Source organism: Mucilaginibacter lappiensis, from assembly GCF_900155965.1.
In the GTDB taxonomy this organism is placed as follows: Bacteria; Bacteroidota; Bacteroidia; order Sphingobacteriales; family Sphingobacteriaceae; genus Mucilaginibacter; species Mucilaginibacter lappiensis.
This window is the reverse complement of sequence record NZ_FTMG01000024.1, coordinates 1-57671: the sequence shown is the minus strand read 5'-3', so window position 1 is coordinate 57671 and position 57671 is coordinate 1. Positions and strand designations below refer to the sequence as shown.

The window sequence follows — 57671 nt, the reverse complement described above, 5'->3', positions numbered from 1 at the left end:
TCCTGTCGTTTGGGTGATCTGCACTCCCGATAGCTTTCCCTGAAGCTTTTGCGTCAACTGGGCAACAGGTTCGTCCTGCAGTTCCTTTGCATTCAAACTTTGAACGGCACCCGTGTTGTTCTTGCGTGTACTGGTGCCGTAAGCCACGACCACTACCTCGTTCAGAGCCTTGGATTCCTCAACTAACTTAATGTCGAGGATGGTATTGTTTCCTACAGGAACCTCCTGTGCAGTGAATCCTATGTAAGTAAATACTAACACCGCGTTCTCGTCCTTAACGCTGATCTGAAATTTACCACCAGCGTCCGTTGTTGTCGCATTGTGTGTGCCTTTTTCCAAGACACTCACGCCAGTCAATTCTTCGCCTTTTGCGTTTTTTACTGTTCCTCTGATTGATTTAATTTCCTGATCAGGCTGAACCAAAAGCTCCGGTTGGTCTATGGCACCTGTTTCATCTTTTTTCTTAGTCACTAAAATATAATCGTTGACATATTCATATTTCAGGCCAAGGGACTTGAATAATTTATCTAAAATGAGGTGTAACTCTTTATTGTTTTCCCGCAGTGTTAACTTTCGGGTGGCCTTGATAATCTCGGGACTGTAAATAAACTTCACATGGGCCGCATGCGACAATTTATCAAAGGCATAGGTTACATCCCGGTTTTTAATATCCACAGTTATTTTTCTGTTAAGCACTTCCTGACCTACAGAAATTCCTGCATGGGCACAAAGGGCAAACATTAAAATAATCGCAGGTATAATCGAAATTTTCATTATAGCAATAGCTAATGAAAAAGGTAATCCTTTTTTCATATTTTTACTTGGTTTGATTCGGTTCGTAATTGGATTAAACAATCCGCAACTTTTTTGATCGGAATTGCGGTTCTTTCTAAGGCAGTTAATGTTGGTTCATTAGCTGTCTTTTTTACAAGCGTCATTTTATTTTCATGTTTCTCCTTTTCTTTTAATTTCTTAATTGGTTAATTACAGCCATTTGAAGTAATTATTATATCACCGTTATTGGCTTCGTAACGAGCATCGATGGCACTACATATCAGCATTAGTTTTTTGTCGAAAGTTTCATTCCCCATCTGAGCTGTGACCGAACACGTGCGCAGTTTTTCGTCGTCATAGATAATCTTAATGCCGTATGCCTGTTCAAGTTTTTTGAAAACAACAGCTGCTGGTGTGGCGTCAAAATCAAAGTAATTGGCTTTGTTTTTTTGAAGAATATTCGGGTTTTTAGTAATTTTTTTAACAAGCTGCTGCTGTCTATTTAAAGCAACCAGCTGGTTGGGTGTAATAATGATGCCGTCATTTAGATCGGGTGCCTCGTTTTGAGCAACGAAGTTGGATTTTTTGAAAACGGATACTTTTCCTGTTTTGACTGTTACGGTTGCGGACGTATCATTATGTGCATTGTTAACAAGAAAGCTGGTTCCCAAAACCTTAGTCACCAGTCGCTCTGTATAAACTAAGAAAGGTTTTGTGTGATCCTTAGTCACTTGGAAGAAGCCCGAACCTATTAAATAAATCTCCCTCTTGCTAGTGGAAAACGTCCTGCTATAACCAATTTTACCGCCTTGGCCTAAAATAATATAGCTGCCATCGGAAAGAATAATTTTTTTGTCGCCTTTTGTCTGGTTAACGCAAATAATAAAATTTTGAGGATCTCTTTTAGCAACCTCAGTGATTAAATCATCCGGGTTGCGCTGGTATAACCAATAGGAACAAGTAATGACAAATGCAATAAGAAAGCTGGCCGCTATCAACGGCCATGCTTTTTTCCGAAATGGATTTAGGATATGTCCATCTTGTTTTACGGAAAACCCTTCGGGTTCCTTTAATGAACGTTTTAATTTATTGAGGACTTCTGTTTCAAGTAAATCAATATCCGCCAATTGCTCATTGTCCACAATATTCCGGTCTTCCAACTTCTGATAGATTTTGATTAACAGTTCTTTTTCCTTTTCGGAAGCATTTCCTGCTAAATACCTATCCAATAACTTTATGAATTCTTTTCTGATCACAATTGGCCCTTTATTACTAAGGGTAAAAAAGGGTGGGGTATGTCCTAGTCTAAAAAAAATTTATTTTAATATGGTTTATTTAAATATCAGGAGGAAGATCACAAAATACAGCTGTTGAATATTGACGCGTAGTTCTTGTAATGCCCGTGTCAGATGATTTCGAACGGTTTTAGTAGAAATCGCTAGTTTCCCGGCTATCTCTTTGTGCGATAGATGTTCGTTCCTGCTCAATATATATACCTCCTTGCACTTTGGAGGAAGTGCACTTACGAATGATGCAATTTGGAGTTCCAATTCTTTTTGCTCTAGTGAATCAATGTCAACGGACATGGGCAGTGCATTGACGATCTCGTCAATAATCGGTTCGTAGCGTTTGCAGTCTCTTATCTTGCGATATACTTCGTAGCGGACTGCGGCTGCCGCATAATTATAAAGACCTGTGGTAATGCTTAGCTGCGCTCTGTTACTCCATATCTTTATTAGAACATCCTGTACAATATCCTTGCAGGATTCCTCGTCTTTCAATATTTTGTAAGCAGACAAGTATAACTTTTTCCAGTATAGTTCATAAAGCATGATCATGGCTATGTCATCATTCTTTTTCAAGTTCATTATGACAATTGAATCGGCATGACCATTTTCGTTTTTCATGGATTTATTTAAGAAATTGTTACCTGGTTTGTTAGTTTATAGAACTGGTATCCTAATGTGAGATTTGTCCTGCGATAGTTTAAAAAGTAAATCAAAAAGATGGAATAAAAAATGACGCTGCTAAGCATTCTCTTGTATTCTTAATGGTGAAATTATTCTTGATAACCCGGCAATTTCAAATATGCAAAAAGTAATAATACAGTAAACCGCCTTTAAAAACTTTAGACATATGCTTATTACATTCAAAAATGAAAGTAAGCACAAGCCATATGGTTTTTGAGGTTAAATTGGTTATAACAAAAATAGTAGAATAACTTCGAAGTGCATCCTCTACTGTCTTGTCTTATCATATTGTCTCACTGTACCTTAACCGCTTAAAATACTTTACCTTCAGTCCATGCGACCGTTTTTTAAATAAGTTTACCAAATGATTTTTAATAAAGTAATTCCTTGTCTTTCCAGATCAAAATCGACTTTCGTTTCACCGTTTACAGGTGTGATGTATTGGGGAGAATAAGCTTCCTTTAGCTGACCAGCAGCTTCCAGTATTTTATATTCCTCTGCCGTGGGAGCCTTTGGAGAACCCATTTTTTCCATGCAGCGAATGAGTTACTGTTACCCTGGTCAATAATATATCGGGTCAATAAAACTCTTTGTTGCGGAAGCCCTTTTATGGTAACCGAGACTGGCGTCGGGCGGAAATTAATATCATTTTTGTCATGATAGTTCCACACCAAAACCGCGGCAGAATGGGCACTTTTAGTGGCTAAAGTATTCACATCGGGCTCTTGACCCCTAACGCTGGAATCGCGGATGGTCATATAGTTTTGCATAGAAGTGGATTCCGTCGCAATCCGGTTACCCCGCATCATACCCAGCATCCTGAACACATTTAGAACAGGTTTGTCAATTCCGTTAGTCGCCAGATCCCTAAATCCTTTAAAGTAAGGCTGGTCTTCAAACTCAAATCCCCAGGTAACAACGCCCGCCAGGTTAACGCCTCTTTTTTTGGCCAGATCGTAGGTGCGTGACATGGAAGCAGCAGTGTAAACGGCATACATCGTGCCATTCCGGTAGGCATTTTCGGGGTGTAAGTCTTCTGAACACGCGGCACAACCTTCCGGGTCTGATTCTCCTATGATGATCGGTAAATTTTTTAGGGCTGGAATAGAGGAAACGATTTCAAATCCTTTGTCAATGCTTCTTAGCTGGTTGCCCATATTCATCCAAACCACGCCGTCGACAAGTTTGGGCGAACCTTTGGCATGAAAGGAGATAAAATCAAGAGGCACGCCTCTTTTGCCGGTAGCGTTGTTGATACCACTAACCACATGAGTCAAAAATTGACGTATATACTCACCTCCGGATTTGCCATCGGGACTGGTAGTTTCAGGGCCGCCTACCTTTGCCGTAGGTAATGCTCTTTTAACCGCATCGGCCGTGTAGTCATACAATTTGTTGTACTCCTCCGGTGTTCCTTTCCAATAAAAACTTAAATCCGGTTCGTTCCAGACCTCCCAGTACCATCCTTCTACCTCTGCCTTTCCATATCGTTGTATAGAATGTTTTACCCATTGATAAACTAACGCGGCCCATTTTTTATAATCCTTCGGTGGATAAGCCCATCCGGAATAATGTTTATTGCTCTTATCGGTAGCAGCCTGCTCGGTAACAGAACCCGGTGTGGTGGACAGGGCTTCGGGCATAAATCCGACCTCCACAAGCGGTTTCATACCACGTTGAATATATGTGTCAAAAATACTGTCCACGATTTTCCAGTTATAAACAGGTTTCCCATTTTTATCTTCTGTGTAGGCATTAGTCGAACTCCATTTTAAACCAGGAATCCCATTGCCGGAGGTTAGCATATTGTGAGCTCTAATATTTACCCTTACCGGGCTTAATGCGGCAAGTTCGCTCAATAGCTTACGACCATCTTTCATATAGGTATAATTAGCCTCATCATATCCAAAAAACTCCCATACCGGTGGCAGGGGGGCCTGACTTTGCAATAGATTCACCTTCACAGAGACCGGCGGAATTTTTTCCTGCCCATAGCTGGTAAACGATACTGTCCATAAAATAATAATGCAGGATAAAAGGGGTAAAAAAAACGAAATTCTCATGATCATTAATTAGTTTTAATTAGAACAGGTATTAAAGTGCGCTTGCCCCGTCTGCAGAAATTGCCCGGAGGAACATTATTCCGTATTTGGCACCGGACGAACAAATTTTCTGTTAGTTTTTTCCCGCATGATCCAATTTCATCGGATCACGCGGGTTAAAACTAGTTGTTTTCAATAGATGTAGGGTGTATGACAATTATATTTAATAGCCGGTTTTTTGTTATTTGATATTATAGCACAATTTAGTTCCAATCTCCACCGATATCTTTGGCTACATTCGGGTTGGCATTTTTTTCAGATATAGGAATAGGTAATAAAACATTTTTATCCTGAAATGGCTGCGTGCCATCTTCTGCTTGCCTTTCCGAATTAATGGTTTGCTTGGCTATACCCCAGCGAATCAAGTCAAAATAACGCGATTGTTCGCCGGTTAATTCCAGTTGTCTTTCCCGCATTAGTATGGTCATGGCTTGTGACTGACCGCCTAATGAAGTGTACAGCGGGGCATTTACACTCGGTCTGCTACGCACCTGATTAATCAATGCCAGCGGCTGACCACCCGTATTTCCTTGTTGTATGTACGCCTCGGCCAGCATTAATAATACATCGGCATAGCGTATTACCTGGCCATTGATACCACTTTGCGGGCCTCCAAAGGATTCTACTTTATTATAATATTCATATTTTAACCAATGGTAGCCGGTGGTCGCTGTGATAAGATTGCCATTGGCATCATATTTATAAGGATATGGAATGGGTACTTTGGGGATACTTGAACTGATAGCGCATGACTGACAATATGCTGTTTGACCGCCACTGGCTGCATCCCCATAAAAGGTATAAGCGGCACGCGGATCAACATAAGTGGCGTTGGTTTGCGGATTGGGATAGGTGAATGCCTTTACAGCAGTTGTAGTAATAAATGTATTGCTCCAGTCATTAAAGCCATATTCCTGCGCGCGCGCAGAGTGCGTTGCCTTACCTCCCCATACTTCCTCTCCTCCAAATAGATAATATTGGTTACCAATGCCCCAGTCAGTCCATGCCTGATTCATTACCTGTAAGATTGTTTCCGGGTTTTTGCCTGGATCATCCTGGTTAGGGTCATCAAACAGATCATTATACTGTGGTGCTAATGCATAGGTAAAAGGAGGCTGAGTTAATTTAGTCAGTTCAGCAACGGCATCTGTCCATTTTTTTTCATATAGATATGATTTGCCCAGCAATGCGGTAGCGGCTCCTTTAGTAGCCCGGCCATAATCGGTAGCTGCATAGGAGAGCGGAAGATCGGTTTCCGCATCTTTCAGGTCTTTTTCTACAAAAGCCCATATATCAGCAACGGCGGTACGTGGCAGGTTAATTTGATCAGAAGTGGGTTGCGGTTGGTAATCTGTACGCAACGGTACGCGTCCATATAAGTTAACCAGATTAAAATAGGCATAAGCGCGCAAAAACTTAGCTTCGGCGATATATTGCTTCTGATGGGCTTGTTCGGTAGTATTGGCGGGAGTCCAGGCCTGTGCGCGGTTAATTACCACGTTTGATCGCAGGATCATCCGGTACAACGAAGCCCACATGGCATCCAGCTGAGGCTGGTTTGCAGAGAAATTGTACTGTGCAAGTCCCAATAGATCTCCCTGCAATGCCGCGTCATTTTTGGCATCATAACCCATTAAATCAAAGATATAATACCACTCCCTGGCCCATAAACCAACGTGCAGAAAAGTAGCATAATCGGCTATTACGCCCTGGTTAATTGCCGCGTCGCTGGTAAAAAAAGTATCATAGGTGTAAGCGCTTTTATTCACCAGGTTCAGGTCTTTTTTACATCCTCCTGCCGTAAGGGTTACACATACGGCTATCAGATATTTAATATATTTTTTCATGTTCGTATCGTTAATGTTTTACTGTAGTTAAAATCCAACTTGTACTCCTGCCAAAAATGTACGCGGTTGTGGAATCTGCCCGTCATCAATACCGCGGTTAAATATGTAATCGCCATTGCTACCCTGGGCGCTTACTTCCGGGTCATATCCTTTATAACCGGTTATGGTAAACAGATTCTGCGCGGCGATATAGACCCTCAACCTGCTCAGTACATTACCCGAGAAAGATTTGAGGGCAGCCTTGGTGAAGGTATAGCCCAATGTTATATTACGTGCCCGCAGATAAGAACCGTTTTCAACAAAAAAGTCAGATGGCCTTAAGTTGCCTGATGCAGTCACATTCTGTGCAGCCCTGGGCAATGTTGCCACATCACCTGGTTTTTCCCAACGACCGAGGATCGCTGTGGTCGCATTATGCCCGGTTGAAGCATTTTCGGTAAAGAATTTCAATGAGTTTACCAGTTGTACCCCCGCAACGCCGGAAATAACAATGTTCAGATCAAAATTCTTATAGGTAACACCTGCGTTAAAACCGAATATATATTTGGGCATTGAGCTTCCCAATACTTGTTGGTCTTTGTCATCTACTACACCGTCACCATTCAAGTCTTTAAATATAAAATCACCCGGTAACAAACCTGGTTGATAAACAGTGGTTTTTCCACCGGATTTTTGGATGGCGACTGCGTTTAAGGCATCTATTTCGGCCTGATCCTTAGCGACATGATCAACCCGGTAGCCATAAAAGGCACCGACTGGTATTCCCGGTTTGGTTAAGGTAATACCATTTAGGTTGTCAAATACTCCTGATATAATCGGGGTTGGAGACTGTGCGCCCAATGATAGTGTTTTATTTTTATTATATGCGCCATTGGCACTGATGTTAAACCCAAGATCATTATTGATTTTAGCCTGATAGCTTACCTGTAGTTCAATACCCCTGTTCTGCACATCGGCCGCGTTAACTACTTCAGTGCTGCCGATCCCGCTTAAGCCTCCAATGCCCAAACTGGTTGGTATGGGAATAGCTACCAATAAACCGGTACTCTTCCGGTTATAATAATCAGCAGTTACGGTGAGTCTGTTGTTCAGGAAACCGAGGTCAATACCCGCATCGGTTTGCGCGGTTTGCTCCCATTTGAGCAAAGGGTTAGCGATAGAGGCGACGGTTGCCCCATTAACAAAAGTTTCATTTTGCCCTAAAGAATATACCAAGTTACCTGCCGGGTTACCAGCAAAAGCAAATACCTGGGTGTTGGTTAATCCAAATTTGTTGTTACCACTGCGGCCGTATCCTATACGCAGTTTGCCGTCACTAAGAAACGGGAATGTTGATTTGATAAAATCTTCGTCAATAAAGCGCCAGGCAAAGCCTACACCCGGAAAATTACCATAGCGGTTTTGGGGCCCGAAATTAGAGGAGCCATCGCGGCGGATACTGGCTGATAATATATAACGGTCATTAAAGGTGTATATCACGCGGCCATAGTAAGAAATGGCCCGGCCGAACTGCGTATAATAATTGGTGGAATTGCCCAGGCTGGCAATGGTTGGTGCAACTCCAATATCCTTTACATTATCAGTTAACATACCCGTACCCAATACATTCAGATATTTGTTCGTTCCTGCGTCGATGTAACTGGTACCCACTGTGGCCGATATATTGTGTTTGCCAAATGTGCGGTTAAAGGACAGGTAGTTTTCAAATGTGTAATTAGAGTAGGTATTGAAAGTTCTTCCTGCCTGACGGCTATTACCCAGGTTATTTGATCCCACGTAGGGTATCTGATAAGAATCACTTGTGGTATTGCCATACACAGCTGCCAGCTGAGATCTGAGCGTTAACCCCTGTAAGATATTTACTTCTCCAAATACCTGGGGATATAGTACCAGGTCGTTACTGCTAAGCGTCTGAACGCCTAAATTCTGCAGTGGGTTTGGTACATTGCTGTTATCATCAACATTGGTAACGATGGAATAACCACCCAAAACAGACGGATCATAAATTGGCTTGTAAGGTGCATAGGTTATGGCATTTACAATACTTGCCGCCTGCCCTTTGGTGGTGGTGTACCGCACACTCAGGCTTTGCCCGAAATGAAAGCGGCCAAGCTTTTCATCCAATGAAAAACGACTGTTCAGCCTTCTGAAATTATAGTCTTTTACAATAGCGTCCTGCGTGTTGTAGCCCAATGACATGTTATACAATACCTTGTCGCTGCCGCCGCTCACATTAACATCATTTTGGGTACTCAACGCTGTCTTAAATATGGCCTTTTGCCAGTCTACACGGTCAACAAGCACATCCGGCGTATTAAATTTTGCCGGTAATGTGCCTTTGTTCGTTGCAACGATATCTTTGATCAGGTTAACATAATCATTGGCTTTGAGCAGATCAAGTTGTTTCCAGGCTGATGAAGAACCTACCTGCGAGTTAAAAGACACCTGTGTGGTACCTTTTTTACCTTTTTTGGTAGTGATAATGACAACCCCATTGGCACCGGCAACACCATAGATGGCTATGGAAGCGGCATCTTTTAATACGGTGATATTTTCAATGTCATTTGGGCTAATAGTATTAAACAGGTTTCCATCACCTTGTATACCATCAATTACGTATAAGGGATCAACACTTGTAAAAGAGCCTGTACCCCGCACGATGATCTGGGCATTTGAGCCTGGTAGGCCATTGGTATTGACTACCTGTACACCCGGAGCCTTGCCGATCAATAATTGGGATGCACTGGTTGAAGTATTGGCCCCGGCATCTTTTGCGGCCACTACATTCACCGAGCCAACCAGATCCTTTTTTCTCGCTGATCCGTAACCGATCACCACGACCTCGTTAAGCGCCTGGTTATCTGACTGTAGTTTAACGTTAATCAGGCTGCGACCACTTACTTTTATCTCCTGTTTACCAAAGCCGATAAACGAAAATACCAGGGTAGCGTCTCCTGATACGTTTAGGGAGTAAGAACCATCCTCCTGGGTAATAATTCCATTTTGTTTTCCTTTTTCCACTACGGTAACACCGGGTAGGGGACGGCCATCGTCCGACGACGTTACTATTCCTTTAACAGGGGTTGTTTGTGCCATAACAGACAATGTACTCATAGACACCAGTAGCAGAAACAGGAGCCGTAATTTGGCTGGTCTTAACAGCCTTGTCAGGTTAGTAATTTTCATTCTCATAATTGATGGTTTGAAGTTTATTAATTTGATTTTGAAGGTAATTAATTGTTGTATTAACACTAATGAAAAACTGTAAAGAATTACAATCGATTGCGAAATGAAATCAAATGCCCTTTGTCTCGGTTGTAAAAGGTAAATTGGTTTATTGGTCTATTGGATCAGTATTTTTGACGATCAAAAATAATCTTAAGCAGTTTGCGCCATAGGTATCTTTTGTTAATAAATAGGTATTCAAATGTTTCAGATTTATTCCGTTTTATAACCTGAACAAGCAGGAGATAAATGAAGAGGATATCAAGTAGACCTTTAACTGTGAACACGTAAACGGTTTGTAATCAAATATATTTTTGTAAGCAACAAATAAGGGGTATCGAGAAATCCTAGCCTATAGGGCAAATTGATATAAGCTGACCAGAAAGCGTGAAAATACCTCTGCTACGCAGCTGAAGTTAACATTTCGCTACCTATTTTTAAACATAACAGGAAGTAGTACACCAATAAAACCGCATAATTTAGCCGCGCTATAAACTAATTCCACATCTGTAATAATATTTAATAAGTGTGCTAGAAAGATAGTGATGGGCACTAAAGAACTGTTATTAAGTATCACCGGCGATACCAAATTGTACGGAGGGGTTTACAGTGGAGCTTAGTAAATAAAACGCCATACATACCAATTGATATAAATTATATAAACTCAAATTATGCTCAAGCAAAAACTAATCCTGTTTTTAATACTACTGACCGGCTTTTGGCTAAAAGCTGAAAATGTTAGCGCGAATATCATATCCTATAAAAAAGAAGCTGATGGGGTTAGCTTTTCACTGGATAAGGGACTGATGAAAATAAAAGTATGTCGTGACGATATTATTGAAGTAAAATACACCATTTTGAAATCGTTTTCACAATCGCCATCACTGGTTGTGAATAACAATTGGGCATCCCGTGTTGGTTTCACAGTAACGGAGTCTGATGGAAATGTAGTGATTAATACCGGCGCATTAAAAGTTGTGGTTAATAAAATAACCGAGGCTATTACTTACACCACAATAACCGGAAAAGTAATTACAGCAGAGGATAAAACAGAAAATAAATCAATGCTGGCAGCAACTATTGCAGGCATAAACACCTACAACTGTACAACCCAATTTTGCTCGCCCCAGGATGAGGCTCTATTTGGTTTGGGTTGTCATCCGGTTGATTCTTTGTCTATTAATTATAAAGGCCGTAACCAGGATATGGCCATTAAGTATATGACAGGCGCTATACCCGTTCTATTATCCACCAAGGGTTATGGTTTATTGTGGGATAATTATTCGGCATCCAACTTTTACGGAGCCGAGGCTAATAATACCAAATTCAAATACGTTTCGGAAAGCGGTAAACAAATTGATTATTACTTTTTTTACGGACCCGATTTTGACCACATCATTGATCTCTACCGTAAAGCAACCGGTAAGGCTCCTATGTTTCCTAAATGGTCATTCGGCCTTTTTCAATCTCAGGACAGGTACATGAGTCAGCAGGAAATATTAAAAGTGAAAGATAATTACCGCAATAACCACATCCCGGTTGATGCAATTGTGCAGGACTGGTACTACTGGGATCCATTGCCTATTGGTTCGCATGTCATGAACCCCGAAAGATACCCAGACCCAAAAGCTTTGGTTGATGAACTGCATAAGGCAAACTTACATGCCATGATCTCTATTTGGCCTGTGTTTGGTAAAGGAACCCACAATTTTGATGCACTTAAAAGTAGAGGCTATTTAACCAATATTACCTGGGATAATGTAGTTACACGCACTTTTGATACCTATTATGATGCACATAACCCCAAAGCCCGGGATTTATACTGGGAGCAGGCTCGTGACAGTTTAGTGAAATGCTATGGTTGGGATGCCTGGTGGGTTGATCAATGCGAGCCGGATAATGGCGCCCTGCTTGATGAGCGCCGTAAGGATACCTTTTACAGCGGTAGGGGAATAGATTATTTTAACACCTACTCTTTAGAACACACTAAAGGCATTTACGGTGGCTGGCGAAAAGATATTCCCGGCAAACGGGCATTTTTCCTGGTAAGGCAAGCTTTTGCGGGGCAGCAACGCAATGCCACAACCTTATGGTCGTCTGATATTAGCTGTACTTTTGCATCCTATAAAATACAAGTACCGCAGGGTATTAATGCTTGTGCCTCAGGTATACCTTACTGGACATCTGACATCGGTGGATATCATCTGAACTGGAAAGCTGCCGATTGGTCAAAGCCCGAAAACCGGGAACTATTTACCCGTTGGTTCCAGTTTGGTACGTTTTGCCCTATATTCCGTATCCATGGCAAAGGTGAAAGAGCATTGTTCTCAGATAACTGGGATGCAAAAACCAAAGCTATACTGTTGAACTATGATAAATTACGATACCGCTTACTACCTTATATTTACTCGCTGGCCGGAAAAGTAACTACAGATAATTATACGATGATGCGCGCACTTAGCTTCGATTTTCGGAACGATCCTAAAGTTTACAGTATCGCTGATCAATATATGTTTGGGCCGGCATTCCTGGTAAATCCTGTTACCGAACAATTGTATACAGGTAGTAACGCCGCCGCCGGCAAAATTACCCGCAGTGTGTATTTACCGGCAGCAACCCAATGGTATGATTTCTGGACGGGCAAAAAATACGAGGGAGGGCAAACATTAGATGCCGCTTCACCCATTGATATTATGCCTTTATACGTAAAAGCAGGCTCAATAATACCGATGGGGCCTGATGTTGAGTATGCAACAGAAAAGCCTGGTAGCCCAATTGAGCTTCGTATTTACCCTGGGACAGATGGGATATTTAAGTTCTATGAGGATGAAAATGATAACTATGATTATGAAAAAGGAGCATATGCTACTTTTACTTTATCCTGGGATGATAAAAATCACAGTTTAACTATTTCTGATACCCAGGGTAAATTTCCCGGAATGCTTAAAACACACAAATTTAATGTAGTGCTGGTTAATGAACAGCAAGGCACCAACTTAAAAATTACCGCGCAAGCCAATAAAGTAGTTCAGTACGAAGGGAAAAGGGTTAATATAAAATTATAAATTAATTGTTTTTTTAACAATTTAAAATATTAAAGTTACATTAGTGTCATCTCATGAGGAGATGACACCAATTGTTATTTATTGCCTCTTTAATATTTATTGTTAGCTCTATGCGCCCAAAACTACTTATAGTTTACGCTGTCATTTTTTTTACATCTAAAGCTGGTTTAGCACAGCATGGTCAGTACCAGTTCTTGAATATTGATATCGATAAAGGCCTTTCAAACAATCAGGTCAACTGTATTTATAAAGATAAACGGGGCTTTATGTGGTTTGGTACCATGTCCGGTCTTGATAAGTATAATGGCTATACCTTTAAGGTATTTAAGCGCGATACGCGTAATCCACATTCCCTCAATGATGATTGTATCGTCAATATTTGTGAAGGCCCGGAAGCTAAACTATGGATTGAAACCCGGAACGGTTTTAATATTTATGACCCGCTGACCGAACAGTTTGAGCATGATCTCATACCTGAGGAACAATCCTTACACCTGCCCAATTACGGATTGAGTTCGATAAAAAAAGATAACAAGGGCAATTACTGGTTTCTATATGCAAATGATGGTGTTTATAAATATGACCCGCTCAGACACAAAACCTGGCATTTCTCGCATACTTTCAATAAGTCCTTATACAGCGACATTGTCATGGGTATTGATGAGGATAAACAAGGTAATATGTGGTTTATATATCATGACGGAGTTCTGGAAAAGTTTAACACCTTCCAACAAAAAGTTACCTTTCGTTCTGATCTGTTGAGCAAGGCCAATGTTGCTGCAAATTACAACTATTCACTTACGGTTGACCGAGATAATGATTTGTGGCTATACTCCAGAAACAGCTCATTAGGGGTCTATTATTTTAGTCCTGATAAACATACTTTTATGCATTTGGATAAAACAACTTCCGGTGCAAGACTAAATACCAATATAATCAATAACATAACACAAGATGATAAGGGTATCATTTGGGTAGCGACGGATCATGGCGGTATTAACCTGATAGATAAAAAGGATTTTAGTGTACGTTATTTATTAAACCGGGAGGATGATAGCAAGTCTATCGCGCAAAATAGTGGCGTGGTCTATAAGGATGATATGGGAATTATGTGGTTTGGTACTTATAAGCGGGGTATCAGTTATTATCATAAAAACATAATTAAATTTCCAGTCTACCGGCACTTTGCTTCTGACGTCAATAGTTTAAGCTTTGAGGATGTCAATAAGTTTGTGGAAGATGATTTGGGTAATTTATGGATTGGCACCAATGGTGGCGGATTAACTTATTTCAACCGGAAAACGGGTAGATATACCCAGTACAAACATGAAACGGGAAATACGAATAGTTTAAGCAATGATGTGATCATCAGCTTGTGTATTGACCACCAGAAGAAATTATGGATAGGCACTTATTTTGGCGGGCTTGACTGTTTTGATGGTAGAACATTTACACACTACCGGCATAATGATAGGGACAGTACTACTATATCAGATGACAGGGTATGGTCAATCCTGGAGGATTCCGGCAATCGATTGTGGATAGGAACTTTCACGGGTGGTTTGAATATGCTGGACAGAAGCAAAAACATATTTAAACATTATAAACCGTTCCAGCCAAACTCTGTCCATTCTGCTTTTATTTCATCCATTTTCGAAGATCGGGACAGGAATATTTGGTTTGGGAGTTACTATGGCGTTGACGTATTGCTTAAAAAGAATAATCGTTTTATACATTATATCCATGAGGATAAAAATCCCAATAGCCTGAACATGGACAATGTGACCAGTATTAACCAGGATAGCCGTGGTTTGATGTGGATCAGTACACTTGAGGGACTTAATATATTTGATCCGGCCAGGAATAAATTCTCGGTTCTTTCAAAAGAAAACGGGCTTCCGGATAATATGGTGCTGAATACGCTTGAAGATAATAACCATACCATTTGGTTAAGCACACCTAAGGGGCTTTGCAACATTACTTTAACCCCATTTAATGGAAGCTACCGGTATCAGTTTAAAAGTTTTGATGAAACTGATGGTCTACAGGGAAGAGAATTTAATGTAAATGCAGCGTTAAAAACAAAGAGAGGAGAAATGATTTTTGGCGGAGCGAAAGGATTTAATATGTTTTTACCTGAAAATATCGGTTATGTTGAAAGCGCGCCTATGCCCGCTTTAGCTGACTTTCAGATGTTTAATAAAACTCTTAATCCGGGAGAAGCAGTTAATGGGCATGTTGTCCTCTCTAAATCAATAACGGAAACGAGCGACTTGGCACTTCGATATAATGAGAACTCTTTTTCAATAGGCTTTGCTGATCTTAATTTTTTTAATTCAGGGAAGGTTAAGCTGGAGTATAAATTAGATGGTTTCGATAAGGCATGGATTAAAAATGATGATAAAACAAGGAAAGCTACCTATACTAATATTGATCCAGGTAACTATGTATTTAAGGTTAGAGCTGTCAGTAATAATGGTAGTTTAACGAGCCTTCCATTAACCTTACCCATAAGAATACAACCCCCCTTCTGGAAAACCAGGTTCGCGTACTTATTATATTTATTAACATGTTTAACCTCATTATGGTACATAAGACAACGTGGGATAAAAAAAATAGAAGCGAAGTTTGAGCTTGAACGTGAGCGGGAGGAAGCCCGGCGCATGCATGAACTGGATTTAATGAAGATAGAGTTTTTTACTAATGTAAGTCATGAGTTCAGAACACCCATATCGTTAATATTGGCGCCTGTGGAATGTATGCTGAAAGAGGCGGACGATAAAAGTAATCATCGCAAACTGCAAATGATCTATCAAAACAGTAAGCGTTTACTAAATATGATCAATCAATTGCTTGACTTTAGTAAATTATCGCTGCAAAAGTTTAAAATAGATTTAAAGGAAGCTGATATTATAAAAAATATCAGGGACACCTGTGATCTGTTTAGTACGCTTGCGGATAAAAAACAGATCAGGTTTGGTTTTGAGTGTGAAACAGATTCATGCATGGCGTTCTTTGATGAAGATAAAATCGAAAGAATACTCTTCAACCTGGTATCAAACGCTTTGAAATTTACACATGAATCCGGATGTGTAAATGTTACCGTTAAATTGCTTGAATCAAATATGGCGGACATGACATTACTAGAGATACATGTAAAAGACACCGGTATCGGTATCCCGGCAGAAAAGCACGATAAGATATTCGAGCGCTTTTTTCAGAATATTATGCCGGCCTCTATGATCAATCAGGGTAGTGGAATTGGTTTGGCAATAACGAAGGAGTTTGTAAACCTGATGGGTGGAGTTATTTCGGTAGAAAGTGAACCCGGAAAAGGAAGCTCGTTTATAGTACGATTGCCGTTAAAGCTTTCAAAAGAGTTAAATAGGAATGAAGCAAATATCCCGTCGATGTCATTTCAATTAATAAAGACAGAACCGGTAGTTTACGAAAAGAAGGATAAAAGAATAACCATTTTAATTGTTGAAGATAACCCGGAATTTAGAACTTACCTGAAAGAAGATCTAAACCGAAGCTATAATGTGGTTGAAGCAGCTAACGGAAGAGACGGCTGGCAAAAAGCACTATCACTGCATCCCAATTTAATATTAAGTGACATTAACATGCCTGAAATTAATGGCATTGATTTCTGTAAAAAAATACGAAGCGATAAACGTACAGAACACATTCCGTTTATATTGCTTACTGCTTTTACAGCTGGAGAGCAGGAGCTGATTGGGTTGGAAACCGGTGCTAACGATTATATGATCAAACCTTTTAATTTCGAGGTGTTGCATTTTAAGATCAAAAACCTGCTTAAATATCAGCAGTCAACAAAAGAAACCTACCAGAAACAAATTGAAGTCGAGCCCTCCGCGGTGGTTATTGAAGGCCCGGATATGAAATTTATGAAAAAGGCATTGGCCGTTATTGAGGCAAATATATCTAATGCTGATTTTTCTGTTGAAATGTTAAGTAGAGAAGTAAATATGAGTCGCGTAGCTTTATACAGAAAGGTCTTTAACCTTTTGGGAAAAGCGCCCCTTGAATTTATAAAATCGATTCGTCTTAAAAGGGCAATGCAGTTATTAGAAATGAATGAATTCACTATCGCGGAAGTTGCTTACCAGGTAGGTTATAATAACCCCAAATATTTTGCAAAGGCTTTTAAGTCGGAGTTTTCTATACTGCCTTCTGACTACCTTAATGAGTTGAAAAAGAATAAATAAACCGGCCCGGATGATATACGCAGGTAGTATTTGAAATTCACGCTCATTCCTTATTACAAGTCTTCAAATTTATTGGATTAAGTGATACAGATTCAGGCCGGCACACGGTGGGTTTTATATTAAATTGTCGTAGCAAATAAAGTGGGAGTTTATGAATGATTCAAATGTTGTTTTTTGGCATTTTATTGGTTAAATAATTGATAGCTAGTCATTTGAAAATATTTGATTGTAACTAATTTATCCCTAAACTGTAACAATTTATCCATCGTTTATTCCTGTGTATAAGTAACTTGCCTCCCGTTATAAACAACCAATTATACTGCGTGCACAACGCATTTTTTGCAACCAATTAATTAACTAAATTATTAAAATGATTATGAATCAATAATTACTATCTCCATTATTATTTCCGGGATTTGATATCGTCTGCAAGTTTTACTGCGCGAAAATAGGGTTTTTGAATATCCATCTGTTAGTGATTGACAAGATGTAAAATAACCCCAGGGATAGGTATGCCTGTTTTTTTCTCCATTGAAGTACGAGTCAATTTGGGCATAGTAGTTTATGCCCGGAAGTATTAATCAACGAATTAATCAAACTACACAAATTTTTTTGAACCAATTATTCACCAACCCTAAAATTTTAGCTATTTAAAAAATGAAGAAGAAATTAAAAAGAAAAGTAACCGGAAAGCGTTACTGGATTTTCTTTACGTTGATATTCTTTTCTTTTACCTGCTATGCCCAAACCCATAGTATTACCGGAAAAATAACCAGTGCTGATAATTCCAAGCCATTACCCGGTGTAAATGTTAGAGTTAAGGATTCGTCAACAGGTACGGTATCAGGGATAGATGGTAGTTACACCATCAGTGCAAAGTCCGGAGACGTATTGATCTTTAGCTTTGTAAGTTATAGCACCCAGCAAATATACATTGGACAGACTAGCACCATCAATGTAGCGCTTAAACCATCAACAAGCGATTTAAATGAGGTAGTGGTTATTGGATACGGTACCAAAAAACGCGGGGATCTTACCGGTTCAGTATCTTCTGTTACCGCTGCTGATATTGTAAAAACACAACCTACAACAATTGATCAGGCCTTACAGGGACGGGTAGCGGGAGTGGTAGTACAACAGGTCTCAGGTCAGCCTGGTGGTGATGTCAATGTACAAATACGGGGCCTTGGTGGTTTTACTGGCTCGCCGCCGCTTTATGTCATTGACGGGATACAGATCCCGCCCAACGCTCAATCGCCCATTCCGGGCAATGGCACAAATCCCTTATCCAGCATTAATCCATCAGATATCGCTTCCATAGACGTGTTGAAGGATGCATCCGCAACAGCTATATACGGATCGCAGGCATCAAATGGTGTAATTATTATCACCACTAAAAAGGGAGTTTCAGGCCCGCCCCAGGTAAGCTATGATGGATACGTAGGCTGGCAAAAACTGCCCAAGTATTATGATGTGATGGATTTGCGTCAGTACGCGACGTTTATGAACGAAAAGGGGACCATTATAGGTTACGACCTGAGGCCACAATTTGCAAACCCTCAATATCTGGGTGTAGGCACCAACTGGCAAAAAGCCTTGTACCGGACCGCTCCTATGCTAAATCACAACGTTGCTGTTAGCGGCGGCGATGCCCGTACTAAATATTATTTATCGGGTACCTATTTTTCACAGGAGGGTATTGCCTTAGGTTCCGATTTTAAACGAACTTCCGTTAAAGCAAATATTGATAACAAAACAACCGATTGGTTAAGAATAGGTACCAACATACAATTGGCCCACGTTGCTGAAAATGTGGCCACGACCAATACCGGGGTAATTCTTCAGGCTTTAAATCAGACGCCCGATGTAAATGTGGTCAATCCTGATGGTACTTGGGGTGGTAATGATCCCAATATTTATGGAGCAATAGGAACCAATCCGTTTGCGATAGCTACCATCGTAAAAGATTTTAAAAGCAGGTATCAGTTATTCGGCAATGCTTATGCCGAGATTCAATTTACAAGAGACCTTAGTTTACGCAATGAGGTTTCTGGCAATTTCGACTTTGCTACGGAAGATTATTTTAACCCCACTTATACTATGGGCGCCTATACTAAAACGACAAATTCCGGAACGTCCACAAGCGCGCAAAACTTTTATAATTCAATTACCAATTACTTAACATACAATCACACTTTTAACAGCAAATATTACGTCAATGTAATGGCGGGACATGAGGCGCAGCTGCTTAAGAATAATAGTGTTTCAGCTACAAGGACCAATTTTGCGAGTAATAATGTACAAACCATCAGCAGTGGCGATGGAACAACCGCAACCAATACCGGTACTAAGGGACAAGGTTCACTGGAGGCCTATTTTGGGCGTGCAAATTTTACCTATGATGATAAGTACCTGCTAACAGCCACGGTACGACATGATGGTTCTTCAAAATTTGCGCCGGCTAACCGATGGAATACCACGTACTCCGGTGCACTGGCCTGGAAAGTAAATCATGAAGCGCTTTTGAAAGATATCAAAGCGATCAACGATTTAAAACTCAGAATCGGTTACGGTTTGGTAAATAATCAGAATATTTCCGAGTATGCTTACGGGTCTACCTTAACCACGGTAGCAACCGGTTTATCAGGCAATTCACAGTTAACGGCCACAACCGGTAACCCGGATATCAAATGGGAAACCACAAAATCCTACAATGTGGGCCTGGATGCCAGTATTTTAAACAATAGAATAACATTTACCGTTGATGCCTACTACCGTAAAACTTCAAACTTATTATTGAGTCTTACTGAACCTTTTTATTCAGGTACGTTTCCAAATGGAGGATATTCGCCGGGCGCGGTTCAAGCCCCTTATGTTAATATCGGATCAGTAAGTAATAAAGGTATTGAGTTTTCCTTGTCAACGGTCAACATCAGATCTAAAGATTTTAACTGGAGAACCAACCTGACGTTCTCACAAAACAAGAACAAAGTTTTGGCCTTAGTCGATGGTACCCCTGCCATTTATGGTGCTGTTACAAAGACTGTTGTGGGGCGTTCCATCGGTGAATTTTATGGTTATCAATCCCTGGGTATTTATAAGAACGCGGCGGATTTTACCAAATACCCGGCGTTATCACAAAACGGGAACGGATCTATACCCATTACGCCTGGTTCCGGCGGGGTTTGGGTAGGTGATGTTATTTTTAAGGACATTAATAAGGATGGCAAAATTGACGCGAATGATCAAACTTTCTTAGGATCGCCGTTGCCAAAATTTCAATATGGTATCAATAACTCATTTTCCTATAAAAACATTGATCTGAATGTTTTTATGACCGGTAATTATGGCAATAAAATTTACAACCAGCTAAAGGTTAACGGAAATAACCCTAACCAAAATTTTGGCTATTTCGCAGATGTAATTAATTACGCTAAAATAGGGCTGATAAATCCTACCGGTTCTGCATCTGATATTAACAATGTATATATCACCAATCCGGAAACCAATATTACCCGGATAAGCCAAAGCAGCGGCAATGATAATCAGCGTTTTTCTGATAGATATATAGAAAGTGGCTCTTTTCTGAAGTGCAAAAGTATTGCTTTGGGTTATAGCTTTTCGAACAGCCTCTTAAACAGAATTCACCTGAAATCATTACGTGTTTACGTCAATGTGACCAATGTATTTACCATAACCAAATATACAGGTTATGATCCGGAGATCGGTTCATGGAACCCTTTGGCAGCGGGTATTGATAACGGCTATTATGCACAGCCACGTGTTTATACGGTTGGCCTTAACGTATCGCTTAATAATTAAAATTATGATTATGAAACTGATTAAATTAAATATATGCTTATTGTTTATCATGGTGGTGATAATCAGCTGCAAAAAGGATTTTTTAAACCGACCTCCTTTAACCGGATTAACTACTGATAATTTTTATAAAAGCAGCTCCGATCTAAGGCTTGCTACAGCTGCCCTGTATGCCCAGCCCTGGTTTAGCTGGAATAATTTCCCGCTATTGGGGGTTGGTGACATTATGAGCGGCAATATGCTGCAGCCTTATAACGCCGACCTGGTTCAGTTCACTACATTTTCTATCACCAGCCAAAATTCCTATATCACCAATTCATGGCAATCCTTTTATGATATTGTGGCTCATTGTAACATCAATATTAAGGCGATTAATACCAAACTTCCTGATAGTGTCTCTGTCAAAAGTAAAACGGGGGCTCTTGGAGAACTGAGATTTATACGGGCCACTTCCTATTTCTTTATAGCCCAGTTATGGGGCCCGGTACCTATTATTGAAGACAATGATAAGCTGATCGCGAATCCTTTAGTGCCGCGCAACAAGCTGAGTGATGTTTATAAATTTATCATCAATGATTTAAGGTATGCAGCAGCCAATCTGCCCAAATCAGATCAACCCGGACGTGTAACCACTTGGTCAGCACAGGGTTTACTGGCCAAAGTGTATTTAACCAGGGCAGGTTTAGGGCAAAGTGGTAGCCGTAACCAAACCGATCTGGATAGCGCGGCCTATTACGCGGGAAGCGTTTGTAATACAAGTGGTTTAACGCTATTACCAAGTTACTATAATCTTTTCAGAACACAATTTAATGATAATTCCGAGTCGCTGTTCGCGTTTCAATGGGCGCCAGGTGTAGGTTACGGTGGTGGAAATGGTATACAGGCGCAATTCGCGCCCAGTAGCAGCCTGATTACCGGAGGTGGTGGCTGGGGAGGGGCAATCGGTCCTACCATTGATCTGGCTAACTTATACACTCCACAGGACTCCATCCGCCGTAAGGCAACTTATATGCTAACCGGTGATCATTATCCCGAGTTAAACGCTGCAGGTGGCGGTTATACCGCTACCGGGGTAAATGTTAAAAAGCACGTGGTTGGTACGGCTGCCGATAATAATTCGCCAACCATGGACCTTTGGTCATCGATTGAACATAATGCGGTAATACGGTTAGGGGATGTGTACCTGATATACGTAGAAGCATTACTGGGTAATAATGCTTCTACTTCGAATGGTGAGGCGTTAAAGTATTTTAATGCGATAAGAACCAGAGCAGGGGTTGATCCGGTAACCAGTATTACAACTTCAAGTCTTTGGAACGAGCGGAGAGTTGAATTGGCATTTGAAGGCCAGTACTGGTTTGACCTGGTTCGTCTTTCCTACTATAATCCCCAGGGAGCGATAGATGCGATCAATAAACAAGTCAGGCAACAATTTACCTATGATCCTGGTACCGGAACAAAAACGCTGGTAGCCAATGGTCTCATCATTACGCCGGCGACCAAAGCGACGTTCACCTTGCCTATACCGGCAAATGACCAGACAGCGGACCCCAAGTTATTGGAGGAACCGGTAGCCTACTATAAATAGACCATTTAGAATCATTTAATAATTCTTAAAAATAAATCATGAAAAAGCTACTTTACAATGCCAATAATTGTTTATTGCTTGTACTAATCGCAATAATATTTATTGCGCAATCCGGCTGTAAAAAAGATCAAAAATATGGTACGGGTACTCCCGTTATTACCCATATCCGTAATTATGTTGCGAGTCCAGGTGATTCGCTTTTAAGCAAAGTCGGAACGGGGCAATGGGTTGTTATTTCCGGCCGTAATCTAAAAGGAGCCCTGCAAATTAATTTTGATGGGGTAGCAGGATCCTTTAATGATGCCTGGTTTTCCGATACCAGCGCGATTGCCTTAATTCCCGCGGTTATCGCTTTTCCGATAGTGCCAGCAAAACAACTTAATACGATAACTTACGTAACCACGCACGGCCAAACAACGTTTTCTTTTTCCATTGTGGCCCCTGCGCCAACAATTTCCGGTGTTTCTAATGAAGATGCAAGTCCAGGCGATTCAGTTAAAATTAATGGGTTTAACTTTTTCTTTATCAAAAGTTTAACCTATGCCGGTATTGCAATTACTAATTATACGGCCTCTTCCGATGGCACCACTATTAGCCTTGCGGTACCTGCGGGCGTTACGCAAAATGGCGGCATTGTAAGCGTCACAACGAAATCCGGTTCAGCTTCTACCGTTTATAACGTTCATGATTTCGTTGACGGCGTATTTCAAAACTGGGATTCCATAAATACGTATCCATGGGGGTCAGATACAGAAAACAGTTCTGCTGATTTTCCCGGTAATACCGGCTACTATAATGTCTTGACTGCAAGTAACCTTACTGCGAATGACTATGCCTGGTACAATGGTGGTCGAGGAGTTAACATGGGCGCGGCTCAATGGGTTAAGGTCGCAGATATTGACAGCAGTTTATCCAGTTATGCTGTAAAGTTTGAATTATCGGTTCCTAAATCTACTCCGTGGACTGCAGGTTCTATTTTCGTAGCAGCAAATGGGAGCTTTGATTATATAGCCCGGTACAGGCCCTGGATAAACAGCGCGGGTAAAACAACACCTTTTACTACAACCGGCTGGATAACTGTTACTATTCCGTTATCAAGCTTTTTAACCAATAATGGCACCGGCACTCCGGTTGCGTCTATATCAGATTTAGTTGGTTCAAGTGGCAAGACTGGTATGAACATATGGTATATCAATGATGGTTTAACCACAGTAACAGCCTTTAAAGCAGCAATCGATAACATTCGGGTGGTGAAAATAAAATAGAAGATAGTTTTAGTTGACCAAGTTAATGTCTGGGGCCTTACATAACGGGCCCCGGCATTATTTTAAGTTTCCATAATTCCAAATTTATCAATACTATAAAATAGCTTCTCTTTTTACCGGCAGAAATTCTGCTCAATACATCATTTATCTATGAACATTTTCAGTAAATACCTTTATAGCCTGTTTTGCATTACCGCCCTCATGGCTTGCAAAAATAATAGTAAGAACGAGGTCACACCTGTAGCAACGGATACAAGCACGGCAAAAATAATTCCGCAGACGGATCCTTCCGTCGCTAAATCCGCAGGCTTTTTTTTAGATGATTGGGCACCAAAAACATTTTCAGCGCCGGTTTATGCCGATACCGTAAAGCCGGTAAGTAACGCGACGGTTACCATCAATGTCGACTACAGCAATGTGGTTGCCAAAGTTCCCAAGTATCTGTTTGGCAATAATACCAACCCGTATATGAGTCAAATTGTGACCGAACCTGTTTTACTCAATAATATAAAAACACTTTCTCCTAACATTCTGCGTTTTCCGGGCGGCAATATCAGTAGTGTCTTCTTTTGGGACGGCAATATACCGGCAGATGCACCGGCTAATTTATATGATTCAAACGGGAATACGGTAGCCGCTGAATATTGGTCAGGTACCAACACGGCCGGTTGGACGCTGTCTTTAGATAATTATTACAATACCTTACTGCAAACAAACAGTACTGGTATTATTACCATCAATTATAGTTATGCCCGCTATGGCACAAGCGCCCATCCCGATCAGGTTGCTGCGCACCTAGCCGCTAACTGGGTACGCTATGATAAGGGGCGTACCAAATATTGGGAAATTGGCAATGAAAGCGGTGGGCCATGGCAGGCCGGCTGGAAAATTGATCTTACGCAGAATAAAGACGGTCAGCCGCAGATCATTACAGGAGCCTTATATGGTAAACATTTTAAAGTTTTTGCAGACTCCATGCGTAAGGCAGCTGCTGAGGTAAACGCTCAAATTAAAATTGGTGCACAACTGGTGGGAACGGATCCCACTAATTCCTGGAATGCTGTTGATAAAACATGGAACTCTGGTTTGTTTGCCTCTGCTGGTGACTATGCTGATTTTTATATTGTACATGACTATTTTACCGGGTCTGATAATGAAACTGCCGCAACAATTCTGAATTCTCCGGTAACCGAATCCAAAGCCATCATGGATTGGATGAAGACCACCACTACACAGGGAGGAGTGCCCTTAAAACCAATAGCGCTTACCGAGTGGAACTTGTTCGCGACAGGGGCAAAACAAATGGTATCCTATGTTGCAGGTATACATGCCGTTGAGGTATTAGGCGAATTGCTGAAAAATCAATTTGGCATGGCCAGTAGATGGGATCTGGTGAACGGATGGGGTAATGGGGACGACATGGGGATGTTTAATGCGGGAGATGAACCGGATGGTGTGAGTAAATGGAACCCGAGACCCGCCTTTTACTATATGTATTATTTCCAGAAATACTTTGGCGACAGAATGGTTAGCTCGACCGTACAAACCAGCAATGATGTATTAAGTTATGCGTCTTCGTTTAATTCCGGCGCGGCCGGCCTGGTCATTGTCAATAAAGGCTCCGCAACACAAACAGTAGGCGTTAATATAAAAAACTTCGCAGCCGGCAGCCGATATTACTATTACACCTTTACAGGCGGCAAAGATAATGGCGAATTTTCCCGCAAAGTTTACATCAATGGAAATGGCCCTACCGGAGCCGCCGGAGGCCCGGCTAACTTTTTGACATTGGGGGCCCGTTCTGCTGCAATCTCCGGCGGTATAAAGATATCCGCACCACCAAGTTCGGTTGTTTTTTTAATAGCCGATGGTAGGAAATAATAGGGTCAGGTATAAGATATGAAAATGAAAATAAAATTATTCTCTATAGTGATATTATGCATAGGTCATCAGGTCTATGCACAAAATACACAAGGTTTTTTTCTTAACGGTGATCAAACCAAAATGGCAGATATGCCTAAGAATTATATCAAATACGATCAGCCGAAGGCTGTTGCAAGTGTAGAGGTTAGTGTTGACGCGGGCAAAGTGATGGGTAAGGTCTCAAAGTATATTTATGGGAACAATACGAATCCTTATATGACCAACATTATTGGTCAGCCTGCACTTTTAAACGCTATCAAAACGCTAAAACCACAGGTATTACGGTATCCGGGAGGCAATCTGAGCAACGTGTTTTTCTGGAACGCCTCTCCAGGAGAGAAACCGTCTGATGTACCTGATACTATTCTGTACGGAGATAACCGGGAGAAAAAACGGGAGCAATTTTGGTATGGCAGGGATGAAAGGGCAAACACCTTATCGCTGAATAATTATTATGCCACATTAAAACAGACTAATAGTACCGGTATCATTTGCGTGAATTACGGTTACGCCCGTTATGGTACAGACACTAACCCGGTTCAGAAAGCTGCTCATTTAGCTGCGGAATGGGTACGCCATGATAAAGGGCGAACCCAATTCTGGGAGGTGGGGAATGAAAATTATGGCACCTGGCAGGCCGGTTTTCAAATTGACACTACTAAAAATAAAGATCATCAACCCAGGTATATCACAGGGCAATTATATGGAGCGCATTTTAAAGTGTTTGCTGACTCCATGAAGGCTGCTGCCAGGCAGGTAGGCGCGACAATATATGTCGGCGCTGTTATAATCGAGACCCTGAAGGAAAAATCATGGGAGGGAGTGATAGAGAAGAATTGGAATACGGGATTTTTTAAAATGGCTCGTAATACCGCTGATTTTTTTATCGTACACAGCTATTACACACCCTATAATCAAAATTCATCCGCCTCGGTTATATTAAATACGGCTACTGCCGAAACCACTAAAATAATGGCTTACATGCATCAGATAGCCATTGATTGCCATGTGGATCTAAAACCGATTGCCTTAACGGAATGGAATATTTTCGCGTCGGGATCCAAACAGGCTTGCTCCTATATCAATGGCATACACGCGGCGATCGTGCTCGGGGAATTGGCTAAAAACAAATACGGAATGGCGAGTAGATGGGACCTGGCGAACGGCTATAATGAGGGCAATGATCACGGTATGTTTAGTAAGGGTGATGAGCCTGGTGTACCCGTATGGAACCCCCGGCCCGTGTATTACTATATGTATTATTTCCAAAAATTCTTTGGTGACAAACTGGTTGAATCATCCGTTTCCGGAAGTACCGACGTATTGATTTACGCCTCAAAATTTACATCTGGTGAGGTCGGCCTGGTCATCGTCAATAAGGGATTGAATCAACAAACTATCAGTATCAAAACCGAAAACTTCAACCCTGGCAAACGCTATTACCTATACACACTCACGGGTGGTAGTGATAATGGCGAATTTTCGCAAAAAGTCTTTGTAAACGGCAAAGGCGGGAGATATGCCGCTGGTGGACCTCCCGATGCTGAATCCATAAAACCATTTTCGGCAGCAACCAAAAGCGGTATAAGCATTAATTCGCCGGCATATTCTGTTCAATACATCTTAATCGACAATGAAAAATAGACCTGTAATAAAGTGGGTGCTGTGCGTCCTGTTGCTCTTAACAGAAAAAACAATAATGTATGGACAATCTTCCATAGTTCCTTTAAAACGGGAACATCTATCTATGGATAATGGCTGGCGGTTTGCATTGGGGCATGCTTACGATCCGGCAAAGGATTTTTACAACGGAACAAGTGGGTTCTCTTATTTTGCCAAAACAGGGTACGGGGACGGGGCCGCCTCGCCTCAGTTTGACGACAGGGGTTGGCGTAAAATAAACCTGCCGCACGATTGGGCAGTTGAACTGCCCTTTAGTCCCCGTGGCAGCTTAAGTCACGGGTCAAAGGCAATAGGCCGGAACTTTCCGGAGGCCAGCGTGGGATGGTACCGTAAGACCTTCGTTGTTCCGGCTGCCGATTGGGGCAAACATATATCCATTGCCTTCGATGGGGTTTTTCGTAACAGCATCGTTTGGGTCAACGGGCATTATCTGGGCACTGAACCCAGCGGGTATAATAGCTTTGAATACGACATTGCGGAGTATTTAAACTATGGCGGCGATAATGTCATAGCAGTACGGGCTGATGCAACCATGGAGGAGGGCTGGTTTTATGAAGGCGCCGGCATCTATCGTCATGTTTGGCTCAATATAACCGACCAGCTGCATATAGCCACCAATGGAACCTTTGTTACAACACAGGTTAAAAACAATACCGCTGCTGTTACCGCAACGGCAACGGTTGTGAATGAAGATAAAAAAGAAAGGAGCTTTAGTGTTACACAAACCATTGTGGACGCAGGGGGTAAAGCCCTCACGACAAACAGGGTAAAAGGGCTCAATTTGAAGCCTTTTGCATCGCAGGATGTAAAAAGCATTTTATCCGTTAACGATCCTCAACTATGGTCGATAGAAATGCCTTACCTGCATCGGCTGATTACTACGATTGAAGAAAACGGTATCCTTGTTGATACTTATACCACAACGTTTGGGATACGTACCATCAGGTTCGACACTAATGAAGGTTTCTTTCTGAACGACAAACACGTTAAAATCAAAGGAACCAATAACCATCAGGATCATGCAGGTGTCGGTACAGCCATCCCCGATGCTTTATTGGATTTTCGTATCCGCATCTTAAAAAGTATGGGATGTAATGCCTATCGCTGTTCGCATAACCCACCGTCACCCGAACTGCTGGATGCCTGTGATAGGCTGGGGATGGTGGTTATCGACGAAAATCGTTTAATGGGGGTAGCATCAACCGAGCTAAACGATCTAAAAAGAATGATCCTGCGTGACCGCAACCACCCCAGCGTTATCAGCTGGTCGATCGGGAACGAGGAATGGGCCATTGAAGGCAGCATTACCGGGACGCGTATAGCTGCTACAATGCAGGCCTTCGCCAAATCTGTGGATTCAACCCGTTATATTACGGCTGCTATAAGCGGCGGCATTGGTTATGGAATTTCAACCACCATAGATGTCCTGGGATATAATTATGTAGCCACTAAAAACACCGATGAACAGCATCAAAAATACCCCAACCAGTTTAGCTGGGGTACCGAGGAAGGATCGACGGTAGCATCAAGAGGTATCTATACGGATGATTTGAGCAGGCACCAGCTTGCTGCGTACGATAGAAAACAAAATGATTTTTTTTACAGTATAGAGCAGAGTTGGAAGCATTATGCCGGGCTTCCTTACCTGGCTGGAATGTTTATATGGACCGGTTTTGATTATCGGGGCGAGCCTACGCCTTTTGGATGGCCTTCCATCGAATCGTATCATGGTATGCTGGATGCCTGTGGATTTCCCAAGGACGACTACTATTACTTAAAATCATGGTGGACGGATCAAACCGTAGTACACTTGTTACCACACTGGAACTTGCCGGGTAAAGAAGGCCAGGAGATCAGGGTATGCGCCTATAGTAATTGCGATGAGGTGGAGCTTTTCCTGAATAGCAAAAGCCTGGGTAAAAAGACCATGGAGCCAAACGGGCACCTGGAATGGCTGGTAAAGTATGAAGCCGGAACACTGGAAGCCATAGGCTATAAAAAAGGCATCAAAGCTGGTCGCGACGTTGTTAAGACCACTTTAACTCCCGCTCAGCTTAAACTACTGACTAATCAGCCTGCAATAAAAGGTGATGGAAAGGATATCGCGGTAATTACTGTACAGGCTGCTGACAAAAATAATCTGGTGGTGCCAACAGCTGATAATGAGATCGGATTTTCAATCAATGGCCCCGGTAAAATCATAGGGGTAGGTAACGGAAATCAAACGTCGCTTGAACCGGATCAATACCTGGAGCGGGTTGATATAGTTAATATCGGCAATTTAAAGGAAAAGTTTGTAGACGATTTAAATGTGACTGCTGAAGTTGCGGCGGGATATGATGACAGCGGCTGGCAAAATGCATTTAAAGATACTCGGGATGACAAGTTTGGGCAAAAGGTAAGAGCTTTAGTTTACCGGGCGGGTTTTAATGTTCCGTCGGATGCAGCAGCAGCGGTCGCCACTTTTTTCAGTAAAAGTATAGGCAAGGTGGAAAGTATTTATATTAATGGTAAAGAGATTGCGCACCAGATTGAGGAGAATAAGGAAAAGTATGAATTTAAACTGGAAGCCGGGTTGCTGCACTCAGGCATGAATACCATAGCCATAGTGGCTACGCCGTTGCTTAACGCAAATATCTGGGCAGGTGTTAATACAGATCCGGGTTTAATCCAGTTAGTTTATCCTCCATCACCCTATAAACGAAAACTATTTAATGGTTATGCTCAGGTTATTGTTCAATCAACCGGCCAGCCCGGGACGATAAATTTAAAAGCAGCGTCGCCTGGGTTAAAAGAACAAACAGTTGAAATTACAGCTGCGAATAAATAATTCAATACAAACGCCACAATTAAAATCAAATCAATATTTATGAAATATATAATAACCTGTGTTATGGCCCTTCTTCTGTTCAGCGGTGTTTCAGCGCAAAACAAAGCTGACGTATCCCTTAATACAAAGATCAATAGCATCATCAGGAAAATGACGTTGGAAGAAAAAATTGAGATGCTGCATGGCAATGCCTTATTTTCCTCCGGCGGGGTAAAGCGTTTAGGGATTCCGGAACTGACGTGTGATGATGGCCCCTTAGGGGTTCGCGAAGAAATAAAGCGCTTTGATTGGAATTCGGCCAATTGGACAACAGATTCTGCCACATTTCTGCCCAATGGTTCGGCGATAGCGGCTACCTGGAACCCGGCAATGGCTTATAAATATGGGGTAGTCATCGGCGAGGAAGCCAATGCCCGTAAAAAAAATGTCATGCTCGCACCCGCATTTAATATTTGCAGAATGCCGCTATGTGGCCGTACTTATGAGTACTATTCTGAGGACCCGTATTTGAACGGCCAGTTGGCGATTCAGGCGGTAAAAGGAATCCAAAGCCAGGATGTGGCGGCATGTATCAAGCATTTTGCAGCAAATAACCAGGAAGTTAACCGGGATAATGTAAACGCGGTGATTGACGAAAGGACCTTGCGGGAAATTTATTTGCCGGCATTTAAGGCAGCTGTGGAGCAAGGCAACGCTTATACCGTCATGTCGGCTTATAATAAGGTAAACGGTTACTGGTGTTCCGAAAATGATTTTTTACTTAACAAAGTATTAAAAAAGGAGTGGGGTTTTAAGGGAGTTGTTATATCAGACTGGGCCGGTGTTCATCATACAGTTGCTGCTGCGAATCATGGGCTTGATATTGAAATGGGATCTGCCGGCCCGTACGATCAATGGTATTTTGCCAAGCCGCTGCTTGCCGCGGTTAAAGCGGGTAAAGTTTCAGAGGCATCAATTGATGATAAAGTAGAGAGGGTTTTATGGTTGATGTACCATACCTCCCTGAGTAAAAATCACCCAAAGGGATCTATCGGTACGCTGGTGCATAGTCGAGCGGCATATGATATCGCGGCGGAATCGATAGTTCTATTAAAGAACGATCTGCATTTACTGCCCTTAAAACCAAATAAGATTAAAAGCATAGCTGTAATCGGGGACAATGCCATACGCACTTTTGCTTCCGGAGGTTTTGGAGCAGGTGTGAAGGCTAAACATGAGCTTACCGCATTGGAAGGCATCAAATCACGATTCGGTAAAACAACCGACATTAAATTTGCACAAGGTTATAAGGCGAATTACCTGGCCAGCAGAACCGATGATCAAAATGCAGGTTACGATAAACCTGATCAGGCTTTAATCAATGAGGCTGTGGCCCTCGCAAAAACAACCGATGTCGCTATTTTGTGTATTGGCTCAAACCGGGAATATGAAAGCGAAGGTCATGATCGTAAAACCTTGGATCTGCCATTCGGGGAACAGGCATTGGTTGATGCTGTGACTGCCGCTAATCCCAAAACGATCCTTGTAATCATGGCAGGGGCTCCCTACGATCTAAATAAAATTAAAAAGTCAAACCATACCATCGTTTGGTCATGGTTTAATGGATCAGAAGCCGGGGCTGCACTGGCCGACGTTTTAGAAGGTATTATTAACCCATCTGGGAAATTACCTTTTACCTTCCCAGCTTCCTTACATGATTCACCGGCATTTGCACTGGATACCTATCCCGGTAAAGATACGACTGCTTATTATAAGGAAGGGATATTGGTAGGCTACCGCTGGTATGATACCAAAAAGATCGACCCGCTTTACAGTTTTGGATATGGGTTATCATACACTGACTTTGCTTATACCAATCTTGAAACCGATAAAAAGAATTATAGACCGGGTGAAACGATAACCTTATCAGTTAAAATAAAAAATACGGGTGGTCTCGCAGGTAAGGAAGTTGCCCAGTTATATGTCAGCAAAATAAACCCTAAAGTGTTAAGACCCGAAAAAGAGCTCAAGGCATTTAAAAAGGTTATGATTGCGCCGGCAAAAACGGCGGTGGTTTTAATGAATATCAACGTAAATGACCTTGCTTATTTTGATGATAAGTTACACAAATGGGTGGTCGAACCTGGTGAATATAAGATACTGGCAGCCTCGTCATCTAAAGATATCAAACAGATAGCGATTATTAAGATTACAGAGTAAAAATCAAATCAAAACCAGGTTAAATGACTTTGTTTAGCCTGGTTTTGTGGTCAAAAAACGATTCTGTCATCCCTTACCTATATAATACATTTATGAATAAATACCCTCCTGCATCAACAATCCTGCTGCGCACCAACTATCAGCCGCCTGGCTGCTTTAATTATAATTTCATCAACCAATTAATAATTAAAAACAAACCAATTATGAAAAAAATCACATTATTATTAAGTGCAGTTTTCTTCTGTATGATCATTTTTGCCTGTAAAAAATCGGCAAACATTATCCAGTCAAATGAAAACAACGCTTCCTCCTCCTCAAAACTAAGCACCATGGCTGCTCCCGCTGGTTCGGCCGTCGCAAAATACGGACAGTTGTCTGTATCGGGTCGGTATTTGAAAAGCCAAAGTAATGCGACCATTAGCTTGCGCGGACTCAGCGAGGGTTGGAGCGGCTGGTGGCCACAATTTTGGAACGCCAATGTGGTAAACTGGCTTACCGATGATTTTAAGATAGATGTGGTCAGGGCATCCATGAGTGTGGATGTCACCCCCGGATACCTTAATGATCCCACCCAGCTTACACTGCTCAAAACCGTTGTGAATGCAGCCATTGCCAAGGGTACTTATGTTATCATTGACTGGCATGCCTCACCTTTGCTGCAAACCCAAGCCGTAGCATTCTTCTCGTCGATGGCACAGCAGTATGTTGGTAATCCAAATATATTGTACGAGATTATTAATGAGCCAGATAACACCGTAACGTGGCCACAGGTAAAATCATACGCGCAGGCTGTTATTGCTGCCATACGGCAATATGACCCCAACAATATTATTATTGTAGGAAGCCCTAGCTGGGATCAGGACATACGCGATGTGGCCGATTCGCCGATAACCGGGTATTCAAACATCATGTACTCGGTGCACTATTACGCAGCCAGTCACGGCCAATGGTTAAGGGATGATTGCACCTATGCCATCGGCAAAAATATTCCGATATTTGTAACGGAAAGCAGCGGCACCGAAGCATCGGGCAGCGGCTCTATCAATTATACGGAATGGGAAGCCTGGCTAAGCTTTTTGGAAATCAACAAGATAAGCTGGGTCAATTGGTCGGTGACAGACAAATCAGGTGAGCTGTGTTCAATGCTTCTACCCGGCGCGTCGTCAAGTGGTGGCTGGACAACATCGCAGTTATCCGAAACCGGGAATTACATACGTAATAAATTACGTGGATATGCTGCTATTGTTTCCGGTAAAACCTATCGCATCACGCCCGTACACAGTGGCAAGTCTCTCGACATTACTGGTGCTTCTACTGCTGATGGCGCTCTTGTGCAGCAATGGACATATTCTGGTGGAAGCAACCAACAATTCATTATTACAGATGTGGGCGGGGGGTATTATCGTATTTCGCCGGCCAGTGCTTCGAGTAAGGGATTTGATGTTAGCGGTGCTTCTACCGCCGATGGCGCTTCCATTATCCAATGGGTATATGGCGGCGGAACCAATCAACAATGGCAAATTGTACCTAACGGTAGTAACTATAATATCAAATCGGCACTTAGCGGCAAGTGCCTTAATGTTCAGGGCGCGTCAACTGCCGATGGTACGCCTGTGATACAGTATGGGTGTGATTTAAGTGCTACCAATGAGCAATTTACATTAACTCAGCTTAATTAACCATTACTATTGTAAACGACCACAACGATTGGTGAAATCAAAGCCCTTGCCCTCCTTTACTGGGCAAGTGGCTTTTTGATAGGATATCTAAAAGATACTGGAAGTATTTCCTCCTGTTTGTGCTAAATTACATAACGTATTAAAAATAAATTATGATTGCCAGATGCTTCTCCTTATTTCTTTTAATTTTCTTGCTAACCAGCTGTAAAAAGGATTCTCCAAAAGTGCCTCTCATAGAGGTTGATGGAAAAACAGGCATGCTTGCAGCAGTTAACAAACTACGTGAAGCTGGTTGCAAATGCGGTCAGGATACTATGCCACCCGCACCTTTGCTCCGTTGGAACGACACCCTTGCCATTGCTGCAAACGTGCATGCGAAAGACATGTTCTACAATAATTATTTTTCCCATACCGCTCCTGATGGATCTGTACCAATACAAAGGGCGAAAGCCGTGGGTTATACCGGAGGCAGTGTTTTAGAAAATATTGCCAATGGGTATAATTCCTTAACAGATGTAATATTGGCATGGAAAAATAGTGAAGACCATTGTAAAAGTATGATGGATAGCTCATACAAAGAAATGGGGGCCGCAAGAGCAAACGAATATTGGGTACAGGAGTTTGGCAAACCATAAGCTTAAAATATCTTATAATACTTTCTAAGACACAGCAAAAGGATCTCGCATCATGAAAAGTTGCTTTATATGCCGATCCTGATTTTCTCCATTCTTTTGATAGGTTTGTTGGCTGATTTTTTTTATTAAATAATAAGCTGTTATTTTTCCTATAATACCTATAGATCAATAATTTATAAGCATGAATATATCCCGTATTGATAGTTGTTTTTAATAATAACCACCTCAATATCAATCGGTCTTTCTTATCTGTTGTCCACTTAAAAAGGAGAAACATTTGATATATATATTATTAACAAAAGGTCCATCGTCGCATCTTTCTTCATACTATTTTTGGGAACCAATAAACCATTTATTAAAATTTTATGAAAAGAATCCTAACGATTGCAGTCTGTGCTGTTTTGCTTTCAGCCTGCAAAAAAGAACCACAACAACCTGTTAAAAACTCCGCTGCGGTAGAAGCCAACTGGAGTTCAAGTGATCCTTGGGGATCCTGGAGTAACGGCGGTTACACCTTCCTGAATGATATTTGGGGTACAGGTACCCCGGCCCCGGGTCCGCAAACCATCTGGGCAAATTCGTACAGCAACTGGGGGGTATGGGCACAACATACCGGCGCCGGTATAAAAAGCTATCCTCATGTTGGTAAGGTCGTTAACATGAATATCAATTCCTTAAGCAGTTGTACCAGCAGCTTTAATGTAAACAACCCCAGTGGAGGATCTTACAGTACCGACTATGACATTTGGCTAAATAATTATGCCTACGAAGTTATGCTTTGGACATACAAATCCGGGGCGGTAGGGCCTATTGCGGGTAGTTATGATGCCAACGGCGGTGTCCCGGCTTATACCAATCAAACCATTGGCGGTCACACCTGGAATGTGTATAACGGCCCCGGGAGCAATAACAGCCAGGTGTTTTCCTTTGTACGAACAAGTAATACCAGTTCGGGCACTGTCGATATAAAAGCTATTTTACTTTGGATACAAAGTAAAGGATGGTATAATAACCCTCAGCTTCAGGATATACAGTTCGGATGGGAAATAACAAATACAGATGGTGTCGGGAAAGACTTTGGCTGTGCAAGCTTCAACATCTCTGCTCAATAATAAATAATACCTAAACTCAATCTCCTAAAAGCCTTCGGATTAATTTCTGGAGGTTTTTAGTTTTTGCATAGAGGTTCATTTAATCTTCGGAATTAATTAGTAAACAGGTAATCACATGGGTCGGCTGGTTGTCAAACATGACAAAATAGAACTAGTGCACGTATCGTTTGGCAATTTTTTATCCGGCTGTTGCCTGTGGCCCGGGCTACCCATTACAATCTTTTTCAAAGGATTTTCATTGCTATCCTTAACGGTATCGACTCTTGGCTCCAAAAGTTTTTTTTAATTGCTTTTTAAACCGAATCAGATAAAAAGATATTGAGGTGTAATATTCCGGAGGTTTGTGTTTCTTTATGTAATTGTTAGGTATACACTATTTATCATCGCATTAATGTTCATATTGATCAGTCTATTTATTAGGCTTTATTGATTGACAAAAAATAATGTCCATTTTGTTTCTCTGGTATTTAATTTCATCGTTCAATGAGTAAGTTTAAAGCAATAATTTATGATCTGGATAATACAATTTTTCCGACTCATTTAATAAAAATGGAAATGGTCAGCCCCGTTTTGCAGGCAATTAGAGATGCAAATGATCATAGATTATCTGCTGAACAACTGACAAATGCGTTAACTGATTGTTATCGACTTTCAATAAGGGAGGTAGCAAAGAAATACAACTTTTCTGAATTGATGATCAATGCCGCGCTCTCGGCATTGTCCGCTATTGAAATAAATGATCAGCTGACAACTTACGATGATTATCGTTTTTTAAAAGAAATAGAAGGATTCAGGTTTTTGGTAACATCAGGTGATTCTAATTTCCAGATGTCTAAGATCAATAATCTGCGGATAGCGAATGATTTTAATGAAATTTTCATCCATGACGATAATGAATCAGGATTTAAAGGCAAACTCCGGATTTTTCAACATATACAGCATAAATATGGGCTCAATAGTAATGAAGTCATGGTGGTTGGTGATAGCGCAGATAACGAAATAGCCGCGGGTAACGAGTTAAAGATGACTACAGTTCAAATTTTAAGAAGTGGAATAACCAAAGCAAGTATTGCCCAATATCATATCGGGAATTTTTCAGAACTATTTTCTCTAAACCTTTCCATATAGGAGGATTTAAAAAAAAACTTTGATATCTACTCAGTTTAAGCCTCGGTAGTCATTCGGGGTCATTCCGGTTTTTTGTTTAAATAAACGTGTGAAATGTTGCTTGTATTTGAACCCTAATTCGCCTGCTATATCATTTATAGATTTTCCTGCATCAAAGATTTTCTCTTTGGCCTCGTCGATCAGTTTGGATTGGATATATTCCTGTGCCGTATTTCCTGTTTCTTTTTTGATGAGGTCGCCGAAATAATTGGGCGATAAATGCAGTTGATCAGCGCAATAAGCTACGCTTGGTAAACCTTCTGCTTTTGCTTTCCCTGATATGAAATATTCATTTAGCAGGTTTTCAAAACGCATCAGCACGTCTTTGTTTACATTGTTGCGGGTAATGAACTGACGGTCATAAAATCGCATGCAATAGTTCAGAAACAATTCGATATTGGATACGATCAGCGTTTTGCTATGCTTATCAATATTTTGTTCTATCTCTCCGGCTATTTTCTCAAGACAATCGACAATCATTTTTCTTTCTTTTTTTGACAGGTGCAGCGCTTCGTTTACACCATAGGAAAAGAAGGAGTAATCTTTAATTGCCTTTCCTAAATGGGTTCCCTTGATAAGATCAGGATGAAAAACTAAAGCATAACCCGAAGGCTTTATCGCCTTTCCCTCGCTATCAATGCCGTACACCTGGCCCGGAGACACAAATACCAGCGTCCCGTCTTCATAATCGTAAGGCTGGCAGCCATAGGTCATGTTGCCACATCTGATATTCTTCAAAAAGACCGCATAGACGCCTATGTATTGACGGAAGTGAAGTATGGTTGGTACTTCATTAAAATTAACTACGCTCACCAGTGGATGACGGGTATCAACCCCTACATAGTTATTATATTGACCTACAGTGTCTATTCTGCCTACTCGTTCCATAATCAGGATTTATGATACAAATTTAGCGAACGGTTTTGTATTGAACTGTTATCTGTCAGCGCATCAGTAAAACTGGTAAATAAAACCGTAACCGGTATAAAGTAATTGCGGTCACCTCTCCCGAAGTTTGCATTATCAATTCTCAAAAGAGATTTTATACTGCTAAATAAAATTATAAATGGAGCGACCAGATATTTTTAACAGGCTAAAATCAGGTGAGCTTATCCGATTAAGCGATCCTGAATTTCCGAAGATCGATGAAATCGTGAACCACACGATACGGCTCTCGGCTCGGCTTAATTCGACAGGTGACATACAGCAATTACGCCAGATACTTATTGAAATTACCGGTAGTGCTGATCGGTCCGAAGGTTAACCTGATTACAGAAAATCATCCAGCTGACCCGATTGACAGGCGGGCTTTAATTACCAAGCCAATCCTCATTAAACGAAATGCCTGGCTGGGGGCAAATTGTACCATTTTACCTGGAGTTACTGTAGGCGAGAATTCTATTGTAGCTGCGGGCGCAGTGGTATCTAAAGACGTACCCGACAATACTGTTGTAGGCGGCATCCCTGCAAAGTTCATTAAATTGATAATAACGAACTAATGATACATTACCATGGAAGACAACAGCAATAAGCAACCATCAAGAAGAAGATTCATCCGGCAAACTGCATTGACAGGTACAGGTATAATACTTGCCAAACCGTTACATCTTTTGGCCGAAACAGGCTACTCAGAGTTGGTTAGTCCAAACATCAAATCAAGAGGTTATGCAGGTACAGATGTTCAGGGGAAATTAACGCCCTGGGCATTTGAGCGCAGGGCCGTTGGCGATAACGATATTCTGATCGAGATAAAATATTCCGGTATCTGCCATTCGGATATCCATACCATCAAAGGACATTGGGGAGAACAGCAGTATCCGCAGGTTCCGGGCCATGAGGTCGCAGGCATCGTGACAGCAACGGGAAAAAACGTGACCCAATTCAAGGTTGGCGACAAAGCAGGCGTTGGCTGCATGGTAAGCAGCTGCATGAAATGCGATAGCTGCAAAAATGGAGAAGAACACCATTGTGAAACAACCGGAATGGTAGGTACCTATGGTACGCCGGAAGCTTCTTCACCTACTGGGATCACACAAGGCGGCTATTCAAATAATATTGTGGTTACCGAACATTTTGCCATAAAAATACCGGCAGATATTGACCTGAGTTATGCCGCGCCTTTGCTTTGTGCTGGTATTACTACCTATTCGCCCCTAATTAAGGCCAAATTCAAAAAAGGCGATAAAATAGGCATTGTTGGGATTGGTGGCCTGGGGCATATGGCTATTAAACTCGCGGTCTCCAAGGGCGCAGAAGTTTATGCGTTCACAACTTCTGACAGTAAAAGGGCAGATATCCTTTCTTTCGGGGCCAAAGAAGTGATAGTTGTTAAAAACGCCGCTGATTTGAAACCCTGGTTTGGCAAATTGGATTACATGATTTCCACCGTTCCGTATGCCTACGATATATCGAATTACATATCTTGTGTAAAACCATATGGAAGCTTTACGCAGGTCGGCCAACCGATCAACGGGGAACTGACTATCAATAATTTCAATATGATCTTTAACCGTGTCAATTTTAACGGGTCATTGATCGGTGGAATCCCTGAAACACAGGAGATAATGGATTACTGCGCGGCAAACAAGATTTATCCGAAAATTCAAATCATTAAAGCGGAAGAAATAAATTCTGCCTGGGACAGGGTTGTCAATAAAGAAGCCCGTTATCGTTATGTAATTGATGCATCTACCATTTAAAACTTATTTAAATGAAATCCTTCAATCGTAAATATTCATCTTTGCTTCTTTTAATCATAGCCAGCGCATTAATATTCACCTCATTTTCCTGCGCGAAAGAAAAGAACGAAGAGGCCGTAACAAGCAGCGACACCTTAACCAGCCATAAAATGATCATCAAGGTAAATTCACAAACTTTCACCGCAACACTTTTAGACAACAAAACTACACAGGCTTTTAAACTACTGCTGCCTATGACCATCCATATGACGGAGTTGAACGGCAATGAGAAATATTTTGATCTCCCTCAACCGTTGCCAACGCAAGGCTCTAATCCTGGAAATATAAAGAATGGCGATATTATGTTATACGGGTCTAAAACGCTGGTATTGTTTTACAAAACCTTTCCAACATCATACGATTATACAAAAGTTGGCACAGTAGATAATATAGATGACTACGCTGTCGCACTAGGCACTGGAAATATAACAGTCGCATTCGAAATGGATTGAAGAAACCGCCTGTGATTTTAAGTAACATATTGAAAGGGCAGTTAACGCCAATTAATCCGTGTAAGCGGAGGTTGTTTAATAAATATGTTCGAGAGAAAAGCTAATACTAAAAAGTAACAGTTGTTAAAAAACAATACAGATCTTAAAAAAAATGGCATTAACGTGGGGCGAAACAGAAGTCAAGCCTGCTGCTCTGATAAAAACTCATTCATCTGGGTATCGTTTTAAAGGTGATCCAAGCTAAATCTTATGCGGATCGCCTAATGGGTTTTCAGCCTGTTTAAATAAGTAGGCTTCACCTTCCGATAATTTAGCAGGGGTACGCGCATCAGGTATAGGCGTATTGGTGCCATCATTCAAGGGTGACACTTTAACAGCTATTCTTTTTCTTTTCGGTTTATTAGTATCTTTCATGCTAATATAAGCATCCAATGAATTTATTGTTTGAGTTCATTGGCTTGATCGGACTGGTTTGGTCCTTATCGACTTTTTAAATTATTGCTAATCCCCAAACAGGTAACCACTGTAGGCCAGGCCCTTTGCTACGCTTTTGAAGTTGTCTCCCGAATTTAGGCTAACATGAGGAAATCTTTTTTTGAAGAGTTTTTGAATACTACCAACCATAGAAGTACCACCAGTTAAAAATAGACTATCGATATTTTTAGGCTCGATACCATTTTTTAGCATAAATTCATCGAGATAATTTGAAATTCTGGTCACGTCTTTTTCTATGATCTTTTCGTAATCCGGCAGGTCTATTTTTTCATCAATACTAATATCCATTTTGTGATAGCTGAATTTTGCACTATCAGCATTTGAAAGCGTAATTTTTGTTTCTTCTATGGATTGAAATACCGAATAACCCAAATTATTTTCAATCAGCGTGATCAGATTTTTAAATTGAGGGTCATTGCCCGAAAAATAGTAGTAATCTTCGATGTCTTTTTTAATGCGCAGACCATTAAAGAAATTGATTTGTTCCCACGAGCAGATGTTCGCAAAAAGTGATTTTGGCACGGTTAATATCTTACCTGGTGTAGCCTCATATTGGGTGTTCTTACCGAAATATGGCGTGCCCTTTTCCCACATAAAGGCGGAATCGAAACTATCTCCGCCTAGATAGATCCCGCCATTGGCCATCATGTCGTTCTTCCTGTCTTTGCCCCCGACTTTTTTAGGGTCAAGCACCAGGTAGGTGAAATCTGTAGTACCTCCGCCAAGGTCAGCTACCAATACATTTTCCTTTTTTAGGAGGCTTCTTTCATAAGCAAAGGCTGCTCCGATAGGCTCAAATTGAAACCTGACATCCACAAAACCCGCGATTTCTGCCGCTTTATTTAATCGCGTTTGTGCTAACGTATCTTTCTTTACATCGTCGTCGTCAAAAAAAACCGGTCTGCCAATTATGGCTTTTCGACATTCTTGCCCGATTAATTGATCCGCGCGATCTCTCAGGTCCTTTAAAATAATAGCCACCAGATCAGAGGCATTGTACTTCTTATTATGAATCCGGGTTTCGGTGAAACTACTCCTTGATAGTATTTGTTTAATAGACTTGATAAAACGCCCCTTCATATTATCTTTAAGGTAGGCACTGATTGCTTCTTCGCCAACAACATAATTGGAGGCATCTACTGTACCTGGCCGATGATAGAAATAAATGAGCGAGGGAATAATAATGGTGCTATGGATTTCTTTCGTTTCTTCATCGTAAATAGCCAGGGCCGAGTTGGTTGTTCCAAAATCAATTCCGTATAAAAACTTCTTCATACCAAGGGAGATAAAACAGTAAAAAATTGAAGGGCGGCGAAAGTATCAAAAAATAGCTTCCTAAGGAAATAGATATTTAATTTTTGATGAGTTTTTTTAGAATTAGATCTTTTAAGCTGATAGGCTTATGGAATAAGCGGATATGTCAAAGGACTCTGAGAAATTTAGTTTGCCGCCTACACTGACAAAAAAACACTCATCAGGATTCCCATTAGTGATAATGTCCTGGAGATCCGGAGATATGGTTGGATAATCTTAAGCTGGATGATTTTGCTTTTGATGGGCAGGGAAGCCTTACGCTACTACACATATTTACAACAGTGTGATTAAAATAAGCCCGACAAAGCAAAATTACCATAATTGCCGAAACAGGACAAGGAGTAGCCGGGTTAACAGCTGTCACTTTCGGAAAGACTCCGCAAGATGCCAATTATATTTATGTAACTACCAACGGCGGCATGTCTTTACTGCTTTCCAGTGGAATTGAAAATGGTAGAATTGTGAAAATAAAGGTAAATTAGGCTAAAATAAAATCAGTACAGATGGAAAATAAAAAGGAAATTCCCAGCCCTTCTGCATGGGCCTGAGGCGTAGGTGTTTTTGAGAAACTTACTGATGTATTTTATGGAAAGGTTTTAAAAGACGATCTTTTGGACCTATATTCAGACATATGTCACCTGAACATTCCCGTCATGTGGCACATTTTTTAGTTGAAGTATTAAAAGGGCCGAAGTTGTATAGTGAGCAATATGGAGAGGATGCCTTGAGTCATATGGTAGGCAAGCATATCGGAAAGCATTTAACGGAGCTGCAGCGCAAACGATGGGCGGATTTGTTACTGGCAAGCGCTGACGAAATTGGAATGCCGGCCGATCCTGAGTTTCGGTCAACTTTTGTTGGACATATTGAATGGGGTAGCAGGGTTGCGCTGATCAATTCACAATTGGGTGAAAATCCAGTCAATCAAAATCATCATATCCCCGCCTGGGGTTGGGGAGAAGTTAAAGGTCCTTATGAAATCGTTGGGTCATTATTTGAACATAAACCCGATGAAGAGTAGCAAAATATTGTAAGTACATCATGCTTGAATAATGCATCAATGGTAAATTGTGACTACACATTGATGAAAAAATATTTGCTTATTTTGGCTTGATGCAACCAATAACCCTTTCTAAATCTCAGGCCAGGCAGATCATCCTGGAGACTGCCGTACTGGCCAGGCGGGCGTAGTTTGGGACAGGCATCGGAGCTTTTTGCGTGTTAATTATGTTAGAAATTAGTGATGAATAAAGACCTCGTGCGAAAAAATTACTTGAAAAAAGTACTTCTTCTGTACACTGCGGGAGTTTGCCCCGTTTTTGATTTAAATATCCGGTTAAAAGCTGCTTCCGACTGATAACCGACGTTTGCTGCAATTTCGGATATATTGCTGTTACCTGTCACTAATAGTTTTTGGGCTTGTCTGATGCGCCAGTTGGTAAGGTAACTCAACGGTGTTTCATGCACTAATTTTTTAAACTGATTAAAGAAAACAGAACGTGACATGCCAATCTCTGATGCAAGAGATTCCAGCGTCCAGTGTTTTTGGGGTGAATCCTGTATCAGCTTTAGCGCCTTGCTAATCCTTGGTTCGTTTAATGCGGAAAGAAAACCACTGTCGGGCACAGCCTGTTCTAAATATGCCCTGATGATATTAATAAACATAATTTCCGACAAACATTTTAGCATTACACTGCTTCCCGGCCTTTCGTTATTGAGTTCTTCCAGCATTAATTGTGTAACTTGCTTTAGTAACAGCTGGTTTTCTGTCACATATTGCCTGATATGGATAATTGGGGGCAAATCTTTTAAAAAAGGATGCAAGGGCTGGTAATCAAATTCAAAATGACCCGCTATAAGGATAGTTACGTCATCGCCGCCGCTAAAAATAGGAATTCCCGCCCTGCGGGCCTTAACAAACTCAGGCGACGGTATGCGTAAACTGGTAGATTTATCTGCTATCCAGTGGGCACTTCCGTGAGGCACAAATACCAGATCGCCCTCCTCCAATTCTATAATACGACCATCAGGCGAGCCAACAGTACAACTGCCACTCACCAGCCGCCAGAATTGTGAATTTTCGTCCTTAATAACATCCAAGCCCCATGGAGCCTTAAGGGGAAATTTGCTATAAACTACACTTCTCAGTCTGGTTGCCTCCAATACGGTGCTTAAAGCGTCCATTTTTATAGATTGATACGATTAAGCAAATTTAAAACACTTTTTGGTGCTTTTAGTATTAAAACACAGGATAGCTTTGTATTATTAAATAATCAAAAAAATGACAACTCAAGAATTAGCTAATTGCTACTATGATCTTTTTCAACAAAGGCAGGTGACAGAAATTTATCAACAGTTTTATAGTGCCGACATTGTTTGTACCGAACCTGAACATGCTTTGGCAATGGGTGTGCCTACCCTAACGAAGGGTATTGAAGCGGTTTTAGCAAAATCGAAAGCCAGACAGGAAATTATAGCAGAAGTACACAGCTTCTTCTGCAGCGAACCGGTAGTTGGAGGCAACTACTTTAGCGTGGCCATGGGTAGGGACATGACTTTAAAAAATGGTCAGCGGTTACAGTTGGCAGAAATTGCAGTTTTTTGCGTAAAGGACGATAAGATAATATCTGAAACCTTTTTTTATTAACCCAATTTGAACTGTTTGAACGAAAACTGGTATTACAAATTGATTTGCAATTCTTTATGGAGATATATTGTGTAACTCGGAAAGAAACCTGTGTATATTATTGTGCCTCGCATAATTCTTTTTACTAAGCCGCTAAGCCCAAAAAGCCTCTAATCTGTCGATTAAAGGCTTTTTCATTTACTTTGAGTAGCCCGTAGGGGAAGCTTCTCGAACCCCTTCTTGGATGATTTACGACTATTAGCCGCTTTTTAATTTGAGGCAATTCTCTCTATGTCAAATACATGCATTAATTTAAGTTCCTTAATAAATCTTGTCACTACTTAACATAATATCAAAATGAGAGTGTCTATTTTTAAATCGGTTGGCTAAAAACTTCTTTTCTTTTGTAAAGAAAAGAAGCAAAAGAAACGGACAAATCGTTGTTTGGGGAATTGTGCTTATGAAATTGGGAGAAGTGAGGGAGCTATCAGAATTTTGACTCCTTAAATAAATGTGAACCAATTATCCCTTCAGTTTTCCATAATATGCACTGTTGTTTGTTATCTATATAGATTTCTTTGCCACAGTCGCATTCGATATGGTAATCGTCATCTGGAGATTGGTGTTACTGACCGCATTCATAAATGATATGATTTGTATTACAATGGCTACAACAACCAATGCGAACTTCCACACTATTCTTATGATTGATCGCGTCCACTTCCTCTTTGCTCATTTGAAACTCCGGTTGCGCAAAAAGTGGCAATTGTTTGGGGTTGAACAATACGCGTTCGACCCAATCCGGCAAGATTTTGAAGGTTTCGTATTCAACTGTGGCCAGACCGATGCGTTCCCCGTAGCAGGAGGCGAGGCAAGGAAAGTGGCTTTCTTCATACCTGAATAGGCATTAATCTCCTCATCGATCTCTGCGCTTAGATTAAGTGCTCTAGCGATATTTAATTCAAATGTAATGTCAGCTTTTTTAAGATGAGGTGCCAGTGGAGATTCTGAGAGCGTTGGTCAAGCGGTTCCGTGCGCTTTGGAGCACCGAGTTGTGTAGTCAGTTAGGTAAATCGCAATTGATAATAAACAAATTAAGATGGTCAAAGTATTACGGATCAACTGTATGCTATTTCCGGAATGAGATGGTTAATAGCTTCGGAATATCCAGTAGCGAAGCTGAGATTTTTTTACCCATGATAAATAAGTTGGGACTATATCATTATATAATTGGTTAAAGTTCAGATTTTAAATGTAGGGCTAAATATAGAGTAAATTTATATTTCATTTGATTAATAGATAGTTTATAATTACATTAGTTCTAACAATTTTAAACACGTATTCACTATTAAACTTTCAGGAGGTCTATTTTATAAGCTGATATTTATGTTAACTATATGTACTTATGTGCCTTTTTCTGTATGGAAACTAGTTAAACAATTAGCGGTTGGATCTAAAATACAAACTCTGACCGATGTTTTAAGATGCATAAATCTTCTACGCGCGCCGTTTGTTACGTGATAACTAAACTAATTTTTTACTTGGATTTAATTTTATGAAAACAAAAAAAATGAGTTTTGCAAACATTAAAAATGTACTCAGCAAAATTGAAATGAAAAAAATCATGGCTGGTAGTTCTGGTGGTGGTGGTGGCGGTAGTGGCGGTTATCAATATTGCCCTAATAATAATTCTGGGGCGGGTGGTTTTTGTTGGAGTAACACCGGAGCATCTTGCTGTTAAATTATAATATATGGAATAATGGAGAGAGGTTTTTCTCCATTATTCCATGTCCTTAGATAGCTAATAAGGTTTATTAAAAAGTGAGCAATGGAGTTACATAAAAAATTCCCATTGTTGAATTTATTTAGCTAAAATAATTTACCGTTTTAGCATTTTATTACGATTTCATTCTTAAATAGGAAAGATCTTGAAGTTTAAGAAATTGAATTATTAAAAATTTATACAAACTATAGACAAGTTTGCCTGTAAAACTGAAGTTAGGCATTAATCAGCCTTAATATAAAAGCTCAATTTCATATCTCAGTAGATGCTCTCGTAACATAATAATAGAAAAATTTATAATTATCAATTAATTGTCACGATGACAATTAATTGAGGAGCAAATGGTTAGTTCATGTAATTGGCATTGAAATTTATTTAATGTGGTTGTTTAATTTGTAAACTATGAGGTTGAAGTATTTATGTTTTATTAACATTCAATATAGTTTATTTTTCTTGTTTTTATTTTCGTTGCAATTAAGATCTTATGGACAATCTGCAGTTTTAACCGAAAAGTTATTAAAGTTCAAAGAATATGAAGATACTATCTCCCATAATTTTCCAGCTGAAAAATTATATATACAGTTAGATAAGCCAAACTATGCCGTTGGGGATACCGTATGGTTCAAAGCCTATCTTTTTCATGCTCCTACGCTGGCGCTGTCAGCTAAAAGTGGAATCATTTATGTTGATATAATTAATAATAAGACCAAAGAGTTTAGGCAATTTCGGTTACCCGTTAAGCAAGGCTTATGTATTGGAGACATTGCTCTAAATGATTTCGAGTCTGGTAATTATACTCTCCGTGCTTTTACAACCTGGATGCGCAACTTTGGATCGGATTGTTTTTTTTATAAGCGATTATTTATTGCGGATGACAAAATAATAAATCCTAAATTATTAAATGTAGTTGATAGACAGTCACCTAAAAATTCGGATAAAAAAGAAGGTGCCAAATTTAGTGAGGATATTTTGAGTACAGATGTTCAATTTTTACCGGAAGGAGGAAGCTTAATATCTGGTCAACGATCACATATTGGATTTAAAGCTTTGGGCGTAGATGGAAAAGGGGTTGATATATCGGGAGTAATAATAGATAGTAGAAACAAAGAAATTCTTAGTTTCTTTTCACAGCACCTTGGTATGGGGAGTTTTGATATGGATGTTAAGCCTGGAGAGCATTATCGCGCAAGAGTAAAACTACCTGGTGATATTGTAAAAGAATATTCATTTTGTAAAGTAACGGACTCCGGAACAATGTTAAGAATTGATAACATTACTAACCAAGATTCTATTGGTATTTCAATTGCCGCAACTGATGACATAATAAAAAACGGCAATAGTTATTTTTTAATAGGGAAGGCAAGAAATGTTATATGCTACGCGGCTCTATTGAGTTTTAGAAAGGGAGTACTTAGAAAGTACATATCAAAAAACTTGTTTCCGACGGGTATTGCACATTTGATACTCATGAATACAAATGGTCATCCCGTTAATGAAAGATTAGTATTTATCGAGAAACTGGATAATCTTAATATTCGTCTATCGACAGATAAAAAAAAATATTCTTCCCATGATAGTGTTTCTTTGCAAATTTTAGTTACCGATAAAGAAAATAAACCAATTGTAGGAAATTTTTCATTGTCAATAACTGATAATGAAAAAGTAAATATTGACACACTTCAAGATAATATAGTTACACACATCTTTTTGGCTTCTGAACTTGCTGGTAACTTAGAACAACCTGAGTATTATTTTAAAGATGCCACTAAAAATAAAATAGACTTGGATAACCTATTACTTACCCAAGGTTGGGTAAGTTATGATTTTCCGAAAAATAAAAATCAAATGGTTTATTTACCAGAGGATAATTTTTCTGTAAAAGGTAAGGTCTTACGTGGCACGAAAGAGCCTGTTATTGGTGCCAGTGTTACTCTATTGTCAAGCACTCCGCCCGTGTTATTAAGAGATACTTTTACGAATCATGTTGGGCATTTTAGTTTTGAGAACCTTCCTACTATAGAGAATCCTCTTTTTATACTTCAAGCTAATGACCGTCATAATAAAAATCTTAACGAGGAAATCGTAATGGACGACATGCCTCCTCCAAGAATTAATGTGCCTAAACCAATTAACCTAGATGGTATCCCTCCTGATACTGCATTAATAACTGTAGCTAGAAACAACAGAATGCTAAGCGATCTGTCACTTTTGGGAGTAAACGGACATATGCTTAAAGAGGTTAAAATAAAAGCAAAAATGATTGTGAAAGGCTCACAAAACCTAAATGGTCCAGGAAATGCAGATATAGTTCTAAATGAATTAGATATAGAAAAAGAAGGTAAGACAAGTCTATTAAATATACTAAGTAAAAAAATTAAAGGATTTAGAGAAGGTACATTTGTTGGAAAATCAGTTGAAAATATAAAATTATGGAGCTTCCTTCATGATGCGAATAATATCCCAGAAAAGTTCCAAGTAAATGGTATTCTAAATATGCCATGGTATTTTGTAAATGATAAGCCGATTAAACTTGTTGTTGACGGAATATCAATTGGATTGATAAATTATAACATTAGTTTTCTGGATATAACAAATTATTTAAGATCCCTGAACGCAGAAGATATTAAAGGAATAGAAGTTAATTCTTCATCAAAGTTTACCCAAAGATATATTGGAACAGCACAGGTATCGCCAGCAGAGGTTGGGTACATAGAAATAACAACTCGTTCAGGACACGGTCCTATTTTAAATAATACTCCTGGTGTATTTTTTTACAAACCATTAAAATTAAGTCAGGCAAAATTTTTTTACAAACCACGTTATACACAAATAAATACTATACACACGTTACCTGATTTACGTTCAACATTAGACTGGGAACCGAATATAATGACCGGTTTGGATGGTAAAGCCACAATAAGTTTTTACTGTGGAGACAAAAAAAACATGTATAATATTTTAATAGAAGGGACGGATTTAAACTCTGGTTTAGGTTTTAAGTATGGGAAAATTATAGTTTCAGAATAAATTACCGCGTTGTTAATTAAAAAATGGTAGTAGAAATAGATGAAAAAACTACTGCTTATAACTGATGTAAGTTTGGGGGGAGATGTGCTCTGGTAATAGAATGCGTATTGCTTCGTTAATTGGGTATCTTCAACACCATGTGCAACTAACAGTGGTGATTACAGGCCCGGCTCCTAACCATATTGAGGAATTTTTGAGGAGGGACTATAAAGCTGAATTCTATGTTCCCGAATATGAGAAATATTTAAATTCTAATGGATATGGGAAACGACTTAAAGCTTTTTTAAAGGATAGGCATTTTGATGCAATCGTTATCGAGTACATTCATAGTAGCTACTTTTTAAATTTTCTTATGAAGAGTGATGCGTTAATTATATTTGATGCTCATGATATTATCAGTGATCGCATTAACGATTTTAAAAAATTCGATTTCCAAGGGGCTTTATTTGAATTAACACGAGAATCTGAATTTGATATGCATAATCTTTACGACTATGTGAAGATGCTTTGTGTGCCAGATTTTGAAAAAATAAAATTGGCAATAGGAGCTAATAAAATATTATTATGTCCACATCCAATCATTCCGTTTAAACATACGACAAGAAAGGACGTTGGAAATATTGTTTTTATCGCAAGTGCATATTTACCCAATAAAGATGCAAGTTATTTTTTTATAAATAACTGTTGGCCAGGTATTTTGTTAAAATATGATGTGAGGTTATCTATTTACGGTACTGTATGTGACGGACTTGTGATAGAAGGAGCACCAAGTTGTGTAGTCAGTTAGGTAAATCGCAATTGATAATAAACAAATTAGGATGGTCAAAGTGTAATGGATCAACTGTATGCTATTTCCGGAATGAGATAGTTAATGGCTTCGGAATACCCACCCTGTCATCCCGGCCGGTGGTTGATCGGTAAATGGGAATTTGCTGGTCGCAATTGGCGATTGAAGTGATATATTATTTATATTTAAAATGCTTTTTTATAAAATCTATTATAGATAAAACGATACTTTTAAACTATGCGCCAGAATATAGTCACCGTATTGCCACCTGTAAATATGATAAAAGAAGACGAGGGTTTGTTCCTGCCGTTTTTGACTTACCGCTTAGCTCCCCTGAAAGTTCGCAGATTGAATAACGCTTTTGTCACACATTCAGGTTTCTGTTTGACGAATAAAGGGTTAGCCAAAGAATGTTATCACGATTACCCCGGTCAACTTTCGGATTATTTAAAGGAAGCGTCAGGTTATTACGAGAACGCCCTGGTAAACCCGCAACAGCTGATTGAACTGGACGATGAACAGACCTACCTGTTGATCCACCATCCTTGGTTTATGTATTATCACTGGATATGCGAATCGCTTTTCCGCCTATGGATGGTGAAAGAACAGTTAGACAGTTTGATTTTATTATTACCGGAAAAATATCAGGGTAGTGAATATGTGCGTGCTTCATTGGAACCTTTTGCTTTAAAGAAAATTTTTTTTATACCCGATCAAAAAAGTGTACTGTTAAATTCGCTGTGTGTGCCTCAGATCAAAACAAAAATGGAAGGATATGACCGTGTGGCTTTGAAAGAGGTCAGCTCATTCTACCGGAGACATGTATCTGATAAAAAAAGGCTAAACACGAATTTTGGAGAACGTATATATGTCAGCCGGAGAAAAGCCGGCAGACGGCATGTGATCAATGAGGAAGAGGTGGTAGACATTATGAAGAAGTATGACTTTATCGTGCTTTGTAATGAAGACCACGGATTTTTTGAACAGGTCGCCATTCATGCGCATGCCAGGTATCTAGTGTCGATTCATGGATCAGGACTGACGAATATGCTATTTATGCCGGAAGGGTCCAGCATTCTGGAATTTCATAAGCAGCAAACCACCAGCTACGATTGGCACAGCCAGATTTTTTGGTATATGGCCGACGCTTTGGGGCATCGTTATTTTCACCAGATCTGCCCGCCCGAAGATCCCGCGGCTGATATTTTTGTCGGCAACCTGATTGTAGATACCGTATTGCTGGAACAGAATCTTTTGCAAATGCTTGACGGTAAACTAATTTGAAGAATATATACTAGGCATTTCCCTACCTGTCGTTTGTCATCACCGATATATGATCGATCCTGCCAACATCTTTATACCATCCGTCCTCAAAATAAACGCAGGAGACCTTCAATCCGCTTTTGGCCGCCTGATCAAAGATTTCAGTGACCGATACTCCGGCTTTCAGAGAACCAGAACGCTTATGAAAGAAATCCCAGAATTTTTCTTTCCAAACGGCGATACCCCAGGTGTTGTCAAACAGCGGTATCACCGGCTTCTCCCATATATTCAGTACTTTCTGTTCATTGTTAAACTCTACAGGGGCAAAGTGTGATGCTTCCAGCGTCGGAAAAACACCTAAAATGAGATCGGCTTTCTCCAGTTCTAATTTCTCCAGTAAAATCTCAAACGCATTTGTCGGAGAAAACACCGTGTCAGGCATTGCAAAACAGGTAGTTTCCCCTTTTAACCAGGGATAAGCAGATAAGAGTGCATCTGCAAGTCCGAGCGCTTTGCTGTTATAAAGGTAGGAGATATGATGGCCGAATTGTCTGCCATCCTCCAGATAACGCATGATTTCTGGTTTCCATTCAGGTACAATAATATAGGTTTGGTCTATACCGGCAACTGTAAATGCTTCTAACGCGTATTCAATCAATAACTTGGGGCGGATAAATTCAGTTGTTTTGTCCGGGTGAAAATGAACCGGTAATAGCTCTTTGGGATACCGGAACGGGCGCATTCTAATCGCCATTCCTGCCGCCGGTAATAAGCCATAATGCTTTTTTTTCATATTCGGTTACTATTACTTTTAAATTGACGATAGATATTATTCATCCGCGAAAAGCAAGGCTAAATTGCGGTCCAATAGTTCAGGATCGACAATGAAATTAGCGTTAAAATAGTCGTCTTCAGGATCCGTTGGTATACATATTTGCTGGTAATAATCAAAACCGAGCGCTTCTGCCATATACCAAAATGCTTTGCTATGCCAATCTTTTTCGTTGGTTTGTTCTTTATGAAATTCCAATAGTTTACTGCCGGTTTTCATAAACAGCATATTCGTCAGCCCTGATCCATGAATCGAGACAAGGTACTTCGCGTTAGCATAAATAGCAATTTGTTCCAAAAAGGAATAATCTTCATTATTCAATAAAGTGAAATTATGCTTCAGGAGTATTGGTTCAATTTCATCCTCATTCATCACTTTTTTTCGCTGCGCTTTTTTACGACTGATGTAAATCCGTTCTCCTTTATCAATATTTAATTTTTTAACCCGGTTGACATAGTCTAAATAGAATTGCCTTACCTCTGCCATCATTTTGTAATCGTAAGAATCCACTTTCGCTTTGATCTGTGGCAAGCAGAGATTCCGAACCATCAAGCTATGATACGCTGGTATGTAATAGATATTTTCAAACCGGAAGGGTTCCAGTGTGCCCATGATAAAATCGGAATTTTGGTAATAGTCCGGCAATAGCAATATCATTTTGTCTTTTTTTTTCCTGACCATCCATGCCCGGAAGATGGATTCCATCAGCCAATGGTAATAGTTGTACCAGGGATGGTGGATCAGAAGATAGGTCTGCTCATCGTCCAGTTCAATTAATAGTTCCGGATGATCCTTAACTGCGTAATAGTAGTGCGCAGCCTCATTATGGTAATCGGCGATTTGGTGCGGATGATCGTGATGTGATTCTTTGATGAGCCCCTGGTCATTGAGGCAATAACCGGAATTGGTTACAAAAACGTTGTTAAATGTTTTAACCTTTTGTGGTGACAGCTGGTAGGTTAAAAAAGGCTTAAACAAAGGCAGCTCTTTTGCTGAAATGTTTTTTGGAAGTGAAACAGTGATTTCCTTATTCATAACAAGGTTTAGTTTAGCAGACTTCTTGGGGATTGTCCAGCATAAATATTATAAATTAATTTAACATTTATGCCGACATTTTTATATTTTTATTCAATAAACTACAAACGGATTATTTCCCTTTCAGTTAAACTGTCCGAAATCTAACTCTTCATGAAAAAAATCCTCCTTTTAACGGATGTAAAATTTTGGGAAAAATGTTCCGGAGACCGCATTCGGATAGAGGAGTTAATCAGATTTTTGAGTACAATGGTTAAGTTAACTGTGGTGGCGACTGGTCCTGCACCTTTGGACATTGAACACTTTTTGTCCCTTAATTACGCCGCAGAATTTTTGATTCTGGAGCATAAAAAAATCCTTAGTTCGGCTGGCTATGGTCGGCGACTGCAAAAGCATTTAAAGGACGAGTCATTTGATACGGTCATCATAGAATACGTACACAGCAGCTATTTCTTAAACTACCTGCAATTTGAAGCCCAGATTATTCTGGACGCACACGATATCGTAAGCGAAAGGGGGGCTGAATTTTCGCAATATGGTTTTGCCGGCGCATTGTATGAACTTTCATCCGATGATGAAATGAAGTTATTTAAACTATATGACTATGTAATGCTGCTCTGCAAGCCTGATCAGGAACTGATAAAAAATGTGATTGGCATTGAAAAAGCGCTGTTATGTGCCCATCCTGTGCCCCCAGTCACTCGAAAACTTCGGAAAAAGGCTGAAAAAATCGCATTCGTAGCTAGTGCCTATATACCGAATCGAGATGCGATCAACTGGTTCATCAGAGAATGCTGGCCAGCCATTACCGACCAGCACCAGGTTCAGTTGTTTATTTATGGAACGGTAGGCTACGAATTGGATATCCAGGAAAGAAATGATATTAAGGTAATGGGATTCTGGCCGGACCGGGACAGCATTTATAACGATTCCGATATTATGATCAACCCAGTCAGGTTCGGGGCCGGACTTAAAATTAAAAATATAGAAGCACTAGCCAACGGTCTGCCACTGGTAACCACGACTCATGGGGCAAGAGGGATCGAGTCTGCAATTGATCATGCTTTTCTGGTCGGAGACGGAACAGCCTTTGCTCAGCAATTGAATTTGCTTATAGGTAATTACAAATTGAGAAAAAAACTGGTAGGAAATGCCAGGGCTTATGTAGAGGCAAATTATTCGGCGGAAAACTGTTTCCAATCTTTGCTAAATGCGATTCTTTAACCATTAATGTAAACCGATGAGCTGTAGTGAAAACATCGTACTTTGAATTTTAGATTAATTAAAGATAAAGACATTATCCGTCTATTCCTAAGTAATTATGTGATAATAGCTATTGTATAGTGTGCCATAAATGCATGGCACATTAGATGTTGTTGAAAGACCTCCAGTGATTTAACGTGTTTATACCAGGTAAATTAAAAGCTAGAGATTATAAGTGTTGGCGTTTTTACATATAAAGGTAGGTGTTTTAACGGATTGATGTCGTACCAAAATAATATTACACTTATAAGCGCTTCGTAAAAAAATACATAATTTGCGACGGCGGCCTTGAACCAATTAAAGCCTTACTCGCATTATGCTAAAGGAAAACTACTCTATCGCGTTACTGACCTGCTTTTTTGGTAAACTGCCCTGGTATTTCGCCTATTTTGTACATTCCTGCCGCTATAACCCGGACGTTGATTTTATTGTGGTTACAGATGACACGGAATCCTTGATTCCACTGCCTTCCAATGTGAGGCTGATCCAGAAGACGCTTGATGAGGTCAGTCAGTTGGCCGCTGAACAGCTTGGAATGGAGGTGAATATTACTTACGGCTATAAAATGTGTGATTTCAAACCCGCTTACGGGGTGATATTTGCCAGGTTGCTGAGCTCATATGATTTTTGGGGGCACACCGATCTGGATATTATTTTCGGAAATATCAGGGATTTCCTGAGCAGTGAGCTCCTGGAAAATTATGACTTGATCAGTGTACGGCCAGACTGGCTCACCGGATGCTTTTTGGTTTACCGCAATATCGAGAAGGTTAACCGGTTATATGAGCATAGCAAAGACTACCGAAAAGTGTTTACTGATGAGCGTCATTATTGTTTTGATGAAACCAATTTCTCTCATGACGATTTTTCTGAGGGAAAGGCTTACTACAACATCCATACCGAAGTAGAAAGCATGATGCATGTGGTGAAAAAAATGGAGGCTGCTGGTTATATCAAGCCCCATTTTGACCTCTTTATCATCGAAGGGGTTCCCGGCAAGCTGCACTGGCATGAAGGGCGCTTATATTACCGTAAAAAGTATGAAGTGCTGCTGTATCACCTGATCTATTTAAAAAAGCGATACCAACGAAAGCGGTTAAAAGGAGTCGTCCCGGGTCATTTCCGTATAACACCCAGCCGGATTATTCATTCGAAACCCGAACATATATATGAAATTTAATTTCTATCCCCAACTGGACGCAATGGATTGTGGTCCTGCCTGTCTGAGGATGGCAGCCAAATATTATGGGCGGAATTTTAGTATCAAGACGCTGAGCAAGCTTTGCGGTTTCAGCAGGGAAGGAATCTCCTTACTAGGGCTGAGCGAGGCCTCGGAAAAAATCGGCTTTCGTTCGCTGGGTGTGAAGCTTACTGTAGAACAGTTAAAAGATGCGGAACTTCCAGCCATCCTTTACTGGCGGCAAAATCACTTCGTAGTGTTGTACCGTATCAAGCACCATACTTATTATTTGGCGGACCCCGCCAGGGGATTGATAAGTTATTCTGAAGAGGAGTTTTGCAGTTACTGGTTGAATGATAAACAAAGTCTGGAAGGCATCGCGATGCTCCTCAGTCCTACTCCGGAGTTTTATGAGCAGGAAGAGGAAAAGGAACCGAGAATTCGCTGGGCATTTCTGTTGCGTTACCTGGTTACCTATCGGCAACTGGTTATTCAGCTGTTGTTTGGTCTGGGCATTGGTAGTTTATTGCAGCTTATTATCCCTTTTTTAACCCAGTCCATTGTAGATATAGGAATCAATACCCGCAACCTCAATTTTATTTATATCATACTGTTTGCGCAAACGGCTCTTATCATAGGCCGGGTTAGTGTTGATTTTATACGTTCGTGGATACTGTTGCATATCAGTACACGGGTTAACGTTTCTATACTCACCGATTTCTTGATCAAACTGATGAAACTACCTATGAGTTTTTTTGATACCAAAATGACGGGTGATATCCTGCAACGTATGAGCGACCAAAAAAGGATCGAAAGTTTCTTAACCGGTTCCACATTAAGTACGCTGTTCTCCATGTTTAATCTGCTTGTTTTTTCGATAGTACTGGCTTACTACAATGCAACGATATTTTTTGTATTCGCGGTCAGCAGCGGCCTGTATACTGCATGGATCGTGATTTTTTTAAAACGGCGCAGGGCGCTTAATTACAAAAGTTTTGAAATCTCTGCCAAAAACCAAAGCAGTATTGTACAGCTGATAAGCGGTATGCAGGAAATTAAACTGAACAACTGTGAGCAGCAGAAACGCTGGGAATGGGAGCATATCCAGGCCCGACTATTTAAGTTCAGCGTAAAAACACTGGCGCTTAATCAATATCAGCAAGGTGGAGCAACCTTTATTAACGAGGGCAAAAATATACTGATTACTTTTTTAAGTGCGCAGGCGGTGATTAACGGAAACCTAACGCTCGGGGCTATGGTTGCTGTGCAGTATATTGTTGGTCAGCTAAGTAGTCCCATTGAGCAATTGCTGGGTTTTATTCAGGGTTTTCAGGATGCCAAGATCAGTCTGGAACGTTTGAACGAAATTCATCAGATGGAGGATGAGGAACCTGTAGATAAGGAATGGAGCCATAGCCTGCCCGAAAATAAAAGCTTATCCCTCAGTAATCTTACTTTTCGTTATCCGGGTGCCGGGAACGAGCCTGTATTGGAGAATATAGATATGGTTATTCCCCAGGGTAAAACTACGGCCATAGTGGGTATGAGTGGGAGCGGAAAAACAACCATCTTAAAACTGCTGCTGCGCTTTTATGAACCTCAAAATGGAGATATTAAAGTTGGCGGTCAGCAGATTGGTAATATTGCCTTTAAAACATGGCGAAGTGGTTGCGGTGTAGTGATGCAGGATGGCTTTATTTTTTCCGACACGATAGAACGTAACATTGCCGTAGGCGATGACTATCCGGATAAAGCTAAATTGCG

38 protein-coding genes (1 of these 38 running past the window's edge) are annotated in these 57671 nt (G+C 40.5%); 26 read left to right on the top strand and 12 right to left on the bottom strand.

Annotated features, from left to right (window positions below; translation table 11 throughout):
- The 6 genes from BW976_RS27560 to BW976_RS27535 form a co-directional block, all read right to left on the bottom strand.
- On the bottom strand, positions 1–774 hold the 5' end (the start) of the coding sequence (locus tag BW976_RS27560) for a TonB-dependent receptor (protein ID WP_175614196.1). 2559 nt of this gene lie to the left of the window's left edge; the window shows 774 of its 3333 coding nt (coding positions 1–774); it begins with the start codon at positions 772–774; its stop codon lies beyond the left edge, outside the window.
- Between the two features lie 206 nt (positions 775–980).
- The gene (locus BW976_RS27555) at positions 981–2030 is read right to left on the bottom strand and encodes a FecR family protein (protein ID WP_076378684.1); all 1050 of its coding nucleotides are present in this window, start codon (positions 2028–2030) and stop codon (positions 981–983) included.
- Positions 2031–2105: 75 nt separating this feature from the next.
- The gene (locus BW976_RS27550; protein WP_175614195.1) at positions 2106–2636 is read right to left on the bottom strand and encodes an RNA polymerase sigma-70 factor; all 531 of its coding nucleotides are present in this window, start codon (positions 2634–2636) and stop codon (positions 2106–2108) included.
- Between the two features lie 569 nt (positions 2637–3205).
- Complete coding sequence (locus BW976_RS27545) at positions 3206–4807, bottom strand: GH39 family glycosyl hydrolase (RefSeq protein WP_217696304.1); 1602 nt, start codon at positions 4805–4807, stop codon at positions 3206–3208.
- A 242-nt stretch (positions 4808–5049) separates the two neighbouring features.
- On the bottom strand, positions 5050–6693 hold the full coding sequence (locus tag BW976_RS27540; RefSeq protein WP_076378680.1) for a RagB/SusD family nutrient uptake outer membrane protein: 1644 nt from the start codon (positions 6691–6693) through the stop codon (positions 5050–5052).
- 27 nt (positions 6694–6720) lie between these two features.
- Positions 6721–9885 carry a SusC/RagA family TonB-linked outer membrane protein gene (locus BW976_RS27535; RefSeq protein ID WP_084192372.1) on the bottom strand — a complete coding sequence of 1055 codons (3165 nt, stop codon included), beginning with the start codon at positions 9883–9885 and terminating at the stop codon, positions 6721–6723.
- A 704-nt stretch (positions 9886–10589) separates the two neighbouring features.
- Between BW976_RS27535 and BW976_RS27530 the strand changes: the two genes are divergently transcribed.
- The 13 genes from BW976_RS27530 (at position 10590) to BW976_RS27470 (ending at position 37073) form a co-directional block, all read left to right on the top strand.
- Positions 10590–12983, top strand: a complete 2394-nt coding sequence (locus BW976_RS27530; protein ID WP_076378677.1) for a glycoside hydrolase family 31 protein — start codon at positions 10590–10592, stop codon at positions 12981–12983.
- A gap of 110 nt (positions 12984–13093) precedes the next feature.
- Positions 13094–17212, top strand: a complete 4119-nt coding sequence (locus tag BW976_RS27525; RefSeq protein WP_076378675.1) for a hybrid sensor histidine kinase/response regulator transcription factor — start codon at positions 13094–13096, stop codon at positions 17210–17212.
- A 657-nt stretch (positions 17213–17869) separates the two neighbouring features.
- Positions 17870–21034, top strand: a complete 3165-nt coding sequence (locus BW976_RS27520; RefSeq protein ID WP_076378673.1) for a SusC/RagA family TonB-linked outer membrane protein — start codon at positions 17870–17872, stop codon at positions 21032–21034.
- A 10-nt stretch (positions 21035–21044) separates the two neighbouring features.
- Positions 21045–22619, top strand: a complete 1575-nt coding sequence (locus BW976_RS27515; RefSeq protein WP_076378698.1) for a RagB/SusD family nutrient uptake outer membrane protein — start codon at positions 21045–21047, stop codon at positions 22617–22619.
- A gap of 38 nt (positions 22620–22657) precedes the next feature.
- Positions 22658–23884: a glycan-binding surface protein gene (locus BW976_RS27510; RefSeq protein ID WP_076378671.1), complete on the top strand. Its 1227-nt coding sequence runs from the start codon at positions 22658–22660 to the stop codon at positions 23882–23884.
- Between the two features lie 150 nt (positions 23885–24034).
- The gene (locus BW976_RS27505; RefSeq protein ID WP_076378669.1) at positions 24035–25765 is read left to right on the top strand and encodes an alpha-L-arabinofuranosidase; all 1731 of its coding nucleotides are present in this window, start codon (positions 24035–24037) and stop codon (positions 25763–25765) included.
- 24 nt (positions 25766–25789) lie between these two features.
- On the top strand, positions 25790–27451 hold the full coding sequence (locus BW976_RS27500) for an alpha-L-arabinofuranosidase (protein WP_139332451.1): 1662 nt from the start codon (positions 25790–25792) through the stop codon (positions 27449–27451).
- Positions 27452–27506: 55 nt separating this feature from the next.
- Positions 27507–30320 (top strand): beta-galactosidase GalA, encoded by a 2814-nt coding sequence (galA, locus tag BW976_RS27495; RefSeq protein WP_139332450.1) that lies wholly within the window; start codon positions 27507–27509, stop codon positions 30318–30320.
- 39 nt (positions 30321–30359) lie between these two features.
- The gene (locus BW976_RS27490; RefSeq protein WP_076378663.1) at positions 30360–32519 is read left to right on the top strand and encodes a glycoside hydrolase family 3 C-terminal domain-containing protein; all 2160 of its coding nucleotides are present in this window, start codon (positions 30360–30362) and stop codon (positions 32517–32519) included.
- A 203-nt stretch (positions 32520–32722) separates the two neighbouring features.
- Positions 32723–34198 carry a cellulase family glycosylhydrolase gene (locus BW976_RS27485; protein WP_175614194.1) on the top strand — a complete coding sequence of 492 codons (1476 nt, stop codon included), beginning with the start codon at positions 32723–32725 and terminating at the stop codon, positions 34196–34198.
- A 152-nt stretch (positions 34199–34350) separates the two neighbouring features.
- A complete protein-coding gene (locus tag BW976_RS27480; RefSeq protein WP_076378659.1) occupies positions 34351–34833 on the top strand; it encodes a CAP domain-containing protein in 483 nt (160 codons plus the stop codon).
- Between the two features lie 365 nt (positions 34834–35198).
- Positions 35199–35945 (top strand): GH12 family glycosyl hydrolase domain-containing protein, encoded by a 747-nt coding sequence (locus BW976_RS27475; protein ID WP_076378657.1) that lies wholly within the window; start codon positions 35199–35201, stop codon positions 35943–35945.
- A gap of 483 nt (positions 35946–36428) precedes the next feature.
- Positions 36429–37073 (top strand): HAD family hydrolase, encoded by a 645-nt coding sequence (locus tag BW976_RS27470; RefSeq protein WP_076378655.1) that lies wholly within the window; start codon positions 36429–36431, stop codon positions 37071–37073.
- 30 nt (positions 37074–37103) lie between these two features.
- On the opposite strand, the gene BW976_RS27465 is transcribed toward BW976_RS27470, so the two are convergent.
- Positions 37104–38000, bottom strand: a complete 897-nt coding sequence (locus BW976_RS27465) for a helix-turn-helix domain-containing protein (RefSeq protein ID WP_076378653.1) — start codon at positions 37998–38000, stop codon at positions 37104–37106.
- Between the two features lie 308 nt (positions 38001–38308).
- Here BW976_RS27465 and BW976_RS27460 point away from each other — a divergent pair, with 308 nt between their 5' ends.
- From BW976_RS27460 to BW976_RS27450, 3 genes are read left to right on the top strand one after another with little or no spacing between them, the layout of a single operon-like run.
- On the top strand, positions 38309–38611 hold the full coding sequence (locus tag BW976_RS27460) for an acyltransferase (protein WP_245834795.1): 303 nt from the start codon (positions 38309–38311) through the stop codon (positions 38609–38611).
- Positions 38612–38623: 12 nt separating this feature from the next.
- Entirely contained in the window at positions 38624–39811 is a 1188-nt protein-coding gene (locus tag BW976_RS27455; RefSeq protein WP_076378651.1) for an NAD(P)-dependent alcohol dehydrogenase, read from the top strand.
- Between the two features lie 11 nt (positions 39812–39822).
- Entirely contained in the window at positions 39823–40302 is a 480-nt protein-coding gene (locus tag BW976_RS27450; RefSeq protein ID WP_076378649.1) for a cyclophilin-like fold protein, read from the top strand.
- Between the two features lie 240 nt (positions 40303–40542).
- Here the strand turns inward: BW976_RS27450 and BW976_RS29620 are convergent, their stop codons facing one another.
- Both BW976_RS29620 and BW976_RS27445 read right to left on the bottom strand, forming a co-directional pair.
- A complete protein-coding gene (locus BW976_RS29620) occupies positions 40543–40716 on the bottom strand; it encodes a hypothetical protein (protein WP_175614193.1) in 174 nt (57 codons plus the stop codon).
- Between the two features lie 87 nt (positions 40717–40803).
- Positions 40804–42072 carry an Hsp70 family protein gene (locus tag BW976_RS27445; RefSeq protein ID WP_076378647.1) on the bottom strand — a complete coding sequence of 423 codons (1269 nt, stop codon included), beginning with the start codon at positions 42070–42072 and terminating at the stop codon, positions 40804–40806.
- A gap of 670 nt (positions 42073–42742) precedes the next feature.
- Between BW976_RS27445 and BW976_RS27440 the strand changes: the two genes are divergently transcribed.
- Positions 42743–43132: a globin domain-containing protein gene (locus BW976_RS27440; protein WP_139332449.1), complete on the top strand. Its 390-nt coding sequence runs from the start codon at positions 42743–42745 to the stop codon at positions 43130–43132.
- Positions 43133–43380: 248 nt separating this feature from the next.
- Here the strand turns inward: BW976_RS27440 and BW976_RS27435 are convergent, their stop codons facing one another.
- The gene (locus tag BW976_RS27435; protein ID WP_076378645.1) at positions 43381–44295 is read right to left on the bottom strand and encodes an AraC family transcriptional regulator; all 915 of its coding nucleotides are present in this window, start codon (positions 44293–44295) and stop codon (positions 43381–43383) included.
- Between the two features lie 97 nt (positions 44296–44392).
- Here BW976_RS27435 and BW976_RS27430 point away from each other — a divergent pair, with 97 nt between their 5' ends.
- The 6 genes from BW976_RS27430 (at position 44393) to BW976_RS27405 (ending at position 51618) form a co-directional block, all read left to right on the top strand.
- Positions 44393–44758, top strand: coding sequence for a nuclear transport factor 2 family protein (locus tag BW976_RS27430; RefSeq protein ID WP_076378643.1), 366 nt, complete (start codon positions 44393–44395; stop codon positions 44756–44758).
- Between the two features lie 643 nt (positions 44759–45401).
- On the top strand, positions 45402–45641 hold the full coding sequence (locus BW976_RS27425; RefSeq protein WP_139332448.1) for a hypothetical protein: 240 nt from the start codon (positions 45402–45404) through the stop codon (positions 45639–45641).
- 651 nt (positions 45642–46292) lie between these two features.
- The gene (locus BW976_RS27420) at positions 46293–46478 is read left to right on the top strand and encodes a hypothetical protein (protein ID WP_076378639.1); all 186 of its coding nucleotides are present in this window, start codon (positions 46293–46295) and stop codon (positions 46476–46478) included.
- Between the two features lie 450 nt (positions 46479–46928).
- Entirely contained in the window at positions 46929–49547 is a 2619-nt protein-coding gene (locus BW976_RS27415) for a carboxypeptidase-like regulatory domain-containing protein (protein WP_139332447.1), read from the top strand.
- Between the two features lie 100 nt (positions 49548–49647).
- On the top strand, positions 49648–50334 hold the full coding sequence (locus tag BW976_RS27410; RefSeq protein ID WP_076378635.1) for a hypothetical protein: 687 nt from the start codon (positions 49648–49650) through the stop codon (positions 50332–50334).
- Positions 50335–50571: 237 nt separating this feature from the next.
- Positions 50572–51618 carry a glycosyltransferase family 61 protein gene (locus BW976_RS27405; RefSeq protein ID WP_076378633.1) on the top strand — a complete coding sequence of 349 codons (1047 nt, stop codon included), beginning with the start codon at positions 50572–50574 and terminating at the stop codon, positions 51616–51618.
- A gap of 22 nt (positions 51619–51640) precedes the next feature.
- On the opposite strand, the gene BW976_RS27400 is transcribed toward BW976_RS27405, so the two are convergent.
- Both BW976_RS27400 and BW976_RS27395 read right to left on the bottom strand, forming a co-directional pair.
- A complete protein-coding gene (locus tag BW976_RS27400) occupies positions 51641–52390 on the bottom strand; it encodes a sugar phosphate nucleotidyltransferase (protein WP_076378631.1) in 750 nt (249 codons plus the stop codon).
- A gap of 36 nt (positions 52391–52426) precedes the next feature.
- Positions 52427–53464, bottom strand: coding sequence for a glycosyltransferase family 61 protein (locus BW976_RS27395; protein WP_076378629.1), 1038 nt, complete (start codon positions 53462–53464; stop codon positions 52427–52429).
- Positions 53465–53617: 153 nt separating this feature from the next.
- Here BW976_RS27395 and BW976_RS27390 point away from each other — a divergent pair, with 153 nt between their 5' ends.
- From BW976_RS27390 to BW976_RS27380, 3 genes are all read left to right on the top strand, one after another.
- Positions 53618–54688 carry a glycosyltransferase family 4 protein gene (locus BW976_RS27390; protein WP_076378627.1) on the top strand — a complete coding sequence of 357 codons (1071 nt, stop codon included), beginning with the start codon at positions 53618–53620 and terminating at the stop codon, positions 54686–54688.
- Between the two features lie 355 nt (positions 54689–55043).
- Entirely contained in the window at positions 55044–55907 is an 864-nt protein-coding gene (locus BW976_RS27385) for a DUF6625 family protein (protein WP_076378625.1), read from the top strand.
- A partial coding sequence (locus tag BW976_RS27380) for a peptidase domain-containing ABC transporter (protein ID WP_076378623.1) occupies positions 55897–57671 on the top strand: 1775 nt, incomplete at its 3' end. The genes BW976_RS27385 and BW976_RS27380, both read left to right, overlap by 11 nt.

Bases quoted from the DNA above. Each gene is read 5' to 3' on its own strand.
- BW976_RS27545 (WP_217696304.1), bottom strand. From the start codon at position 4,807: ATGAGAATTTCGTTTTTTTTACCCCTTTTATCCTGCATTATTATTTTA.
- BW976_RS27540 (WP_076378680.1), bottom strand. From the start codon at position 6,693: ATGAAAAAATATATTAAATATCTGATAGCCGTATGTGTAACCCTTACG.
- BW976_RS27535 (WP_084192372.1), bottom strand. From the start codon at position 9,885: ATGAGAATGAAAATTACTAACCTGACAAGGCTGTTAAGACCAGCCAAA.
- BW976_RS27530 (WP_076378677.1), top strand. From the start codon at position 10,590: ATGCTCAAGCAAAAACTAATCCTGTTTTTAATACTACTGACCGGCTTT.
- BW976_RS27525 (WP_076378675.1), top strand. From the start codon at position 13,094: ATGCGCCCAAAACTACTTATAGTTTACGCTGTCATTTTTTTTACATCT.
- BW976_RS27520 (WP_076378673.1), top strand. From the start codon at position 17,870: ATGAAGAAGAAATTAAAAAGAAAAGTAACCGGAAAGCGTTACTGGATT.
- BW976_RS27515 (WP_076378698.1), top strand. From the start codon at position 21,045: ATGAAACTGATTAAATTAAATATATGCTTATTGTTTATCATGGTGGTG.
- BW976_RS27510 (WP_076378671.1), top strand. From the start codon at position 22,658: ATGAAAAAGCTACTTTACAATGCCAATAATTGTTTATTGCTTGTACTA.
- BW976_RS27505 (WP_076378669.1), top strand. From the start codon at position 24,035: ATGAACATTTTCAGTAAATACCTTTATAGCCTGTTTTGCATTACCGCC.
- BW976_RS27500 (WP_139332451.1), top strand. From the start codon at position 25,790: ATGAAAATAAAATTATTCTCTATAGTGATATTATGCATAGGTCATCAG.
- galA (WP_139332450.1), top strand. From the start codon at position 27,507: ATGTATGGACAATCTTCCATAGTTCCTTTAAAACGGGAACATCTATCT.
- BW976_RS27490 (WP_076378663.1), top strand. From the start codon at position 30,360: ATGAAATATATAATAACCTGTGTTATGGCCCTTCTTCTGTTCAGCGGT.
- BW976_RS27485 (WP_175614194.1), top strand. From the start codon at position 32,723: ATGAAAAAAATCACATTATTATTAAGTGCAGTTTTCTTCTGTATGATC.
- BW976_RS27480 (WP_076378659.1), top strand. From the start codon at position 34,351: ATGATTGCCAGATGCTTCTCCTTATTTCTTTTAATTTTCTTGCTAACC.
- BW976_RS27475 (WP_076378657.1), top strand. From the start codon at position 35,199: ATGAAAAGAATCCTAACGATTGCAGTCTGTGCTGTTTTGCTTTCAGCC.
- BW976_RS27470 (WP_076378655.1), top strand. From the start codon at position 36,429: ATGAGTAAGTTTAAAGCAATAATTTATGATCTGGATAATACAATTTTT.
- BW976_RS27465 (WP_076378653.1), bottom strand. From the start codon at position 38,000: ATGGAACGAGTAGGCAGAATAGACACTGTAGGTCAATATAATAACTAT.
- BW976_RS27455 (WP_076378651.1), top strand. From the start codon at position 38,624: ATGGAAGACAACAGCAATAAGCAACCATCAAGAAGAAGATTCATCCGG.
- BW976_RS27450 (WP_076378649.1), top strand. From the start codon at position 39,823: ATGAAATCCTTCAATCGTAAATATTCATCTTTGCTTCTTTTAATCATA.
- BW976_RS29620 (WP_175614193.1), bottom strand. From the start codon at position 40,716: ATGAAAGATACTAATAAACCGAAAAGAAAAAGAATAGCTGTTAAAGTG.
- BW976_RS27445 (WP_076378647.1), bottom strand. From the start codon at position 42,072: ATGAAGAAGTTTTTATACGGAATTGATTTTGGAACAACCAACTCGGCC.
- BW976_RS27440 (WP_139332449.1), top strand. From the start codon at position 42,743: ATGTCACCTGAACATTCCCGTCATGTGGCACATTTTTTAGTTGAAGTA.
- BW976_RS27435 (WP_076378645.1), bottom strand. From the start codon at position 44,295: ATGGACGCTTTAAGCACCGTATTGGAGGCAACCAGACTGAGAAGTGTA.
- BW976_RS27430 (WP_076378643.1), top strand. From the start codon at position 44,393: ATGACAACTCAAGAATTAGCTAATTGCTACTATGATCTTTTTCAACAA.
- BW976_RS27425 (WP_139332448.1), top strand. From the start codon at position 45,402: ATGGCTACAACAACCAATGCGAACTTCCACACTATTCTTATGATTGAT.
- BW976_RS27420 (WP_076378639.1), top strand. From the start codon at position 46,293: ATGAAAACAAAAAAAATGAGTTTTGCAAACATTAAAAATGTACTCAGC.
- BW976_RS27410 (WP_076378635.1), top strand. From the start codon at position 49,648: ATGCGTATTGCTTCGTTAATTGGGTATCTTCAACACCATGTGCAACTA.
- BW976_RS27405 (WP_076378633.1), top strand. From the start codon at position 50,572: ATGCGCCAGAATATAGTCACCGTATTGCCACCTGTAAATATGATAAAA.
- BW976_RS27400 (WP_076378631.1), bottom strand. From the start codon at position 52,390: ATGAAAAAAAAGCATTATGGCTTATTACCGGCGGCAGGAATGGCGATT.
- BW976_RS27395 (WP_076378629.1), bottom strand. From the start codon at position 53,464: ATGAATAAGGAAATCACTGTTTCACTTCCAAAAAACATTTCAGCAAAA.
- BW976_RS27390 (WP_076378627.1), top strand. From the start codon at position 53,618: ATGAAAAAAATCCTCCTTTTAACGGATGTAAAATTTTGGGAAAAATGT.
- BW976_RS27385 (WP_076378625.1), top strand. From the start codon at position 55,044: ATGCTAAAGGAAAACTACTCTATCGCGTTACTGACCTGCTTTTTTGGT.